52 protein-coding genes, 2 rRNA genes, 1 pseudogene and 1 riboswitch (2 of these 56 cut by a window edge) are annotated in these 56,357 nt (G+C 71.2%); of the genes and pseudogenes, 13 read left to right on the top strand and 42 right to left on the bottom strand.

Features of this window, described 5'->3' with window-relative positions:
* The 6 genes from Sm713_RS22520 to Sm713_RS22495 form a co-directional block, all read right to left on the bottom strand.
* Positions 1–264: the beginning of a hypothetical protein gene (locus Sm713_RS22520; RefSeq protein ID WP_212911355.1), read on the bottom strand. The gene continues 309 nt to the left of window position 1, outside the view; only the first 264 of its 573 coding nucleotides appear in the window; its start codon is at positions 262–264; its stop codon lies off the left edge, out of view.
* Between the two features lie 167 nt (positions 265–431).
* Positions 432–1,112, bottom strand: a complete 681-nt coding sequence (locus tag Sm713_RS22515) for a DUF624 domain-containing protein (RefSeq protein WP_212911354.1) — start codon at positions 1,110–1,112, stop codon at positions 432–434.
* Between the two features lie 30 nt (positions 1,113–1,142).
* A complete protein-coding gene (locus Sm713_RS22510) occupies positions 1,143–2,009 on the bottom strand; it encodes a carbohydrate ABC transporter permease (RefSeq protein WP_212912194.1) in 867 nt (288 codons plus the stop codon).
* Positions 2,009–2,971, bottom strand: a complete 963-nt coding sequence (locus Sm713_RS22505) for a carbohydrate ABC transporter permease (RefSeq protein ID WP_212911353.1) — start codon at positions 2,969–2,971, stop codon at positions 2,009–2,011. The genes Sm713_RS22510 and Sm713_RS22505 overlap by 1 nt, the downstream gene beginning before the upstream one ends.
* Entirely contained in the window at positions 2,968–4,302 is a 1,335-nt protein-coding gene (locus Sm713_RS22500) for an ABC transporter substrate-binding protein (protein WP_249416440.1), read from the bottom strand. The genes Sm713_RS22505 and Sm713_RS22500 overlap by 4 nt, the downstream gene beginning before the upstream one ends.
* On the bottom strand, positions 4,299–5,309 hold the full coding sequence (locus Sm713_RS22495) for a PmoA family protein (protein WP_212911352.1): 1,011 nt from the start codon (positions 5,307–5,309) through the stop codon (positions 4,299–4,301). Before Sm713_RS22495 ends, Sm713_RS22500 begins: the two co-directional genes overlap by 4 nt.
* Before the next feature lie 578 nt (positions 5,310–5,887).
* Between Sm713_RS22495 and Sm713_RS22490 the strand changes: the two genes are divergently transcribed.
* A complete protein-coding gene (locus tag Sm713_RS22490; RefSeq protein ID WP_212911351.1) occupies positions 5,888–6,067 on the top strand; it encodes a hypothetical protein in 180 nt (59 codons plus the stop codon).
* Between the two features lie 194 nt (positions 6,068–6,261).
* Here the strand turns inward: Sm713_RS22490 and Sm713_RS22485 are convergent, their stop codons facing one another.
* The 4 genes from Sm713_RS22485 to Sm713_RS22470 all read right to left on the bottom strand — a co-directional run bounded on the left by Sm713_RS22485 (position 6,262) and on the right by Sm713_RS22470 (position 10,273).
* Positions 6,262–6,972, bottom strand: coding sequence for a type 1 glutamine amidotransferase domain-containing protein (locus Sm713_RS22485; RefSeq protein ID WP_212911350.1), 711 nt, complete (start codon positions 6,970–6,972; stop codon positions 6,262–6,264).
* A gap of 272 nt (positions 6,973–7,244) precedes the next feature.
* Positions 7,245–7,904, bottom strand: a complete 660-nt coding sequence (locus tag Sm713_RS22480) for an HAD family hydrolase (protein WP_249416439.1) — start codon at positions 7,902–7,904, stop codon at positions 7,245–7,247.
* 126 nt (positions 7,905–8,030) lie between these two features.
* Complete coding sequence (locus tag Sm713_RS22475) at positions 8,031–8,936, bottom strand: Gfo/Idh/MocA family protein (RefSeq protein WP_212911349.1); 906 nt, start codon at positions 8,934–8,936, stop codon at positions 8,031–8,033.
* A gap of 56 nt (positions 8,937–8,992) precedes the next feature.
* Entirely contained in the window at positions 8,993–10,273 is a 1,281-nt protein-coding gene (locus Sm713_RS22470; protein ID WP_212911348.1) for an FAD-dependent monooxygenase, read from the bottom strand.
* A 140-nt stretch (positions 10,274–10,413) separates the two neighbouring features.
* Here Sm713_RS22470 and Sm713_RS22465 point away from each other — a divergent pair, with 140 nt between their 5' ends.
* The gene (locus tag Sm713_RS22465) at positions 10,414–11,037 is read left to right on the top strand and encodes a TetR/AcrR family transcriptional regulator (protein WP_212911347.1); all 624 of its coding nucleotides are present in this window, start codon (positions 10,414–10,416) and stop codon (positions 11,035–11,037) included.
* An 813-nt stretch (positions 11,038–11,850) separates the two neighbouring features.
* Here the strand turns inward: Sm713_RS22465 and Sm713_RS22460 are convergent.
* The 9 genes from Sm713_RS22460 to Sm713_RS41735 form a co-directional block, all read right to left on the bottom strand.
* Entirely contained in the window at positions 11,851–12,303 is a 453-nt protein-coding gene (locus tag Sm713_RS22460) for a hypothetical protein (protein ID WP_374196062.1), read from the bottom strand.
* A gap of 354 nt (positions 12,304–12,657) precedes the next feature.
* Complete coding sequence (ung, locus tag Sm713_RS22455) at positions 12,658–13,350, bottom strand: uracil-DNA glycosylase (protein ID WP_212911345.1); 693 nt, start codon at positions 13,348–13,350, stop codon at positions 12,658–12,660.
* A 101-nt stretch (positions 13,351–13,451) separates the two neighbouring features.
* Positions 13,452–15,032: an ABC transporter substrate-binding protein gene (locus tag Sm713_RS22450; protein WP_212911344.1), complete on the bottom strand. Its 1,581-nt coding sequence runs from the start codon at positions 15,030–15,032 to the stop codon at positions 13,452–13,454.
* 138 nt (positions 15,033–15,170) lie between these two features.
* On the bottom strand, positions 15,171–15,926 hold the full coding sequence (locus tag Sm713_RS22445; protein ID WP_212911343.1) for an SDR family oxidoreductase: 756 nt from the start codon (positions 15,924–15,926) through the stop codon (positions 15,171–15,173).
* Between the two features lie 17 nt (positions 15,927–15,943).
* The gene (fabG, locus tag Sm713_RS22440; RefSeq protein WP_212911342.1) at positions 15,944–16,705 is read right to left on the bottom strand and encodes a 3-oxoacyl-ACP reductase FabG; all 762 of its coding nucleotides are present in this window, start codon (positions 16,703–16,705) and stop codon (positions 15,944–15,946) included.
* A gap of 193 nt (positions 16,706–16,898) precedes the next feature.
* Positions 16,899–17,282: a DUF3037 domain-containing protein gene (locus Sm713_RS22435; protein ID WP_212911341.1), complete on the bottom strand. Its 384-nt coding sequence runs from the start codon at positions 17,280–17,282 to the stop codon at positions 16,899–16,901.
* The gene (locus tag Sm713_RS22430) at positions 17,279–18,106 is read right to left on the bottom strand and encodes a HipA family kinase (protein ID WP_249416437.1); all 828 of its coding nucleotides are present in this window, start codon (positions 18,104–18,106) and stop codon (positions 17,279–17,281) included. The genes Sm713_RS22435 and Sm713_RS22430 overlap by 4 nt, the downstream gene beginning before the upstream one ends.
* Before the next feature lie 363 nt (positions 18,107–18,469).
* On the bottom strand, positions 18,470–18,670 hold the full coding sequence (locus Sm713_RS22425; RefSeq protein WP_212912243.1) for a hypothetical protein: 201 nt from the start codon (positions 18,668–18,670) through the stop codon (positions 18,470–18,472).
* On the bottom strand, positions 18,592–18,861 hold the full coding sequence (locus Sm713_RS41735) for a LysR substrate-binding domain-containing protein (protein ID WP_212911340.1): 270 nt from the start codon (positions 18,859–18,861) through the stop codon (positions 18,592–18,594). The genes Sm713_RS22425 and Sm713_RS41735 overlap by 79 nt, the downstream gene beginning before the upstream one ends.
* A gap of 44 nt (positions 18,862–18,905) precedes the next feature.
* Between Sm713_RS41735 and Sm713_RS40580 the strand changes: the two are divergent.
* Positions 18,906–19,108 (top strand): annotated as a pseudogene (locus Sm713_RS40580) (IMP dehydrogenase); the annotation flags it as partial.
* Between the two features lie 121 nt (positions 19,109–19,229).
* On the opposite strand, the gene Sm713_RS22415 reads toward Sm713_RS40580, so the two are convergent.
* Positions 19,230–20,513 (bottom strand): amidohydrolase family protein, encoded by a 1,284-nt coding sequence (locus Sm713_RS22415; RefSeq protein WP_212911339.1) that lies wholly within the window; start codon positions 20,511–20,513, stop codon positions 19,230–19,232.
* A 31-nt stretch (positions 20,514–20,544) separates the two neighbouring features.
* Positions 20,545–22,206 (bottom strand): alpha/beta fold hydrolase, encoded by a 1,662-nt coding sequence (locus Sm713_RS22410; RefSeq protein ID WP_212911338.1) that lies wholly within the window; start codon positions 22,204–22,206, stop codon positions 20,545–20,547.
* Positions 22,207–22,368: 162 nt separating this feature from the next.
* On the opposite strand from Sm713_RS22410, the gene Sm713_RS22405 reads away from it, so the two are divergent.
* Together Sm713_RS22405 and Sm713_RS22400 are read left to right on the top strand one after the other, a co-directional pair.
* Entirely contained in the window at positions 22,369–23,043 is a 675-nt protein-coding gene (locus Sm713_RS22405) for a FadR/GntR family transcriptional regulator (protein ID WP_212911337.1), read from the top strand.
* A 296-nt stretch (positions 23,044–23,339) separates the two neighbouring features.
* A complete protein-coding gene (locus Sm713_RS22400; protein ID WP_212911336.1) occupies positions 23,340–23,825 on the top strand; it encodes a Rieske (2Fe-2S) protein in 486 nt (161 codons plus the stop codon).
* A 229-nt stretch (positions 23,826–24,054) separates the two neighbouring features.
* On the opposite strand, the gene Sm713_RS22395 is transcribed toward Sm713_RS22400, so the two are convergent.
* A complete protein-coding gene (locus Sm713_RS22395) occupies positions 24,055–24,963 on the bottom strand; it encodes a LysR family transcriptional regulator (protein ID WP_212911335.1) in 909 nt (302 codons plus the stop codon).
* A gap of 73 nt (positions 24,964–25,036) precedes the next feature.
* Between Sm713_RS22395 and Sm713_RS22390 the strand changes: the two genes are divergently transcribed.
* Positions 25,037–26,206, top strand: coding sequence for a DMT family transporter (locus Sm713_RS22390; RefSeq protein WP_249416436.1), 1,170 nt, complete (start codon positions 25,037–25,039; stop codon positions 26,204–26,206).
* On the opposite strand, the gene Sm713_RS22385 is transcribed toward Sm713_RS22390, so the two are convergent.
* Complete coding sequence (locus tag Sm713_RS22385) at positions 26,197–27,525, bottom strand: aminotransferase class I/II-fold pyridoxal phosphate-dependent enzyme (protein WP_212911334.1); 1,329 nt, start codon at positions 27,523–27,525, stop codon at positions 26,197–26,199. The two genes, Sm713_RS22390 and Sm713_RS22385, sit on opposite strands and share 10 nt — an antisense overlap.
* A gap of 116 nt (positions 27,526–27,641) precedes the next feature.
* On the opposite strand from Sm713_RS22385, the gene Sm713_RS22380 reads away from it, so the two are divergent.
* Positions 27,642–28,304 carry a pyridoxamine 5'-phosphate oxidase family protein gene (locus Sm713_RS22380; protein WP_212911333.1) on the top strand — a complete coding sequence of 221 codons (663 nt, stop codon included), beginning with the start codon at positions 27,642–27,644 and terminating at the stop codon, positions 28,302–28,304.
* Positions 28,304–28,945: an FMN-binding negative transcriptional regulator gene (locus Sm713_RS22375; protein WP_212911332.1), complete on the top strand. Its 642-nt coding sequence runs from the start codon at positions 28,304–28,306 to the stop codon at positions 28,943–28,945. The genes Sm713_RS22380 and Sm713_RS22375 overlap by 1 nt, the downstream gene beginning before the upstream one ends.
* Positions 28,946–29,054: 109 nt before the next feature.
* Here the strand turns inward: Sm713_RS22375 and Sm713_RS22370 are convergent, their stop codons facing one another.
* The 4 genes from Sm713_RS22370 to Sm713_RS22355 form a co-directional block, all read right to left on the bottom strand.
* Complete coding sequence (locus Sm713_RS22370) at positions 29,055–30,014, bottom strand: DMT family transporter (RefSeq protein WP_212911331.1); 960 nt, start codon at positions 30,012–30,014, stop codon at positions 29,055–29,057.
* Positions 30,015–30,280: 266 nt separating this feature from the next.
* Positions 30,281–31,342, bottom strand: a complete 1,062-nt coding sequence (locus Sm713_RS22365; RefSeq protein WP_212911330.1) for a DMT family transporter — start codon at positions 31,340–31,342, stop codon at positions 30,281–30,283.
* Positions 31,343–31,455: 113 nt separating this feature from the next.
* A complete protein-coding gene (locus tag Sm713_RS22360; RefSeq protein ID WP_249416435.1) occupies positions 31,456–31,995 on the bottom strand; it encodes a Clp protease N-terminal domain-containing protein in 540 nt (179 codons plus the stop codon).
* A 315-nt stretch (positions 31,996–32,310) separates the two neighbouring features.
* Positions 32,311–32,940 (bottom strand): PadR family transcriptional regulator, encoded by a 630-nt coding sequence (locus Sm713_RS22355; protein ID WP_212911329.1) that lies wholly within the window; start codon positions 32,938–32,940, stop codon positions 32,311–32,313.
* A 380-nt stretch (positions 32,941–33,320) separates the two neighbouring features.
* Here Sm713_RS22355 and Sm713_RS22350 point away from each other — a divergent pair, with 380 nt between their 5' ends.
* Both Sm713_RS22350 and Sm713_RS22345 read left to right on the top strand, forming a co-directional pair.
* Positions 33,321–34,130, top strand: a complete 810-nt coding sequence (locus Sm713_RS22350) for a PhzF family phenazine biosynthesis protein (RefSeq protein ID WP_212911328.1) — start codon at positions 33,321–33,323, stop codon at positions 34,128–34,130.
* Between the two features lie 287 nt (positions 34,131–34,417).
* Positions 34,418–35,041 carry an NUDIX hydrolase gene (locus tag Sm713_RS22345; protein ID WP_249416434.1) on the top strand — a complete coding sequence of 208 codons (624 nt, stop codon included), beginning with the start codon at positions 34,418–34,420 and terminating at the stop codon, positions 35,039–35,041.
* Between the two features lie 19 nt (positions 35,042–35,060).
* Here Sm713_RS22345 and Sm713_RS22340 read toward each other — a convergent pair whose 3' ends face one another.
* Positions 35,061–35,909 (bottom strand): CPBP family intramembrane glutamic endopeptidase, encoded by an 849-nt coding sequence (locus Sm713_RS22340; protein ID WP_212911326.1) that lies wholly within the window; start codon positions 35,907–35,909, stop codon positions 35,061–35,063.
* A 90-nt stretch (positions 35,910–35,999) separates the two neighbouring features.
* Positions 36,000–37,511, bottom strand: a complete 1,512-nt coding sequence (locus tag Sm713_RS22335; RefSeq protein ID WP_212911325.1) for a glutamate--cysteine ligase — start codon at positions 37,509–37,511, stop codon at positions 36,000–36,002.
* A gap of 538 nt (positions 37,512–38,049) precedes the next feature.
* Between Sm713_RS22335 and Sm713_RS22330 the strand changes: the two genes are divergently transcribed.
* Both Sm713_RS22330 and Sm713_RS22325 read left to right on the top strand, forming a co-directional pair.
* Positions 38,050–38,634, top strand: coding sequence for a hypothetical protein (locus Sm713_RS22330; protein WP_212912189.1), 585 nt, complete (start codon positions 38,050–38,052; stop codon positions 38,632–38,634).
* Between the two features lie 251 nt (positions 38,635–38,885).
* Complete coding sequence (locus Sm713_RS22325) at positions 38,886–39,092, top strand: DUF5999 family protein (RefSeq protein ID WP_212912188.1); 207 nt, start codon at positions 38,886–38,888, stop codon at positions 39,090–39,092.
* Positions 39,093–39,194: 102 nt separating this feature from the next.
* On the opposite strand, the gene gcvP is transcribed toward Sm713_RS22325, so the two are convergent.
* On the bottom strand, positions 39,195–42,101 hold the full coding sequence (gene gcvP, locus Sm713_RS22320) for an aminomethyl-transferring glycine dehydrogenase (protein ID WP_212911324.1): 2,907 nt from the start codon (positions 42,099–42,101) through the stop codon (positions 39,195–39,197).
* Between the two features lie 172 nt (positions 42,102–42,273).
* A riboswitch (glycine riboswitch) is annotated at positions 42,274–42,369 on the bottom strand.
* Positions 42,370–42,481: 112 nt separating this feature from the next.
* Here gcvP and Sm713_RS22315 point away from each other — a divergent pair.
* Positions 42,482–42,853, top strand: a complete 372-nt coding sequence (locus Sm713_RS22315; protein WP_212911323.1) for a PRC-barrel domain-containing protein — start codon at positions 42,482–42,484, stop codon at positions 42,851–42,853.
* 186 nt (positions 42,854–43,039) lie between these two features.
* Here the strand turns inward: Sm713_RS22315 and Sm713_RS22310 are convergent, their stop codons facing one another.
* From Sm713_RS22310 to Sm713_RS22255, 12 genes are all read right to left on the bottom strand, one after another.
* On the bottom strand, positions 43,040–44,509 hold the full coding sequence (locus tag Sm713_RS22310) for a DNA polymerase IV (RefSeq protein WP_212911322.1): 1,470 nt from the start codon (positions 44,507–44,509) through the stop codon (positions 43,040–43,042).
* Between the two features lie 238 nt (positions 44,510–44,747).
* Positions 44,748–45,380, bottom strand: coding sequence for a MerR family transcriptional regulator (locus Sm713_RS22305; protein WP_212911321.1), 633 nt, complete (start codon positions 45,378–45,380; stop codon positions 44,748–44,750).
* Between the two features lie 186 nt (positions 45,381–45,566).
* Positions 45,567–46,040 carry a bifunctional nuclease family protein gene (locus Sm713_RS22300; protein ID WP_006123076.1) on the bottom strand — a complete coding sequence of 158 codons (474 nt, stop codon included), beginning with the start codon at positions 46,038–46,040 and terminating at the stop codon, positions 45,567–45,569.
* An 84-nt stretch (positions 46,041–46,124) separates the two neighbouring features.
* A complete protein-coding gene (locus Sm713_RS22295) occupies positions 46,125–46,895 on the bottom strand; it encodes a MerR family transcriptional regulator (RefSeq protein WP_212911320.1) in 771 nt (256 codons plus the stop codon).
* A gap of 14 nt (positions 46,896–46,909) precedes the next feature.
* Complete coding sequence (locus Sm713_RS41225; RefSeq protein WP_283249788.1) at positions 46,910–47,443, bottom strand: FHA domain-containing protein; 534 nt, start codon at positions 47,441–47,443, stop codon at positions 46,910–46,912.
* Positions 47,444–47,927: 484 nt separating this feature from the next.
* The gene (locus Sm713_RS22285) at positions 47,928–48,959 is read right to left on the bottom strand and encodes a DUF881 domain-containing protein (protein WP_249416432.1); all 1,032 of its coding nucleotides are present in this window, start codon (positions 48,957–48,959) and stop codon (positions 47,928–47,930) included.
* A gap of 5 nt (positions 48,960–48,964) precedes the next feature.
* Positions 48,965–49,297 carry a small basic family protein gene (locus Sm713_RS22280; RefSeq protein WP_019708255.1) on the bottom strand — a complete coding sequence of 111 codons (333 nt, stop codon included), beginning with the start codon at positions 49,295–49,297 and terminating at the stop codon, positions 48,965–48,967.
* Positions 49,294–50,202, bottom strand: coding sequence for a DUF881 domain-containing protein (locus Sm713_RS22275; protein WP_212911319.1), 909 nt, complete (start codon positions 50,200–50,202; stop codon positions 49,294–49,296). The genes Sm713_RS22280 and Sm713_RS22275 overlap by 4 nt, the downstream gene beginning before the upstream one ends.
* Positions 50,203–50,356: 154 nt before the next feature.
* Positions 50,357–52,852 (bottom strand): mannose-1-phosphate guanyltransferase, encoded by a 2,496-nt coding sequence (locus Sm713_RS22270; protein WP_212911318.1) that lies wholly within the window; start codon positions 52,850–52,852, stop codon positions 50,357–50,359.
* A 147-nt stretch (positions 52,853–52,999) separates the two neighbouring features.
* Complete coding sequence (locus Sm713_RS22265) at positions 53,000–53,608, bottom strand: CDP-alcohol phosphatidyltransferase family protein (RefSeq protein ID WP_212911317.1); 609 nt, start codon at positions 53,606–53,608, stop codon at positions 53,000–53,002.
* A 311-nt stretch (positions 53,609–53,919) separates the two neighbouring features.
* A 5S ribosomal RNA gene (rrf, locus tag Sm713_RS22260) occupies positions 53,920–54,036 on the bottom strand.
* A gap of 86 nt (positions 54,037–54,122) precedes the next feature.
* Positions 54,123–56,357 (bottom strand): 23S ribosomal RNA (locus Sm713_RS22255); it runs 890 nt beyond the window's last position.

Raw genomic sequence — 56,357 nt, 5'->3', positions numbered from 1 at the left:
CGGGGCGCGGGCGGAGTCCGTGGCGAGGTCCGACGGCTTCTCCGCGGGGGTCTGGTGCGCGGTGTTCTCGGCGGTGGCCAGCTGGTCCTCGCTGGTCTCCGGCGCCTCGTCACGCGGTTCGGACGACGCCTGGGCCTGCACGGGGCTGTCCGCCACCGAGTGGGCCCCGGCGGCGATGGCGGTGGCCACGCCCATCGCGGCGGCGGTCTTGATGACGGTCGACCGCGCCCGGCCTATCACGCGTCGTCGGCGGTGTCTGCTCATACGTCCCTCTGTCTTTTCCCGAGCCATGTGGGTGTGGCTAGCGTGGCGGGAGTCTACGCGGGTGGTATCAACACGCCAGAGTCTAGTTGCGAGCGGAATGTGCCCACCGTGTGGAGATTGCCGGCAGGGCCCGGTCGGCGGACCTTCACGCGGTGGGTATGACCGGTTTACGGTCTTGCGGCCGGCTGGCCGGCCGGCTCGGCGCCGATGCCGGCCGGGGCAGTCGAGGGCGCGGCAGCCCGTTCCACGGCGTCCGGCGGCGTCCGCAGCGACACCGCCGTCACGGCGAAGGCGAGGATGCCCGGGGTGAGCGGCGCCAGCAGCGGCAGCATCCAGACCAGCACGGCGCAGAGCACCGTCGCCGCCAGCAACAGCGCGGACCCGGAGGGATCGGCTACGGAGCGCCCGGCCGCGGTCCGCACCGCTTCACGCCAGCTCTCCGCGGCCCGCGGTTCGGCCGCGCCCCGCAACCCCACCACCAGGGCGCCCGCCGCGACCGCGGCCACCACCACCGCCACCGGGCCCGCCCCGGGCAGGCCGGCCCGCGCCAGGAGCAGGTCGACCGCCGGCAGTGCCCCACCCGCCAGGGTCACGGCGCCGGCGGCCAGCGTCCTGCGGAGCCCGTGGGCGCGCAGTTCGGCCACGTAGCGGCCGAGGGTGGCGGGCCGCTGCTCGCGGATGGCGCCGCGCAGCACAGCACAGGCCGCCGCGAACGCCGCAGGCGCGGTGACCACCGGCAGGCAGGCGGCGGTCGTGGCGAGGCCGATGGCGAGCATGTCGGCGAAGAGCACGAAGCGGGGCCCGAACGGCTCGCCGGGCTCGCGGTGCTGCGCCGCGGAGGACTGCATGACCACTCCTGTCTCCGTCGGAAGCCCGGCTCAGCCCTTGAGCCCGGATGTCGCCACGCCCTGCACCAGGTAGCGCTGGAAGGCGAAGAAGAACAGCACGATGGGCAGCACCGAGATCACCGACATCGCGAACATCGGCCCGTACGCCGACGTGCTCGACTGGTCGACGAAGCTCCGCAGGGCCAGCGTGATCGTGAACTTCTCCGGGTCGAAGAGGTAGATGAGCTGGGTGAGGAAGTCGTTCCAGGTCCAGATGAAGGTGAAGATGGCGGTGGTGATCAGCGCGGGCCGGGTCAGCGGAAGCACCACCGACCAGAAGGTGCGGAAGGGCCCGCAGCCGTCGATCCGCGCGGATTCCTCCATCTCGCGCGGCAGGCCGCGCATGAACTGCACGATGAGGAAGACGAAGAACGCGTCGGTGGCCAGGAACTTCGGCAGGATCAGCGGCCAGTAGGTGTCCACCATGCCGAGCTTGTTGAAGATGATGTACTGCGGGATCAGCACGGCGTGGTGCGGCAGCATCATCGTCGCCAGCATGAAGGCGAACATCGGCCCGCGCATCCGGAACCTCAGCCGGGCGAAGGCGTAGGCGGCCAGCGAGCACGAGAGGACGTTGCCGAGCACGCAGCCCAGCGAGATCAGCAGGGAGTTGCCGAGCAGCCGGGTCACGGTGACCCCGCTGACGCCGTCCAGGGCGGTGGTGTAGTTGGACCGTTCAAGGTGGCCCGGCAGCAGCTTGAGGCTGGTGAGGACCTCGTCGGCAGGTTTCAGCGAGGTGGCGAGCAGCCACGCCAGCGGGTACAGCAGCACCAGCAGGACCACGAGCGCCAGCGCGTGCAGCAGGATCCGGCGTGCGCCGCGTGTACCGCGGGCGGGGATGTGCAGGGCGGACGTCATCATGCCCCCTCGTTGGCGTAGAAGACCCAGGAACGCGAGGTGCGGAAGAGCACGACGGTCACCGCGCCGATGGCGACCAGCAGCACCCACGCCATGGCGGAGGCGTAGCCCATGTGGGAGTCGGTGAACCCCCGCTCGTAGAGGTAGAGCGTGTAGAAGTTGGTGGAGTCCGCGGGTCCGCCCTTGCCGCCGCTGATGGCGAAGGCGGGCGTGAAGACCTGGAAGGACTGGATGGTCTCCAGGACCAGGTTGAAGAAGAGCACCGGGGACAGCATCGGCACCGTCACCGACGCGAACTGCCGCCACCGCCCCGCCCCGTCCAGCGCGGCGGCCTCGTAGAGGTCGGCGGGTATCTGCTGGAGCCCGGCGAGGAAGATCACCATCGGGGCGCCGAACTGCCAGACGGTGAGCAGGGCGACCACGAACACGGCGAGGTCGGGGTCGCCGACCCAGCCGCCGGTGTGGATGCCGACCGACGACAGCACGCTGTCGACGGTGCCGCCGTCGTTGTAGAGCGCCCGCCACACAAGGGCGATGGACATGCTGGCGCCGAGCAGCGACGGGGCGTAGAAGGCGGACCGGTAGAAGCCCTTGGCGCGCCGCATGCCCTTCAGCAGCAGCGCGACACCGAGCGCCAGGGCCAGCTTCAGCGGCACGGCGACCACCACGAACAGCAGGGTGGTGCCCACCGACCGCCAGTAGCGCGGGTCCTGGGTGAACATCTCCGTGTAGTTGCGGGGCCCCACCCACTTCGGCGCGTCGAAGAGGTTGTAGTCGGTGAACGACAGGTAGAGGGAGACGGCCATCGGCACCAGCGTCAGCAGGCCGACGCCCAGCATCCACGGGGTCAGGAAGACGAAGGCGGGTCCCTGCCTCTCCCGGCGGGGCCCGCGGCGCCGGGGCCCGCCGGCCGGGGGTGCGGCGGCCGGCCGCGGTGCCGCGGTGCGGGGCGCGGATGTCATCGCAGTTCCCTCCCTGCTTCCGCCACGAACTCCGCCGCGGCCTGGGCCGGGCTCTGCCGCTCGAAGATCACCTGCTGGTAGGTGCGGGTGAACGACACCTGGAGGACCACGTCGCCGCGCGGGGGTGCGGCGGGTGGCGGGTCGGTGCCGTAGGCGGCTATCTTCCTGCCGTAGTCGTAGACCTCCTTCTCGGGGCCTTCGAGGGTCCCGCCCACCGACTCCGCGATCTTCCGGTTGGCGGGGGTGGAGCGGCTGACGCCGAGGATCCTGCCGGAGTCCGGTTCGTTGAGGATGAAGTCGATCAGCTCGGCGGCCTGCTTGGGGTGGGCGCTGCGCGAGCCGATGCCGATGAGCATGCTCGGCTTGAAGTACTGGCCGAGCCGGCCGTTGATGGACGGCACCGGTGCGAAGTGGATGCTGTCGCCGAGCATCGGGGGGTAGGCGAGGAAGGGCGCGTCCCAGTTGAAGTCGGTCGCCGCGAGGCCGCGGCCGAGGGGGCTGTCCTCGGCGACACTGCCGATCTGCGCGGTGTCCTTGGCCTGGGACACCACGCCTTCGCGGCGGAGCTTGTCCGTCCAGGTCCAAAAGCGCGTCAGGTCGCCGGTCGTGAAGCCGACCTCGTGCCCTGAGGCGTAGAGCTTCTTGTCCTGGCCGCGCAGCCATTCCTCGAAGGCGTCCTCGGTGCCGCCGACGTCCCCGAGGCCGGTGTAGGCACGCCCGTCTGGGCCCTTGAGGCCGAGGGCGCTGATCCTGCGGCCCGCCTCGGCCCAGTCGCCCCAGGTCCAGCCGGGCCTGGGGGTGGGCACGTGGGCCTTGCGGAACACGGCGGCGTCGTAGGCGAATCCGGTGGTGCCGACGCTCATCGGCAGCGCGGACTGGGTGCCGTCGTAGACGCCGGTGCGGGTCAGGTCCGGGTCGAAGTCGGCGGTGCGGATGGTGCCGTTCCTCAGGTAGGGGCCGAGGTCGAGGAGGGTTCCGCTGCCTGCGTACTGCGATATCTGGCGGTAGTCGAGCTGGGCCACGTCGGGCAGGTCGCCGCCGGCGGCCTGGGTGGCGAGCTTCTGCACGTAGGTGTCGTAGCTGGCGAAGCTGGTGCGCACGGTGATCCCGGGGTGCCGCTTCTCGAAGAGGTCCACCACCCGGTTGGTGCGCTCGGCGCGGTCGTCGTTGCCCCACCAGGTGAAGGTGAGGGTGATCCCCCCGCCCGCGCTGCCGGCACCGCTGCCCGAACAGCCGGACAGCAGCAGGGCGCAGGCGGTGCCGGCCGCGGCGAGCAGGGTCGCGGCGCGGCGGCGCCTCACCGGCCGCCCGGGGACCGGGCCGCGGGTCACCACGGGTGCTCTCGGAGGTATCCCGCGACGTCGTCCCGCTCCCAGGCGGCGGCGGCCACGACGATCCGGTACCGGCGCTCCAGGCTGTCGCCGGGGGCGAGCTCCAACTCGTCGAAGAACGCGAGGGACGGTGCGACGGCCGCGAACGGTTCGTTGCGCACGAACCAGTGGGCGGGGTGGTTGGCGCCGTCGCCCGCGTGGCCGTTCTCGGGGGCGTGCTCGAAGACGAGGGTGGCGTGGCCGTCGGTGCCGTCGTGCTCGCCGCCGTAGGCGAGCCAGGGCGCCTGCTCACCCATCAGTGAGGGCCCCTCGGCGCCGGGGGCGAGGATCCGGCCGCCCCTGAAGGCGCGCGGCCCCCGCCAGAACAGCCCCGTGTAGCCCGCCATCTCGCGGCCGTGCGTGGTGGGGCTGCCGAACCTCAGCGGCTCGTCCCTGCGGTTGGTGACCCGGGTGCTCCACACCATCGCCCAGGTCCCGGTGGCCGGATCCACGTCCCGCACCTCGATCCGGCGGGTCTCCTCGGCCCACAGCTCGCCGCCGTACGGGTGCCAGGTCAGCCACTCGGTGAGGACGAGACCGCCGTCCCGCGCAGCGAGTTCGTCGAAGGCCACGTGGGCCATGGAGCCCACCGTCTCGGGCAGCGGGAGGTATCCCTCGCCGTGCACATAGGTGTTGCCGCCCCAGAGGTTCTGCCCCGACAGGTGGGACGCGGTCATCTGGAGGCCCTTGTGCCAGCGGTGGTCGTTGGGCCGGTAGTCGGTGACCACCTCGCCCGTCAGCGTCCTGACGGGGTGGAGGTAGGGCTTCGGCGCCTCGAAGGCCGCTTCCTGCCGGTAGACGTAGCGGAAGAGCTCGACGCCGGTGGTCGGCTCGGTGACCGTGACGCTCTCACCGTGGGTGTGCACGATACGCAGACCGGCCCCGCCCGCCGGGCCCGCGGCGTTCCCCGCGAGTACTGCCGTGACGTGGGGGCCGTCTCCGGCCGTTCGGGTGACCTCGTCGTTCATCCGGCCTCCTGGGTGTGGCGTGGAGATGAATCGATTCATAGCAAGCGCTTTCGCCCCGTGCGCGGCAACTTAGGGGCCTCAGAACGAGGGGTCAACAACCCTGCGCGCGAATGCGGGACACGTCTTCGGGCGAGATCGCGGCCGGTGCCCGCCGCGGGTGCGAGCACGCGCGCCGCCGGCTCCGCTTCGGGGACCGCCGCCGGGCCGGACGACGTCCGCGGAGTCGCCCCGCCGGCGCCCACGCCCACCGCCCCAACCACCTCGCCACGCGCCCCGGGCCCCCCGCGCACCCGCCGTCCCCTACCCTCTTCCACCCGCCTCCGAAAGACTTACGAAGGAACCCAAGGGGAGGCGGGGGCACACAGGAAGTCCTCCCGTGACATGGGCAAGCCACAGGAAACCTGCCTTCTCAATGCTGTTCTGACGCCAAACCCCGATGCGGCCAACATCACATCGGATATATGAAGGGTTGTTTCACGCGCAAGAGGCCAGGTCAGAGCCGCATTGGTGACTACAGGTGGCAATGGATTACTGACGGAGCGGAGCCGCAGTCATATTCACCCCCTAAGCTTTAAGGCATGTCCCCAATCCGTGAGACACGTCGTCCCGTGCGATCTTCTGCTGAGGTGAACGAGCAGATCCGTGCGCTGTGGCTGCGTGCTGGAGGCACGCTCTCGACGGACCAGCGACGGGTGTACGAGGCACTGGTGACCGAGTGGGCCGAGGCGATGCGCTGGGAGATCATCGAAGCGGCCTGACCTTCCGCACGCTCGGCTCGGGCCGTGCGCGCCCCTGGCGCCCGGCCCACCGCACCCCCCGTGGGTGCCACTCCCCCGGCGGCTCGTCCGCCCCATCCGGGAAACCCGACCGACTTCCCCGACGACCGAAGAGCCCCGGCGGGCGCGTGACCGGCCGGGGCTCTCTCTTCTGCCGCGCCTTCGGCCGCGGGGGGTCAGGTGCGCACACCTATTTCCTTGACGATGGCCTGCGCGGCCTCCCGTGCGGAACCGGGGTTCTGGCCCGTGACGAGGTTGCCGTCCACGACGACGTGCGAGGACCAGGGAGCGCCCGCAACGAAACGCGCCCCGGCCGCGCGCAGCCGCGACTCCAACAGCCAGGGCGCATTGCCGGCGAGCCCCGTCTGGCGCTCCTCCTCGTCCGTGAAGGACGTCATCGCCCGGCCCCTGAACAGCCAGCCCTCCTCGGTGCCCGCCGGCATGAAGGCGGCGGGTCCGTGGCACAGCGCGCCCACGACCTTGGTGAAGTCGGGCAGGACGGCCGCGAGCAGTGCGCCGACCTCCTCGTTCACGGCCAGGTCCTGCATCGGGCCGTGCCCGCCGGGGATGACGACGCCGTCGAACCCGGCGGCGTCGGCCTCCTCCAGCCGCCCCGGCGCGTCGAGTGCGTCGGCCACCTCGTCCAGGTACGAGCGCATCTCGTCCACGCGCGCCGGGTCGCCGCCGTTCATCTCCGACCTCAGGCTGAGCTCGTCCGGTACGGGCCGCCGCCCGCCCGGGGTGACCAGCGTGATGCGGGCGCCGGCGGCACGGAGGATGCTGTGCGGCTCCACGAACTCCTCAGCCCAGAAGCCGGTCGGGCGCTGCGTTCCGTCCTTCAGGCTCCACCGGGTCGCTCCGGTCAGCACCATGAGGATCGATGGCATGACGGTCTCCCTCAGCACGGGTCTGTCCGGCGCCCCCGGCGGGACGGCTGCTCCTTTCGGGGTCCCCCTCATTCCGGACACGTAACGGGGCGCTCCGGCAGCCAAGTGCGCGGGGTGACGGCCCGCGGCCGTGGGTGGCCGCGCGTCCGCCGTGGCCGCGCGCGGGACTGTGGCGCGGGCGCGGACCTGCGGCGCGGGCGAGGGGCGTGTGCGCCGGCGGCCTGCCGAGCCGGGTGGTGCAGGGGGGCGCATCGCGGTGGACCGCGCGGGGCTCATTCGCCGGCGGCGTCCCTGAGTTCGGTGAGTTCCGTGAGTTCGATGAGGGATGCGACGCGCCAGTCGGCGGCCGCCACCACGTCCGGGTCGTCCGCCCACAGGTGCCCCCAGGGGCCGCGCCGGAGGTGGGCGACGCGCATGCCGGCTGCCTTCGGCGGAAAGACGTCGTTGACAGGGTGGTCGCCGATGTAGACGGTCCGCTCCGCGGGCGCCTTGGCCAGTTCGAGGACGCGCTCGAAGAACGCCGGGTCCGGTTTCGCGACACCCCAGTCCCCCGAGGTGACGACGGCGTCGGCGGGAAGGTCCAGGTCGCGCAGGAGCTCCCCCGCGCGTGCCGTCTGGTTGCCGGCCACGATCACCCGCTTGCCGAGCGCGCGCAGTCGGCCGAGCGCGGGCCGCACATCGGGGTAGAGGTCGCTCTCGTCAAGGTACTCGCCGCGTCCGGCTCTCTCCCGCGCGTGGTACGCGGAGTCCACGTCGATGTCCGGGCTGAGCAGCCGCAGCGCGTCGGCGTTGTCGCGGCCCTGCGAGACGACGACGCCCACCAGCGCCGAGACGGTGTGCCGCGGGACGCCCAGCCAGTCGGCCCAGCCCGCCCAGTAACGGTCGTCCTTGGTGAGGGTCTCCCCCACGTCGAACACGAAGGTCTGCATCATCCACAGCAGCGTAGGTCCCACGCCGCCCGCGGAGGGTGCGGCGCGGCCCGGCGGACCGCCCGGGTCAAGGCCCATGGCACTGTTCCGGCCGCCGCTGGTGCCCGTCCTCGTGGCGGGCCCCGTCGCTCAGGCGGTCTGCTCGCCGACCGCCGCGACCACCCGCTCGCACAACTCGTGGGTCGCCAGGGCGTCCCGGGCGCTGAGCACGGTGCCGGCGCGCACGGCGTCCAGGAAGGCCAGGACCACCTGCTCGATGCCGCGCTGGCGTGCCACCGGAACCCAGTCGCCGCGCCGCCGCACGCTCGGCTGGCCCTTGTGGTCGACGATGTCGGCGAGGTTCACCACCTGCCGCTTGGTGTCCTGCCCGGAGACTTCGAGGATCTCCTCGGTGGAGCCGCTGAGACGGTTCATCACGCCGAGGGCCGTGAAGCCGTCGCCGCCGAGCTGGAGCACGACGTGGTGCAGCAGCCCGCGTGCCGCCCGGGCCCGGACACTCACGTGGTCGATCGCGGCCGGTGCCAGGAAGCGCAGGGTGTCCGCGACGTGGATGAAGTCGTCGAGGATGAACGTCCGGGGCTCCTCGGGCAGGCCGACCCGGTTCTTCTGCATCAGGATCAGCTCGCGCGGGTGCTCGGCGCACTGCGCGTACGCGGGGGCGTAGCGCCGGTTGAACGCCACCATCAGGCTGGTGCGGCGCCGCTCCGCGAGGCCCACGAGCCGTTCGGAGTCGTCGAGGTCGTAGGCGAGCGGCTTGTCGACGCAGGTGGGTACGCCCGCCTCCAGCAGCCGCCCGGTGATCTCGGGGTGCACCGCGGTGGGGGCGTGCACGAACGCCGCGTCGAGGTCCTGCGCGAGCAGCCCGCCCAGGTCCTCGTGGCAGCGCTCGGCGGGGATGTGGTGGGCGGCGGCGACCCGGGCCAGGGTCACGGGCGTCCGCGTGTGCAGGTGGAGTTCGACGCCCGGCAGGGCGGTGAGCACCGGCAGATACGCCTTCTGGGCGATGTCACCCAGTCCGATGCAGCCGACCTTCACCCGGGTCTCCTCAGCTCTCGTCGCAGTCGATGGCGTTCTCGCCACGGAGCGTGGTGTCAGGGGGTGTGCTCCGATGTCGGGGAAGCATACGTGGCCCCCGGCGGCCGCCAGCCGGCCACCTCGTCGAAACTGCGCAGCATGACCGCGGGGAAGAGCGTGGAGAGGACGGCGATGGCGCCGTTCCGAAGGGCGACGGCGGCCGCGGAACGCCGGGTGATCATCATTCGGCTGGTGCTGACCGAACGGGCCGCGATGGCCGTGGTGCGCGGCAGCCGGTCCCGGGTGTACCCGGCGAGGTCGGGGGCGGGCGCGGCGGGGTCGGCGTGGTGGGCGAGCACGACGGCGTCCTCGACGGCCTGGTTGCCGCCCTGTCCGAGGGTGGGCGGCATGGCGTGCGCGGCGTCGCCGAGCACCGCGACCCGGCCCCTGTGGAGGGCGGGCAGCGGTGTCGCGAGATGGTGGACGTCATGCCGCAGCACCTCGTCCGCGGGCACGGCGTCGATGAGGGACGGGACCGGCTCGTGCCAGTGGCCGAAGAAGCGCCGCAGCTCGGCCCGCTCGTCGTCGGGGGCGTGGCCGCCGGGCGGTGCCGCGGCGGCGGCGTAGGCGTACACGGAGCCGTCCTTGAGCGGCTGGGTGCCCCACAGCAGGCCGCGGCCCCAGGTCTCGTGGGGCGCGAACGGGCCGGGGGCCGGGACCATCAGGCGCCAGGTGGTGAATCCGGCGTAGGAGGGACCGGGGTGGTCCGGGAAGAGGACGGCCCGGGCGCCGGAGTGGACGCCGTCGGCGGCGACGGCGAGCTCGGCCTCCAGGTCGCCGTCCGGGGTGGTCACCCGCGCAGGGCGGCCGGATGCCGGCGGAGCACCGCCGGGCTCGGCGGCACCCGGTGCGCTCGCGTGTCCCGGGTCTCCCACGTCGGCGAGTGCGGCCTGGGACCCCGTGCGGACGGCGCCGTCCGGGAGCCGCGCGGCGAGGAGGTCGACCAGCGTCGAACGGCGCAGCAGCACCAGCGGGCCGCCGAACCTCGCCTCGTTGCGTTCGGCGTCCGTGCGGGCGAGCCAGCGGCCCGACGGGGTGCGCAGGCCGCCGTCGCCCTCCCAGGCGGCAAGGGCGCGGACCTCCTTACCTGCACCGATCACGTCGAGGGCGCGCAGGGCGTTGGGCGACAGCGCGATCGCGGCGCCGACCGGGGCCAGTGAGCCTGCGCGCTCCAGCACCGTCACGCGCCACCCGCGCCGGTGGAGACCCACCGCGGCGGTCAGGCCGCCGATGCCGCCGCCGATGACCACGGCGCGCGGCGCCCGTTCACCCGCCCCGCCCGTTGTGCTGTTCCGCATCGGACTCTCCCCTCGCCGGTCCGTCCCCGTGCCCCGTCGCCCGCGCCGGATACCGGGCGGGAACGCCATGGTCACTACACCTGTAGTGGCAGCCGCCCTCGAACGTACTACATCCGCAGTGCCGCAGGTAGGTTGGGGGCATGTCCGCACGCACCCCCGCCCGATCCCCCGGCTCCCACCAGCGCTCCTCCCGGGCCGAGACCGTCGCCGACACGGCACTGAAGCTCCTCGCGGAGCGGGGCATGCGGGGGCTGACGCACCGGGCGGTCGACGAGGCGGCGGGCCTTCCGCCGGGCTCCACGTCCAATCACGCGCGCACGCGCCTCGCACTGCTCCAGGCGGCGGTGCGGAGGCTCGCGGAGCGCGAGGCGAGCGTGCTCACGCCCGACGAGATGCCGGACCCGCGGGGCGGCGCCGAGGCGCTGGCCGACGGCCTCGCCCTTGCGTTGCACCGCTACCTCAGCGGATACCGGGAGCTGCTGACGGCCCGTTACGAACTCGCCCTGGAGGCCACCCGGCGCCCCGAGCTCCGCGAGTTCTTCGACGCCGCGGGCCGGCGTTTCAGGGATCCGCTGACGGCCATGGTCGCGGCGGCCGGCTCCACGGACCCGGCGCGGCACGCACTGTCGCTCACCGCCTGGTGCGACGGGATGATGTTCTCGTGCGTGGCCGGCTCGTACCACGCGGAGGTCCCGTCCGCCGAGGAACTGCGGCTCAGCGTCCGCGAGCTCCTCGCCGGCCTGGTCGGCACCGGCCACCCCTGATCACGGCAGGCCGTAGGCCGCCCAAGACCCCCTCGGCGACCCGGGTCCGCAGGGTGGGCCATCCGTTCGGGTGATCACTCGTAAGGGCCATACAGGGCTCATATGCACATGAAAAGGGGCACGACTCAGCAGAGTTGCCCGAGTGCACAGAACCACGACATCAGCGGCGCTCCTGATCGTCACGGCCGTCTCGACCGTCACGGCCTGTGTGAGCGTGCAGTCGCCGCCGGGCACGTCGCGGCCGGGCGGGGCGACCGCGTCACGGACAGGCCCCTCGCCAGGCCTCGCGACGGCTCCGGACGACGCGAAGCCGCCGCGGACGGTCCGGGCGCCGGCCCTGGAGGCCCTGGAGCGGATGGCCCGCAAGGACCGCTCAAGGGCGCCCGAGCCGAGGCGCGACGGACCACCGGGGGCGCTCCCGGGTGCGCGCGGCCGTGTGGGCGCGCCACCCGGTGGGGTCCGGCGGCCACCGGCCCAGCCGGCGCCCGCGGTGCCCAACGCGCCCTACCCGGCCGCACCCGCCCCGCGGATCCCCGTGCCGATCCCCGCCGGCCCCGTCGGACCGCTCTGGCTGGTCCCGCCCGGAGCCGGCGCCTGCCCGCTCGCACCCGCGGCTCCGGCCGGCAGAGGGGTGGCCGGGTGCGGAGGGATGGGCATGTGGCCGTGAGCACGTGACGCGGCCCGGCCGCGCTTCCTGTTGTCGGTCTTCCCCCACCGCTCCCGGCGGCGCCCGCACCGGGCTGCCGCGGGCCGTCGGGACCGCGACCGAAGGGTCGCCGAGGCAACGGGACGGCCGGTATCGACGCGTCGTCGCTATGTCGACTTGTCGGTGAGTCTCTGTTCCAGCCGGCCGATGGCGTCTCGCACGCTCCTTCCGTACCGGTCGTCACCGAGGGCGGCCATGGCGCCGCGGGCGCGGCGCACGTGGCTGCGTGCCGCCTCGGGGCGGCCGAGGCGGTCGTAGTCCGCCGCCAGGTTGAGGTGCAGCGACGGAAGGAAGGCCCGGGCGGCGGGCGTTCCACCCGGGGTGCCGGGAGCGGGCGGCAGCACGGTCAGTTCCTCCGCGGCCGACAGCGCGCGCAGGTCCCAGGCCAGTTCGTCGACGGGGTCGTCCTGGGTGTCCGCCATGTAGTGGGCCAGGGTGCAGCGGTGCAACGGGTCGCCGTCCTCGCCGATCTCCGACCAGAGGGCGAGGAAGCGGCCGCGAGCCTCCTCGCGGTCGCCTCCGTGGTGCAGCATGATCACCTGACCGATCCTGGTCATCATGGCGTCGTCGGCCGTGGGCTCCGCGCCTTCCTGGTACTGCGCCACCGCGTCCTCCACGCTCCGGCCCACGACGACACGGCGGCCCGGCGCCGCGTCACCCCGCTGTCCACCGCCACCGACAATGGCGTGGGCCGCCCCGCCCGGCATCCGGGGTTGGGCCAGGGCGGTGACGGCGGGGCCGTACGCGTGGTGCCGGAGGCCGCGGACGGGCCGCGCGCCAGGCCCCGGACCCCACCCCGGGCAAGGTCGCGTGGGACGTTCCTTGCAGTGCGGGGCCAGGCGCCGCAGCCGCGATGGTGCTCTCCGATGTGTTCTCGGTGGCGGTTCCCGGCAGGGGGAGGCCGTCCGGAGGTGCTAGCCGGCCGCCCCCAGATCGGGGATGCGCCAGGAGATCGGGGCGTGCCCCTGCTCGGCGACCGCCTTGTCGATCTGGGTGAACGGGCGTGAGCCGAAGAACTTGCGGGCGGAGAGCGGCGAGGGGTGGGCTCCCTTGACGACCGCGTGCCGCTTCTCGTCGATGAGGGGGAGCTTCTTCTGGGCGTAGTTCCCCCAGAGCACGAAGACCGCGGGGTCGGGGCGCTCGGCCACGGCGCTGATCACGGCGTCCGTGAACTTCTCCCAGCCCTTGCCCTTGTGGGAGTTGGGCTCGCCGGCGCGGACGGTCAGGACCGCGTTGAGCAGCAGGACGCCCTGGCGGGCCCACGGCATCAGGTAGCCGTTGTCCGGGACGGGCAGGCCCAGCTCGTCCTGGAGCTCGCGGTAGATGTTCCGCAGCGACGGGGGCGTCTTCACTCCGGGGCGGACCGAGAAGCACAGGCCGTGGCCCTGGCCCTCGCCGTGGTAGGGGTCCTGGCCGAGGACGAGGACCTTCACCTCGTCGAAGGGCGTCGCGTCGAGGGCGGCGAACACCTCCTCGCGCGGCGGATAGACGGGACCCCTCGCCCGCTCCTCCTCCACGAACTCGGTGAGCTCCGCGAAGTAGGGCTTCTGCAGTTCCTCGCCGAGGACGCCGCGCCAGGACTCGGGCAGCATGGCGGTGTCGGTCACGTCAACTTCCTCCGGGATACGTTCACTCGACGGCCGCGCGAAGATGCGGTCGCCAGGAGGAGAACCTACCGGCGACCACTGACACCCGGCCCGTACCCGTCCTACCAGCTCGTCTTCCGGCCCAGCTCCCACATGTCCATGATCGAACCCGAGTCGAAGGCGCTCTCGGCGCCGGAGATCTCCTCGCTCGCCGCCACGAACAGCTTGCTCTGCCACAGCGGCAGCAGCCGCGCGTCCTGGAGCATGATCTCCTGGATCTGCTCGAAGGCCTGCACGGCCTCGCCGCGGTCGCTCTCCTCGCGGGACTCCGGCAGCAGCTCGTCGGTCATCCGCGGCGACTCGTAGGGGGTGCCGAGGGCGTTCTGGTCCCCCACGAAGGGCGTGACGAAGTCGTCCGGGTCGGGGAAGTCGGGCGACCAGCCGCGCCCGAACACCGGGTACTCGCCCTTCTGGTAACCCGCCTCGAACTCCGTCCAGGGGCGGCTCTTGAGCGTGACCGTGAACAGGCCCGAGCCGTCGAGCTGGCTCTTGATCTCCTCGAACATCGGCTGGGTCGCCGAGCCGTACCGGTCCGAGGTGTACCACAGGGTGAGCGGCACGGGCTTGGTGATGCCCGCGTCGGTGAGGATCGAGCGGGCCTTGGAGGCGCTGGCCTTGCCGTACTCGTCGAAGAACCCGGCGGTGTGGCCCACGACCCCCTTCGGGATCATCGAGTAGAGCGGCTCGACGGTGCCCTGGTAGACCTTGTCCGCGATGGCGCCCCGGTCGATGAGCTGGGCGATCGCCCTGCGCACCGGGAGCTTGCCGGCCCACGGGTCCTTCGGGTTGAAGACGAGGTAGCTGGTCTCCGTGCCGGCCTCCTCGATCAGCTGGATGCCCTCCTGCGACTCACCGCTCTTGAGCGCCACGATGTCGTCCGCGGCCAGGCCGCGCACGGTGACGTCGATCTGCTTCTTCTTCAGGGCCCGGACCATTTCGTGGGAGTCCTGGAAGTAGCGGATCGTGGTGCCGTCGTTCTTCAGCCGGGCCGGGCCCTTGTAACTCTCGTTCCTGGCCAGCACGGCCTGCTTGCCGGCGACGTAGCTCTTCAGCGTGTACGGTCCCGAGGCCGTGACCTCGTTGCCCTTGCGGACCGCGTCGGGCGGGTACTCCGCCGGGTCGACGATGGACATGGCCGGCGTGGCCAGGACGAACGGGAAGGTGGCGTCGGGCTTCTTGAGCTTGAAGAGCACCACCGAGTCGCCCTTGGTCTCGACCCGGTCAAGGCTGCCCAGCAGTCCGGCGGGACCGCCCGGCGCGTTGATCTTGCCTATCCGGTCCATGGAGTACTTGACGGCCTGCGCGTCGAGCGTGTCCCCGTTGGAGAACGTCATGTCCGAGCGGAGCGTGCACCGGTAGGTGCGCTTTCCGGAATCCGTGAACCTGCAGTTCTCGGCGGCGTCCGGCTTGGGCTGCGTGGCGCCGTCAGGGTAGGCGAGCAGCGTCTGGTAGATGTTCCGGAACAGCTCCCACGAGCCGTCCCAGGCTGCTGCGGGGTCCAGCGTGCTGGGGGCGCTGGTCGTTCCCACGGCGATCTGCTGTCCGTGACCGGCGTCGTCCGAAGACATGAGCCCACATCCGGCAAGCACGGATATGGAGACGGTCGCGGCAAGGGGCCGTACACATCGGATCCGGTTGAACACGCGCTCTCCTCGATCAGGTCACGCCATGAGTCGGCCGACGATACCGCAGCGCCGAGCCGCCCGATCCGCCGCACCCCGGCAAAGGTGAGGGGTAGTCACCTATCGAGGAGAGAACGCGTGTCGAGGGTTACCGGCCGGTCAGCTGACACCCGCGTTGAGGAAGATGCCGCCGTCCACCACCAGGGTCTGGCCGGTGATCCACTCCGACTGGTCCGAGGTGAGGAAGGCCGCCGCGCCGCCGACGTCCTCGGGCACGCCGAGCCGGCCCAGCGGGTAGGCAGCGGCCGCCTCCTCCTCGCGGCCCTCGTACAGGGCCTTCGCGAAGCGGGTCTTGACCACTCCCGGCGCGATGGCGTTGACCCTCACCCGCGGGGCGAACTCGTGCGCGAGCTGGAGGGTCAGGTTGATCATCGCGGCCTTGCTCATGCCGTAGGCGCCGACGAAGGGGGACGCACCGACGCCCGCTATGGAGGCGATGTTGACGATCACGCCGCCGTTCTCCTGCTGCCACGCCTTCCAGGTGCGCTGGGCGAAGCCGAGCGCCGAGATGACGTTGGTCTCGTAGACCTTGCGCGCGACGCCCAGGTCCATGTCGGCCATCGGCCCGAACACGGGGTTGGTGCCCGCGTTGTTGATGAGGAAGTCGATCCTGCCGAAGGTCTCCATGGTGCGCTCGACGGCGAGCGCCTGGTGCGCCTCGTCGTGCGCCTTGCCGGGCACGGCCAGCGCGCGGTCCGCGCCCAGCTTCTCGGCGGCCTCCTTGAGGGCCTCCTCGCCCCGGCCCGTGATGCAGACCCGGTCTCCGCGGGCCACCAGCGCCTGCGCCACTCCGTAGCCGATGCCGCGGCTCGCGCCGGTGATCAGCGCGACCTTGCCGCTGTCCTGCTGTGTCATTGGGGTCTTCCTCGCGATCAGTTGAGCGGGCCGCCGGCCACGTACAGGACCTGCCCGGAGACGAAGCCGGCCGCGTCGCCCGTGAAGAAGGCGATGGCGTTGGCGACGTCCTCGGGCTGCCCGACGCGCTGGACGGGGATCTGCGTGGCGGCCGCGGCCTGGAAGTCCTCGAAGCCCATGCCGACGCGCTCCGCGGTCGACTTGGTCATCTCGGTGGCGATGAAGCCGGGGGCGACGGAGTTGGCGGTGACGCCGAACTTCCCCAGCTCCTTGGCCAGGGTCTTCGTGAAGCCCTGCATGCCGGCCTTGGCCGCGGCGTAGTTCACCTGGCCGCGGTTGCCGAGCGCCGAGGACGACGACAGGTTGACGATGCGGCCGAACGCGGAGTCCACCATGTGCTTCTGTGCCGCGCGGGACATCAGGAAGGCGCCGCGCAGGTGGACGCCGAGCACCGTGTCCCAGTCGGACACGCTCATCTTGAACAGGAGGTTGTCGCGGAGCACCCCGGCGTTGTTCACGAGGATCGTCGGCGCGCCGAGACCGTCCGCGACGCGCTGGACCGCCGAGGCCACCTGCTCCTCGTCGCTGACGTCGCAGCCCACCGCGAGCGCCCTGCCGCCGGCGGCGGTGATCTTCTCGACGGTGTCCTCGCAGGCACCCTCGTCGAGGTCGAGCACGGCTACCGCGCGACCGTCCGCGGCCAGCCGTACCGCGGTGGCGGCGCCGATGCCGCGCGCGGCACCGGTGACGATCGCGACGCGCTGCTCAGTGGTGGACATTCAGCTTCTCCTCATTCCGGTCGTCCCTGCCGTTCCTGCCGTTCCTGCTCCCAGGACAGCGGGTCCGGCGCGGTCCCCACGGGGTGAGCGACCGCTTAGTACCTTCGGTAGGCGTGACGCTAGAAGCCGCGGCACCCGGTGTCAACGGCACGCCGGGCGGCGTGCCCCCTTCGCTCCCCGGCGCGCGCCGGCCTCACCTCACCAGGAGGTCGAGCAGCCGCTCCGCCTCGGCCTCGGGGTCGTCCGTGAGCCCGGTGTGCACGGGGCCCGGCTGTACGACGGTGGAGCGGGGGGCGATCAGCCAGCGGAAGCGGCGCCCGGCGTCGTCCCGGCCGGCCTCCCCCGCCCCCTCGCCGCCCTGGCAGACGCGCTCCACGGCCACCAGGGCGGCGCGCACGCCGGTGAGGTCCACTGCGGGGTCGAGCGCCCTCAGTCTGGCCTCGTCGAGGTGGGTGCGCGCAGCGACGTATCCGTGCGCGCGGCAGTAGACGATCACACCGGCGTTGATCAGCTCGCCCCGCTCCACCCGCGGCACGACGCGCAGCAGCGCGTACTCGAAGACGCTCCGGTCGCTCATGAGGCCTCGCCGGTGGTTGCGGGGCCGGCGGGGAGCCAGCCCGAGGAGCCGACGGGCCGGGCGCCGGGCGGCCGGCCCAGGGTGATGTGCTCGTGGACGGTCGCGGCGCGCGCGAGGAGCGCGGAGGCATACGCCTCGCGCACCTCGTCGGGGCTGCCGAAGCCCGCCTCGTCGGCCAGCCAGGCGTCCGGGACGTCGGCGGTGGCCTCGGCGAGCAGTTCGGGGGTGACACCGGGAGCCAGCTCGGCGGCGGCGGCCGCGACATCCGGCTCGAAGCCGGCCAGCGCGTGGTCGGAGGCGTCATAGGGGCGGGCGGCGGCGGTCTGGACGGTCGGCCAGTTGTGGTGCCAGATCATGGTGGCGCCGTGGTCGATCAGCCAGAGGTCCTGCCCCCGGACGAGCATGTTGGGGTTCCGCCAGGACCGGTCGACGTTGCCCACCCACGCGTCGAACCACACGATACGGCCGGCCTCCCGGGGCTCCACGCCGTACGCGAGCGGGTCGAAGCCGAGGGCGCCGGAGAGGTAGCCCACGCCGAGGTTGAGCCCGCCGCTGGCCTTGAGCAGGTCCTGCACCTCGGGGTCGGGCTCGCCCAGGCCGAGCACCGGATCCAGCCGGACCGTGACGAGTGGGGGGACACGCAGGCCAAGGCCCCGGGCGAGCCGGGCGCAGATCGCCTCGGCGACCAGGGTCTTGCGGCCCTGTCCCGCACCGGTGAACTTCACCACGTAGGTGGCCCGGTCGTCCGCCTCGACGAGACCGGGCAGCGAGCCGCCCTCACGCAGGGGCGTGATGTAGCGGGTGGCAGCGACTTCTGTCAGCATCTCTCAAGGCTCCACGACTCGTTTACCTTGCATGCCACGGCAACGCGAACGTGGTGCCATCCGGGAAGGCCTCCCCGACCAGCCCCGGGGAGAATCCGGGGAGTTTCCATCGGCATGCTCGTCTCCGTGTCTCCCCAGCGGTCCATCCATGGCGGTGCGGCCCCTGCTTCCGGCCTTCGGCATGAAGTGAGCATAGTGACCAAGCGTGACAGCCGGGGACGAGCACCGGAGCCATCGTGCCGGCGTCACCGCGGGCTCCCCTGCTCCGGCATGATCAGGGCGTAGGCGCGTCGCAGCGGCGGAAGCCGTCCTTCGGAACGCTGTCGGAGACGGGGCATGGAGGGAGAATCTTTTCCACCGCTGTCAGCTACGCATGGTTTGGAGCGATTTCAGGCCGGCAACGATTTCGGGCTCACGCGCCGTGCCGTGCCTGACCGCAATCCCGGTCGTGCGGGCGAGGCTGCCGTCCGCCACAGGACGTGTGGTCAGCAAGAGCGGCAGATGTGCCGCGGCCAGGCGGGGGATGAGGGCCGGATGGCCACCGCTCGCGGCCAGAGCGGCCATGGCGGAGAGCCGGTGCAGATGTGCCGTATCCGCGGGGCGAAGCCTGCCGAGCGGCAGGCCTGAAGGAACGCATCACCACACGCTGTCTGGGCGGGGGCGGCGATCCAGGAGGCGCCTGCCAGCTCCCGCAGCTCGATCGGGCCCTCTTCGGGGTCGGCCGCGGGGTGGTCTCCGCGCAGTACGGCGACCATCGGGTCGATCTGCGGGATGCGTGTCTCGGCGCCTGGGGGCGGGCGGCGAGATGTTCGACCGCGACATCACGCTCGCAGGGGGCGTGCCCCCGCCCGCGCCTACCTCCCCGAGCTGCTTCACGACGTGTTGGAGGGCGTCATGGACCCGGGCCCCCTCTTCGACCACACGGTCGGCTTGAACGGCGTGCCGGACGGCTACCGGGCGATGGACGACCGCTCGGCGCTGAAGGTCCGCATCGTCATGTGAGGGCAGCGATCACCACGCGAGGGGCGGGCGGGAGAGCTAGCGGTGATCGCCTCAAGCGGGAGCCGGACGCGCCGGTGCCCCCGCGCCGGATCAAGGCGCGAGGGCACCGGAGTCCGGTGGGTCAGGCGGTGATCACGGATCCGCCGGCGAGGGGGGACGTATCCCCCGTGGCTCCGGTGTCAGGATCCTTGTGGAAGTCGCCACCCTTCATGATGCCGACGATGCGGTCCCGGCTCCGCAGGACGCCGATGTCCTCCAGCGGGTCTCCGTCGACGAGAATCAGGTCGGCGTAGAAGCCGGGCTTGACCTGCCCGAGCTCGTCGGGCATCCGCATGATCTCGCCGCCCAGCCTGGTGGCGGCGAGCAGGGTCTCCATCGGCGTGTACCCGAGCAGCTCGACGAAGTGCTGGAGGTCGCGGGCGTAGGTGCCGTGCGGGGTCCAGGCGAATCCGTAGTCGCCACCGGGCAGGACCCGGATGCCGCGCCGGCGCATCTCCTGGAGTCCGGCGATGGCGCAGTCCAGTTCGTGCTTGTACCCGGCCGCTTCGGCGGCCGCCGGCGGGTAGCCGAACTCCGCGGCGTCATGCAGCGTCGCGACAAGCCAGTTCAGACCGGGTGCGACGAACACCTCGTCCTTCTTGGCCTCCAGCATGTCCATGCCTTCGTCGTCGATGAAGCTGGCGTGGTAGATGATGTCGACGTTGTTGCGCAGCGACATCTTCACGCTCTCCGCCGAGCGGGCGTGGGAGCACACCCGAAGCCCGCGCCGGTGGGCCTCGGTGGTGACCGCGAGCACCTCCTCGTCGGAGAAGTAGTTGTCCTCGGCGTGCTTGTCGCCGGTGATCTCCTCCCCTGACATGCTCAGCTTGACCAGGTCGGCGCCGTGGGCGACGTTGCGGCGTACCGCCTTGCGCATTTCCTCGGGCCCGTCGGCGAACGCGGTGATGCCCTCGATGAGGTCACCGCCGGTGACGGCGATCTCCTGGCAGTTGGCCAGGTAGCGGGGGCCGCGGATCAGTCCTTCGTTGATCGAGTTGCGGATCACGACGTCCAGTCGCGGCTTCGCGGAGGCCGCTCCGACGCACATCGTGTAGCCCGAGTCGAGGTAGGTCAGGGCCGACTTCGCCGACAGGAGGGTGTGCTCCTCGACTCCCAGGCGCCCGAGTCCCGGCAGGTCGGCGGAGTTGATCCAGGAGAAGTGCGTGTGCGCGTCACACAGGCCGGACATGAGGAACCGGCCGTGTCCGTCGACGACGCGGGCGCCCTCGCGGGCCGCGGCGCCGCTGCCATGGTGGACCTCGACGATGCGCTCGCCGCTCACCACGACCTCGCCCGCGAAAGGCTGGTCGCCACTGGAGTCGAAGACGCGTACGTTCGTGAACAGGGTCGACGTGCTCGGTGACATCGTCGTCATCTTCCTTTCGGACCAGCAGAGGTCAGGACTGGGTGAGGAACTCCTTCAGTGCGCTCGTGACGTCGTGCGGCGCTTCCAGGGCGTGCCAGTGGCCGATCTGCTCGATCACGCGCCGGCTCGCCCTGGCCAGCAGGGAGCCGATCTCGTCGTTCAGGGCCACGGGGCTGGTCTTGTCCTCGCTGCCGGTCAGCAGCAGGACCGGGGCCTTGATGCCCGCGAAGTCGGGCTCCTCCGCGGCGGCCAGCGCCTCGCAGGCCAGCGCGTAGCCTTCGGCGTCCTGGCCCAGCAGCAGTTCGCGGACCAGGGCCGCGGCCAGGGGCCGCTCGGCACGCGTCGCCGGAGAGGTGGCCACCGAGACGATGGTGTCGGCGACGGCCGACATCCCGCCCTCCCGCACCGTACGCGCACGGGCACGGGTGGCCGCCTTGGCCTTCTCGCCCTGCGCGCGCAACGGGCCCAGCAGGGCCAGCCTGGTCACCCGGCCCGGGTGGGCCGCGGCGAAGCGGGAGGCGACCAGCGTGCCCATGGAATGGGCCACGACGGCGGTCTCCTCGATGCCCTCGGCGTCCAGGAGCGCCAGCAGTTCGTCCGCCCAGCCCTCGATGCTCGGAACGCCGGCCCGCGGGGAGCGGCCGTGCCCCGACAGGTCGTAGCGCAGCACCGTGTGGTCCTCGGCGAGGGCCGCCACCTGGGGGTCGTAGAAGGTGGTCGCACCGCCCAGGCCGTGGATGAGGACCACGGGCGAGCCCTGCCCGGACCTCTCCACGTACAGCCGCGCGGAGGCGGCGGGCACCAGCAAGTCGCCTCCGGTCACGGGGCCGACCACGTTGGTGAGGTCGCCCAGGCCCGGTGCGGAGACGGTCACCTGGTCGCCGGTTGCCAGGTACTTCGGCGGGTCGAAGCCGATGCCGACACCGACCGGGGTACCGGTCGCGATCACGTCGCCGGGCTCCAGGGTGATTCCCGCGGACAGCGTCTCGATGACGGTGGCCACGTCGAAGATCAGCTGGGCGGTGCTGGCGTCCTGGCGCAGTTCGCCGTTGACCCGGGTCTGCAAGCGGAGATCGGCGATGTCGACCTCGTCCGCGGTGACCGCCCACGGCCCCACGGGGCAGAAGGTGTCGAGGGACTTTCCGATGAACCACTGCTTGTGGTCGCGCTGCAGATCCCGCGCGGTGACGTCGTTGATGAGGGTGTAGCCCCACACGTACTGCATGGCCTCGTCACGGCCGACCTTCGAGCAGCGGCGGCCGATGATGACGCCGATCTCGCCCTCGTAGTCGAGCGCGGAGGTGATGTCCGTGTGCGGGTCGATCGCGTCACCCGAGGCGATCACCGAGGACGCGGGCTTGGTGAACACCACGGGATGCTCCGGCACGTGCCGGCCGTCGCCAGACCCGGTGGCGTCGAACCCGCTCCTGCCGAACTCGGCCGCGTGCTCCGTGTAGTTGCGCCCCACGCAGAAGACGTTGCGGTGCGGGGTCAGCGGTGCCAGCAGCTTTCCGTCGGCCGGACGCTCCTCCGCCCTCAGGCGCGACGAGGCCCCCGGCCCGGCGGCGATGATCTGCTGGAGCTCGGTGATCCGCTCCCCGGTGTCGGAGAAACCGACCGGGTGGGCACTTCCGTGTCCGTCGACAACGCAGACACGGGCGCCGTCCGTGGTGTGAATCCTCGCGTACCGCACCAAACCTCCAAACCAATATGGACCAATATTCGCATCGGCCCTTATTGGTGAGCGTAGGGAGGCGCCTCAGCGGGGTCAACAGCTCCAACACTCCCGGTATAGCAACCTGGACTGCTATTATTGGTTCACATTGGTTATGCAGCCGGGAAGGTTCTGCACGTCATGGAAGACCTCGTGGGGGCCGCCGTCACCGTGGTCCGGCACGTCGAGCGGCACATCGACAGGGCGGGCCTGGGGCCCGGGGACCGGTTGCCCACCGAACGCGACCTCGCCGCCGCCACAGGCGTGAGCCGAGCCGTGGTCCGCGCGGCCCTGAACGACCTTGAGCAACGAGGCGTCGTAACGCGCCACGTCGGCCGCGGCACGTTTCTCACCCGCGACGAGACGGCGGCCCCGGGCGGCGGCGACCACCTGCCGAGCCCCTCCGAGATCATGGCCTCCCGCATGGTCCTGGAACCGGAGCTCATGCCCCTCGCCGTCGTCTCGGCGACCGGCGCCGACCTCGCCGAGATGGAGCGCTGCCTGCGCGGCGGGCAGAAGGCGCTCACCTCGGAGGAGTTCGAGCGCTGGGACACCGCCCTGCACCACAGCTTCGCCGTCGCCACGCACAACGCCGTCCTCGTCGAGGTCAGCTCCCTGCTCATCGCCGCACGCCGCCAGCCGGTGTGGGGCGGCCTGAAGAAGCGCACCTTCGGCGCCGAGCGCCACCAGAGCTACTGCCGCGAACACGAACAGATCGTGGCCGCGCTCCGGGAGAGGGATGCCGATGCCGCCCGTGAGGCGATGAAGGCCCACCTCAGGCACGTCCGCCGAACCCTGCTCGGCGACACCGGCTGACCACGGTCGACGCGCCCCTGCTCAGCCGTCGAAGCCGGCCACAGGCGGCCCACCGGCGCCCGGACGCCGCCGGCCGCCGCTGCTCCCCCGCCGCCCGTTCGGCCGGCGCCGAGTCGTGCGCACGGGCGGATGAGGAGCACTACGGGCGCTTCGGTGCATATGCCGTACCTCACGCGGCCGAAGACTCGTTGAACATACGGCCGCCGCTGTACGTATGAGGTACGTCGCCGCTGCCGCCCCCGGCACCGGCGTCTTGCACGGCCCGACGCACACGTCCGAGCACGGAGGCAGTACCTATGAGCCTTTCGCACGAATCCTTCACGTCCCCGTCCCGCCGCGCGGTCGTCACCGCCGCGGGAGCCGCGGGGCTGGCAGCCACCCTCGCCGCCTGTGGCGGATCCGGCGATCCAGGCTCCGACGCCTCCGGCTCCGGTGCCTCCGACTCCGGAACGGCTTCCGGCTCCGGTTCCGCGAAGGGCTCGGGCAAGGGGTCCGCGAGCCCGCTGGCCAAGACCAGCGACATCCCCGAGGGTGGCGGGAAGGTCTTCAAGGAGCAGCAGGTCGTGGTGACCCAGCCGACGAAGGGCGACTTCAAGGCGTTCACGAGCACCTGCACGCACCAGGGGTGCACGGTGGCGAGCGTGTCGGGCGGCACGATCAACTGCCCCTGCCACGGCAGCAAGTTCTCCATCGAGGACGGCAGCGTGAAGCACCCGCCGGCGATGTCCCCGCTGGAGTCCATGAAGATCGAGGTCTCGGGCGACGAGATCAAGCTGTCCTGAGCCCCCGGCCCGTCCCACCCGCCAGGACCAGGGAGGCGGGCAGGACGGGCCGGGCCACGGGGGGCGTGCCGGGGCTCCGCATCGAGCGCCCCGACTGCGGCTTCCGGAGCCGCTTTCCGAGGAGCACTCCGGCAGGGCACCCGGCACGAACGCTCACGAGGCGGGGAACACCGGCCAACCTGCCCGAAATGTCCGGCCGGGGGTGCGATCGGGCCGGCCGCGAGCCGCCCTACTCGCCGCCCTCCGTGCCCGCGATCCGCCGGAGCGCGTCGACGGCGGCACGGATCGACGGGCGCCGGTCGGCGTCGGCCCGCCAGACGACGTAGATGTGGCGGTGCACCCGGTGCCGCACCGGGACCGTCCGCACCCCCGCGGGCACCGGGTCGCGGCCCAGCCGGGGCGCCACGCAGACCCCGAGCCCCAAGGCGACCAGCGCGAGCTGGGTGGGGTGCTCCTGCGCGCAGTGCGCGATCCGCGGCTCGAAGCCCTTGGAGCGCAGCGTCGACAGCAGCCACTCGTGGCAGAACTGGCCCTCGGGCCAGGTGATCCACTCGTCGTCCGCGAGATCCTCCAGGTCCAGCTCCGCGCGGTCCGCCAGCGGATGCGCCTGAGGCATGGCCACGTCCGCCGGGTCGTCGAGGATCGCGGCCTTCAGCAGGCCGCCGGGCAGCGGCAGCGGTTTGTTCTGCCAGTCGAGGACGACGGCCAGGTCCTGATCGCCGCGGACCACGCCCCGCACGCCGTACTCGGGCTCCAGCTCCGCCGTGCGCACCCGCAGGCCCGGGTACCGCCCGCGGAGCGAGGCGACCGCGGCGGGCAGCAGGCCGCGTGCCGCGGTGGGGAAGGCCGCGATGCGCAGCTCCCCCACGGCCTGGCCGCGCTGCGCCTCCAGGTCTGACTGCGCGAGCTCCACCTGGGAGAGGATGCGCGCGGCGTGCTCGGAGAGCAGCCGCCCGGCGTCCGTCAGACGCACCCCCCGGCCGTTCTTGGCGACGAGTTGCTGGCCCACCTCGCGCTCCAGCTTGGTCATCTGCTGGGAGACCGCGGACGTCGTGACATGCAGCCCCGCGGCGGCTCCGCTGACCGAGCCGTGCCGCGCGAGGGCGTCGAGGGTGCGAAGGCGCTCCAGGTTCAACATCTAAGCGATGCTACGCGGTTGCCGCAAACAAATCTCGCTTGTGCTAACACATGGACCGTTCCATGCTGACGGCATGACCCCCACCCACCGAGCCGCCGGGCACGGAGCCGCCGCCCATCCGTCCACCGAGGCCACGCCCGAAGCCGCCACCGGTGCGCGGCTCGCCGAGCACCTGCCGCCTGCCACGCCGCCCGCTGCGTCCGCGCCGCCCGCGGAGGAGGGCCGCAGGGCGCCCGGCACTGGGCACCCTCGGCCGCCCGCCCCACCCGGCTCGGGGCTCCCGGCCGCGCAGTCCGCGCGGACCTCGGGTCCCCGCGCCGCCACGCGTCCGGCGTTGGACTGGCGCCTCCGCTTCGGCGTGCTGTCGCTCGTCTGGGGCTTCAGCTTCCTTCTGATCAAGGTCGGCACGCAGGCGTACGCACCCTTTCAGGTGACGTTCGGGAGGTTGTTCTTCGGTACCGCGGTGCTGGCCGTGGCGATGGCGGTCAAGCGGGAGCGGCTGCCGCGCGGACTCCGCCTCTGGGGCCATCTGGCGGTCGCCGCCTTCCTGCTGAACGCGCTGCCGTTCTCCCTGTTCGCCTTCGCGGAACTGACCATTCCGTCCACGCTGGCCGGGATCTGCAACGCCACGTCCCCGCTGTGGGGCATGGTGCTGTCCCTCGTCGCGCTCTCCGAGGACCGGCCCACCCGGCGCCGGGTCGCGGGGCTCGGCCTCGGCTTCCTCGGCGTGCTGACGGTGCTCGGTGCCTGGCAGGGCTTCAGCGGCCTGGATGCGCGGGGCACGGCCCTGGCCCTGCTCGCCTCGCTGAGCTACCCGGTCGGCTGGATCTATGTCCGGCGCACCCTGGCGGGTGTCCGGTACTCCCATCTGTCGATGACGGGCGGGCAGCTCCTGATGGCGACGGTCCAGCTCGCCGTCGTCACCCCGCTGTTCACCGCGGTGCCCGCCCGCCTCGCGGTGGTGCCGCTGCTGGCCGTGGTCGCCCTGGGCGCGCTGGGCACCGGGTTCGCGCTGCTGGTGCAGTACGGCCTCGTCCTGGAGATCGGCCCGACGACCGCGCAGATGGTCACGTACTTCATCCCCGTGATCGCCACCGCCGCCGGCGTCGCCGTCCTCGGCGAGTCGCTGACCTGGTCGACGCCCGTGGGCGCGGCGATAGTGATCGCCGGCGCGGCCCTCACGCAGTCCCGGCCCCGTGGAACCGGCCGGCCGCGCCGGACCGGACGGCGGTCTCAGTCGTAGCGCCGCGCGGGCGCGGGCCCGAGGGCGACCGCGACGGCGTCCGCGATCCCTTCGACGTCGTCCGCGGTCAGGCCGGAGACGGTGATGCGGATCCCGGGCGGTGAGTTCAACCGGAAGGCCGCACCCGGTGCCACCGCCCAGCCCGAGTGCAGCAGCCGCGCCACGGCACCGGTCTCGTCGCGCACCGGCACCCAGACGTTCATGCCGCTGCGGCCCCGTGCCGGCACGCCCCGCTCGGCGAGCGCCGCGATCAGGGCCGCCCGGCGCCTGTCATAGGCGGCCGCGACGGACGGCCGTAGCGCACCGCGCTCCCACAGGTGGACGACGGCGCGCTGCTGGATGCGGCTGACCCACCCGGGGCCGAGCCGCTGCCGGCCGAGCAGCCGGTCGACGGTGACGGCGTCCCCGGTGAGGACGGCCAGCCGGAGATCGGGGCCGTGCGCCTTGGCGACGGATCGGACCAGCGCCCAGGTGCGCGCCACGGTGGCAAGCGGATGCAGCGGCAGGTCGACGATGGCGTGACCGTGGTCGTCCTCGATGAGCAGCACCTCGGGGTGGTCCGCGAGCACCGCCCGCAGGGCCTTGGCGCGCTCGGCGCCGATCGAGGCGCCGAGCGGGTTCTGCGCCCGGTCGGTGACGACGATCGCGCGTGCCCCGCCCCGCAGGGCCTGGGCGACGGAGGCGGGCAACGGCCCCTCCTCGTCGACCCGCACGGGGACGGTGCGCAGCCCGAGCGCGGGGACCAGGTCGAGCAGGGCGGCCCATCCGGGGTCCTCGACGGCGACCGCGTCACCGGACTTGAGGTGGGCGGCCAGCACCCGCTCGACGGCGTCCAGCGAACCGGACGTGACCGCGATGGGGCCGGGCGGCACCCCGTCGGCGTCGAAGGCCGCGCGCGCCCGCCGGGCCAGCTCCGGGTCCACGGCGCTCTCGCCGTACAGCACGGGGCGGGCGTCGGCCTCCGCGGCGGCTGCCGCGAACGCCTCTGAGAGCGACGGCAGCAGGGCGGGGTCCGGGTTGCCCTGGGAGACGTCACGGACGCCGGGCGGGGCACTGACGCGGGCGAGCTCACGGGAGGTCGTCGCCGGCCGGGGGCGGATCCGGGTGCCCCGGCGGCCCGCTGTCTCCACGACGCCGCGCTCGCGCAGGGTGCGGTAGGCGGCCGCGACCGTGTGCGGATTGACGCCCAGCCGGTCCGCCAGCTCGCGCATCGGCGGCAGCGGGGAGCCGGGCGGCAGCTCACCGGCGCCGACCGCCTGTTCGACGCTGGCGGCGATCTCGGCTGCGCGCCGACCCTGGATCCGATACTCTTCTAGCACAAAGAGCATTTTGCGCTAGCACAAAACAGCTCGCAAGTGCCCACGGAGGGCCGGCGCGCCCGGCGCCCACCGCGCCCTCCCGAAGTCCGACAAGCCCCGGCCCGCGAGGAAGACGGATGCCCGACGAGACCGCATACGCGCCCACCGACCGCACGATCCCCACCCGTTCCCGTGAACGCGCCGCGTACGACCGCGCGCTGGTGCACGCGATCCTCGACGAGGCGTACGTCTGCCATCTCGGCTTCGTGCGCGACGGCAGGCCCGTGGTGCTGCCCACGCTGTTCGCCCGTGTCGGCGAACACCTGTACCTGCACGGGTCCACCGGTTCGCGCCCGTTGCAGATGGCCGGACGGGCCGACGACGGCCTGCCGGTCTGCGTGACGGTCACGCACGTCGACGGGCTGGTGCTGGCCCGGTCCGCCTTCCACCACTCGGTCAACTACCGCTCGGTGGTGGTGCACGGCACGGCCCACCAGGTGACCGACCGGGACGAGAAGCGGGCCGCTCTGAACGCGCTGGTCGACCATGTCGTGCCGGGCCGGGCCGCCGACTCGCGCCCGGGGAACGCCAAGGAGCTGGCCGCCACCGCGGTGATGCGCATGAACCTGGTGGAGGTCTCGGCCAAGCTACGCACCGGCGGTCCGAACGACGATCCCGACGACCTCTCCCTCCCGTGCTGGGCCGGGGTCCTGCCTCTCCGCAAGGGGTACGAGGAGCCCGTCGGGGCAGACGACCTGCACGCCGCGATCGCGGTACCCGACTACCTGACGGTGCTCTGATGCTGATCCACCCCTGGGACGCGCCCCACGACGAGGCCGAGTGGCGCGACTGGCTCGCCCTCCACGACTTCGGAGAGCTGGCCGTGAACGGCCTGTCCGGCGAGCCCCCGTACGTCCAGCCCCTGCACTTCGCCTACGACCCCGGCCACGGGCCCCACGGCGAGGTCATCACCCATCTGGCCCGCCCCAACCCGCTGTGGCCGGCCCTTGAGGCCGACCCCGAGGTGCTCCTGAGCGTGGTGGACGACTACGTCTACATACCGGGCCCCTGGGCGGCCGCGGCCGGAGTACGGCCCGAGCACGGCGTGCCGACCAGCCTGTACTCGGCCGTCCAGCTCCGCTGTACCGCCATCGTCGTGGATGACGCCGTCCAGAAGGCCGACCTGCTCAACCGCCAGGTCGGGCACTTCCAGGCGGCGGGTCTGACGGCCCCGGCCGCCGAGGGCGAGGCTCCGCACGGCCGGCTGCTTCCGGGCATCAGGGGGCTGCGGCTCGAGGTGCGGGAAGTGCGCGCCAAGTTCAAGTACGCCAACCAGAAGCCGCAAGAAGTGCAGGACCGGATCGTGACGGGTCTCGCGGAGCGTGCCGGGACGCGGGATGCCGCGGCCCGTGCCCATCAGCTCCGGCGCCGCGGGGAGTGACCGCGGCAGCCCGCACCGCGCCGAGCGCCGAGCGCCGGGACGTGGGCCCGGCGCCCGGGAGCGCGCCGGCCGGCCGGGCTCGCCCCGGTGAGCCGGCCGGCGCCGGCGCTCACGCCGCCAGACTCTCCCGCCGGGCCGTGGCGCCCCTGGCCTCCGCCACGGCCAGCCCGGCGACGGCGGCCAGCATGAGCAGCGTCCCCGCCACCGTCGGGAACGTCAGCCGCTCCCCCAGCAGGGCCACGGCGAGCACGGCCGCGCTGACCGGCTCCAGAAGCATGATCACGGACACGGTCGCGGAGCGCACGACGGCAGCGCCCGCGAAGTAGAGGCCGTAGGCGAGCGCGGTGGGCACCGCGGCGATGTACACCAGCAGGAGCACCACCCGTCCGAGGTGCGCGGTGCCCGGCACCAGCCCCTCGGCCAGGGCGAAGGGCAGCAGGCAGAGCACGGTCACGGCGAACACCCAGACGGTGGTGCCGGTGCCGTCGCCGCTCCCGCTCCGTCCCCGCTTGCGTGTCACCAGCGTCATGACGGCGTATCCGGCGGCGGACAGCACGGCCAGCGCGATCCCCCAGGGCCGCACCGTGGCGTGGCTGCCGCCGAGCACCAGCACGACAAGCCCGGCCAGGGCCCCGGCGACGGCTGCGGTGCCGCCGCGGCCGAGCCGTTCGCCCATGGTCATGCGGGCGCCGACGGCGATGAGCACCGGGCCTGCCCCGAGGGTCACCACGGTCGCCACGGCGAGCCCGGTCGCCTGGACGGCGGCGAAGTAGGCGGTCTGGAAGACGGCGAGGGCGAAGCCGGTGACGAGGATGCGCAGCACTCGGTTGCGGCGCGTCTCGTACCCGGTCACGCGCGGCCCGCGGCGCAGTCGCCGGGCGGCGAGCAGCAGGGCCAGCCCGCCGAGGCAGCGCCAGAAGGAGAGGGCGACGGGGCCGAGGTCGCCGGCGCGGTAGAGCAGGGACGCGGCCGCGCCGGCGGTGCCCCAGGCGACACCGGCGACGACCAGATAGCTGAGGCCCCGGCCCGTGGACAGGCTCGCGGCAGCAGGGGATACGGCATTCGACACGTGGATTCTCCGCAGGATGCAGAAGTTCGGATGGCGCCCCGTCAGGGCGTGGACTTCTTCTGCGGGCAGCACCGCTCGGCCCGGCCGGTGGGCCGGGCTGCGCTCCGGAGGGCCCGCCTCAGCGGGCGGGGGGCGGAAGAACGAGTGCGTCGGAATGCATGATCAGCACCTTAGGGGCCGGGGCGGCGCGGCGACAACATGTCCCGGTGCTCCTGCGCGTGCACGTCGGCGTCCCGCGCGACGAGGCACGCGGAACCGGCGCCACGTCACATCTGGTGGCCCCGCGGAGTGGGCGGGTCGGGAAGCTCGGTCGGAGCAGGAGCAGCGGGAAGGGGCCCGGCCGGTTGCGGTGTGCCGGCGGCCTCGGGGCGCCCGCGGGTGACGGGGGCGGCGGGGGCCCGCGCGGGGGTGGCGGACTGGGCGACGAAGGCACCCGCGAGGACCGCGACACCGCCGATGAGCTGCGGTGCGCCGAGGTGTTCGCCCAGCAGGAACCACGCCAGGACGGTGGCGACCACCGCCTCCAGGAACGCCACGACGCCGGCCACCTGCGGTGAGAGCCGGCGCACGGCCAGGATGCCGCTGCCGTAGGCGAGGACGGTGGCGAGCAGGACGAGCCAGCAGACGAGCAGGGCGTTCGGGACCTGCGTGCCGTCCATCCGCGCGCTGCCGCCGAGCTTCGACCAGTCGAGGGTCCAGGGGTGCGCCACGAGGGTGAGCAGCGCGGCGCCCGTGAGGATGCCGTAGGCGATCACGCCGAGCGGGTCGGGGGTGTCGGTGCCCGCGCCGCTGCCGTGGTCGCCGAGCAGGAAGTAGGCGGCCTGGCAGCAGGCCGCCGCGAGGGCGAAGAGGAGGCCCACGGCGTCGAAGCCCAGCCCCGACCACACCTCGACGACGCAGCTCAGCCCGCCGACGGCGAGCACCACCCCGAGTGCGGCGGCCCTGCTGACCGGCCGGCGCTGCACGAGCCGGACCCAGCCGAGCACCAGCGCGGGCCCGAGGTACTCGACGAGCAGGGCGACGCCGACGGGGATCCGCGCGATGGCCACGAAGTAGCAGGCCTGCACGCCCGCGACGCCGAGGAGCCCGTAGCCGGCGAGCAGGACGGGCCGCCGCAGCGCGAGCCGCCGGTGCCGCCAGGCGATCGGCAGCATCACGAGCGCGGCGCCCGCGGCCCGGAGCCAGACCACCTGGAGCGATCCGAACCCTGCCGAGATCAGGGGTTTCGCGGCGACGCCGGAGCCTCCGAAGGCCACGGCCGACACCAGCGCGAGGGCGAGGCCGGCACTCTTGGCGCGGCCGGGCCGGCGCTCCGAAGCGGTATGCATCCGCTCATGATGGCAAACCCGGTCAGGACCGTCATCTCAAATAACCCCTGTCCGGCCGGCTGGAGGAAACTCGCGTGGAAGGAGGCCTGGTGAGGGCCGCGCCTCACGCACGGTCAGGGCGGCAGTTCGCCCGCGACACCTCCGCCCTCGGCCGCCTCGACACGGGACTCCAGGCCCTCCGCGCGCACTCCGGCCCTTCCGAGAACCTCGACGGCGCGGCACTCGGTGTCGGCGGCCAGGGCGACCAGCAGATCGAGGCCGCGGGCCTGCGGGTCGCCGCGCTTCTCGGACCGCTTGCGTGCGCAGTCCATGGCGAAGGCGGCGGCGGGCGACCATCCGGCCTCCCTGACCACCGGCACGCTCCCGGAGTCCTCCACGGAGCTCTGCCACAGCAGCCCGTAACCGATGCTCCGCTGCACGAGGTATCCGAGCAGCCGGGCCAGGACGGGACCGTCGAACACCTGCCGCACCTGCGGGTCGGATTCCAGCAGCGAGTGCAGCAGGTGGGCGGTGTCGATCTGGCGATCCCCGTCCCGTGCGGCACGGCGGCGAGCCCCTGCCATCGCGGAGAGCAACTCGGCGCTGAGCCTGGCATCGAGCTCGACGCGGTTGGGTCCGCGCTCGGCGGGCTGACGCGGAATTCGGGGTGGCACTCCCCTACCCCATCAGCCCCGGAGGATCACTGCATCAGCGGCGGGAAGCATTCCCACGTCCAACACAGGGTGGGCATCCATACGCGGTGTCTCCTTCTCAAGGATGACTTCCTGCCCTCGACGACCTTGCACGTGCGCGCCTCCTTGCCAGGGGCCCCTGTGCCGGCAGTGCGGCCATGCGTGTGCCACAGCGGCAGGCGCCCCGCATATTCTCGCGGGACGCCTGCCGGCACGCCATACAGAACGTGCATTTCTGCTCACGCCAGACCCATGTCCTGCTCGCTTTCTTGCCATTTCGAAAGGCGAGCGCGGGGGTCAGTCCTCGTCGGCCAGGATCCGGTAGAGCCGCTTGCGGGCCTCGTTGATCACGGTCAGGGCCTTGTCGCGCTGGTCCTTGTCGCCGGTCTTCCAGACCTGCCCGAAGGCTTCCATCAAGCCGAATCCAGCTTGCCTGACCTCGTTCACCAGCTCCCAGTCGACTCCGCGGCCTGCCTCCTCCCAGGGCGCCTCGGGGCCCTGGTCGGCGGCCTCGCGGCCCGCCTCGGTGAGCGAGTACAGCTTCTTGCCGCCCTCGCTGGCGCTGGCGATCAGGCCCTCGTCCTCAAGGAGCTGGAGGGTCGGGTAGACGGATCCGGGGCTGGGCTTCCACGCTCCGGCGCTGCGCTCGGCGATCTCCTGGATCATCTCGTACCCGTGCATCGGGCGGTCCTTCAGCAGGGCGAGGATCGAGGCGCGTACGTCGCCGCGCCTGGCCCTGCCCTGCGGCCGGCCGCGACCGCGGCCGCCCCAGGGGCCGCCGGGCCCGAAACCGCCCGGCCCGAAGCCGCCGGGGCCGAAGGGCCCGAATGCGGCGCGCCGCCGCTCGAAGCCGCCCCGACCGTGATGGTGCGGCCCGCAGCCGCCGTGTCCCTGCTTGTGCTCGTGCTCATATCCGTATGCACGCATTGCCATCGCTCCTTTCATCGATTGATCGGTCGCGATGCCTCAACGATATATCGCCGACTTCTATCAGGCAACCATGCAGGTCGGGTCTGCGATGGCTCGCCCGGAGCGGGTCGCATCACCCGTCCGGGCTCACGGAGGCGGCGCGCGATCACCCCGTTGCGACCACCCGCCCCGGACGGGCGCCCGCCCGGTGCCGCGGTCGCCTCGTCCGCTCCGGCCGTGTCCCGCCCGCGGCACGAGGAGCCTCGGACGACCGAGAAGAGCCTCAAGACGCCCGAGCCGGGCACCGAAGCGCGAACGCGCCCGACCCGCCGATCCAGGGCCAGCTCGGCGGAATTGGCCTTGGCGAGGCGTCTTCGGAGCGCCTTAACGTCGGCGGCATGCGGATTCGAATCGTCGACGCCTTCACCGACCGTCCCTTCGGGGGCAACCCCGCCGGCGTGCTCCTTCTGGACGGGTTCCCCGACGACGCCTGGCTCCAGCGGGTGGCCGCGGAGGTGAACCTCTCGGAGACCGCGTTCGCGCATCCGCTGCCCGCCGGCGGCGAGGCGGACTGGGCGCTGCGCTGGTTCACGCCCGTCACCGAGGTGGACATGTGCGGGCATGCCACGCTGGCCACCGCGCACGTGCTGTACTCGACGGGCACCGCCGAGGGCAGGATCCGATTCGCCGCGCGCTGTGGCACCCTCGTCACGGAGCGCCGCGCGGACGGAGCCATCACCATGGACTTCCCGTCCGCGCCCCTGACCGAGGTGGCCGTGCCCCCGGGGCTGGACACCGCGCTGGGCGCGAGGCTCCTCGGGGCCCACGACACCGGCCCCCACATCGGCGACCTGCTGGTCGAGCTGGCCGACGAGGCGACCGTGCGCGGCCTCGCACCCGACCACCGCGCCCTCGTGCGGCACTCCGAGCGCGGGATCATCGCCACGGCTCCGGCGGCGGACCCCACCTGCCCGTACGACTACGTGTCGCGCTGCTTCTTCCCCCGGGTCGGCATCGACGAGGACCCGGTCACCGGAAGCGCCCACACCGCACTCGCCCCGTTCTGGTCCGGGCGTCTCGGCCGCCCCTCCCTCACCGGCCTGCAGGCCTCGGCGCGCACCGGCCTGGTGCACACCGAGCTGCGTGCCGAGCGCACCCTCCTCACCGGCGGGGCGGTCACCGTCATCGACGGCGACCTGCTCGCCTGACCCGGCCACGTTCCTGGGCCCTAGGTCGTGTCCGGCGGATCTTCGTGGATCAGCCTGCGGCGTCTGGTGCCGTGCATCGCAAGGCGGAGGATCGTCCTCGTACGGGGCGTACCCGGATGACTCCGACAACGCGGCGAGGTGCGGTACCAGGCATCGCGGGCCCACGAAGATCCGCCGGACACGGCCTAAATCGGTTGCCCGCCGGTGGGCCCGTCACTAGCGTCGCCGCCGCATGCGCGGAGCATGCGACGCGATCGAAGGTACGCCGAGCGGGAGGGAAGGCATCCGTGGCGACAGGCTCACTGGCCGACGTGCTGAGGGGGCACCGGCCCCGGAGCGACGTGGAGGCCGCGGACCTCGCGCGGGCCCGGGAACTGCTCTCGGCAGCGGATCCGTGGGACCGCGGGAGCTACCCGCACTTCACGGCCTCCGCGCTGATCGTGCACCCCGCGACGCGGCGCGCCCTGCTGCGCTGGCACGAGCGCCAGGGTGCCTGGTTGCAGGTCGGCGGGCACGCGGACCCGGGCGAGTCCCGTCCGCTCGACATCGCCCTGCGCGAGGGCGCGGAGGAGGCGGGCCTCGCGGACCTCGTGCCCTGGCCGGACCCCTCGCTGGTGCACCTGGTGATCGTCGCGGTGCCGGCCTCGGCCAGGGAGCCGGCGCACGAGCACGTCGACCTGCGCTTCCTGTTCGCGACCGGAACCCCGGAGGCGGTCCGCCCGGAGAAGCCGACCGCTCCCCTGCGGTGGCTCTCCCTTCCGCAGGCGCGGGACCTCACGACGGAGGCCAACTTCCGCGAGACGCTGGACCGTGCCGAGCGGCTTCTCGACGAGGCCGCCGGACCCGAGCCCGCGCCACCGGGCCCGTCGGCTGACCTGGCACCGCCCGACCAGGCACCAGGCATCGCCTGACCGCACCAGTCCCCCGCGGTCAGGCCGTCGGAAGCCAGCCCACCTTGCCCGCGAGCAGCGCGTAACCGACGAACGCCCCGATGTCGAGGAGGGAGTGGGCCACCACCAGCGGTCCCACCCGGCCCCAGCGGCGGTAGAGGAACACGAAGACGGCGCCCATGGCCATGTTCCCGAGGAAGCCGCCGACGCCCTGGTAGAGGTGGTACGAGCCGCGCAGCACGGAACTGGCCAGCAGGGTGCGCCCCGGCTTCCAGCCCAACTGGTCGAGGCGGCGCAGCAGATAGCCGACCACGATCACCTCCTCCAGCACCGCGTTCTGCACCGCGGACAGCACGAGGACGGGAAACTTCCACCAGACGCCCGGCAGCGCCTCCGGCACCACCGTCAGGTTGAAGCCGAGGCCCCTGGCCGCCAGGTAGAACGCGATACCGGTGCTGCCGATCGCCGCGGCGATCAGCACCCCGCGCGCCGCGTCGAAGCGCGGCCGGCCGCGGTCGAAGCCGAGGGCCCGCAGTCCCGAGCCCTCCCGCAGCAGGAGGTGCGCGACCAGGGCGACCGGGACGAGAGCGGTGGCGATGCCGAAGAGCTGCCAGGCGAGGTCCAGCCAGGGGCGGCCCGGCGCGGCGGAGGCGTTCATCGTGGCCGCCTGGTCTCTGAGACCGCCCGGCTTGGTGACCGAGCCCACGAAGCTGATCAGCGCGGAGACGCCGCTGGCGCCGAGCGAGAGCCCGAACACCAGCAGGGTCTCCCTGCCGAGGATGCGGCGCGTCGGCCCCTCACCGGGGACCGCCCCGGCCGCCGCGCCCGACTCGGCCTCCGCTTTCGCCCGCACCCTGCCTCCTGAGGAGTGATCCGGCTCCCTGCGCATCCGCGCTTTCGACTCCACTCTGCCGGATGCCGCGCCGGGCCGGCGCGGCGGCGTGTGCGGATGGCACCGCCGCGAGCCGGCAAGGGTTCGTTAGGGCAGCGCGTCGGGGGCCGCCACCGGCCAGGTGTGCACCGGCTCGCCCAGCTCCATCAGCTCGGAGTAGCGGTGCGTGGTGGCCGCGAGGGCCGCCTTCCGCTCCAGGCCGCTGTCCAGGGCCCGGTGGAAGGTGGCGGCCTGCCAGGAGGCGCCGTTCTGGCGCCGCCGGCACCGCTCCTCGATCACCCCCAGGTACAGGTCCCGATCGGCCGGCTCCACGCCCCAGGCATCCAGTCCGGCGGCGGCGAGCGGCAGCAGTTCGTCGCGGATGAGGGTCACGCCCGGCACCCGGGCCAGGCCGCCGTACCGGCCGCGCCGCGGCCATTCCAGCTCGGCGTCGATCCCGAACCGGCAGGCGGCGTCGAAGTTCGCGGCCGCGGCGTCGAAGGGCAGCCGGGACCAGATCGGCCGTGACTCGTCCGCCAGGGCCCGCACCAGGCCGTAGTAGAAGGCGGCATTGGCGACGACGTCGATGACCGTGGGGCCGGCCGGCAGCACGCGGTTCTCCACCCGCAGGTGCGGCACGCCGTCGGCGACACCGTAGACCGGGCGGTTCCAGCGGTACACGGTGCCGTTGTGCAGGACCAGTTCGGCGAGCTTCGGCGCCCCGCCCTCGTCCAGGACGCGCTGCGGGTCCTCCGGGTCGCAGATGGGCAGCAGCGCCGAGAAGTAGCGGAGGTTCTCCTCGAAGAGGTCCTGCGCAGAATCGATCCAGCGCTCACCGAACCAGGTCCGGGGCCGCACGCCCTGGGCCCGCAGCTCGGGCGGCCGGGTGTCGATGGACTGCTGGAACAGCGGCGGGCGGGACTCGCGCCAGAGTTCGTGTCCGAAGAGGAACGGCGAGTTGGCACCGACCACGATCTGCGCGGCGGCCACGGCCTGCGCGGCGTTCCACGCCGAGGCGAACCGGCCCGGCGTCACCTGAAGATGCAATTGCACAGACGTGCACGCGGCCTCGGGCGCGATGGAGGCCGAGGTGCACTGAAGTCTCTCCACGCCCTCTATGTCGAGGGTGAAGTCCTCGCCGCGTGCGGCCACGATCTGGTCGTTGAGCAGGGCGTAGCGGTCGACGTCCGAAAGGTTCGCGGACACCAGGTCCTGGCGGGCCAGGGTGGGCAGAATGCCGATCATCACGATGCCGGCGTCGACTTCCTTCGCCTTTCGGTGGGCGTAGCCGAGGCCGGTGCGCAGTTCTTCGGCGAGCCGGTCGAGAACCCGGTCGCCCAAACGGCGCGGGGCGATGTTCACTTCCAGGTTGAACATGGCCAGCTCGGTCTGGAAATCCCGACTCGCGATGCGTTCGAGCACTTGCGCATTCATCATCCTCGGCATGCCGTCGGGCCCCGCGAGATTCAGCTCGATCTCCAGCCCCATGAGGTTCCTGGGTCGATCGAAGCGCTGCTCCTCCAGCAGTCGCGCCAGCACCGCCAGGCACTGCCTGAGCTTCTCGCGGTACTCCTGCGGATCGGACAGGTCGAACGCGCCTGCCACGACCTTCTCCCCCATCGAAGTGTCCCTCCTCGAATGGGCGGACCACGGCCCGGCCGATGTGTCTCGGTGGATGATGCCCTGGCGGTGTGATCGAAAACTCTCACCTGGGGAGCCGCGGAACGGGTAGGTTCGATGCTAGTGGGCACCCGGCACGTTCACGAGGCATGAGCAGTGCGTACACGCGTGATCACGGTATGGCATGCACGATGAAGGCCTCTACGCCGGTTGCTTCCGTATTCAGCGCGACCTCCGCAGATAAACGCAGGCGAGATTCGGCCGTCTGTTCAAAGTGAAGATTTCGAGGTCACAGCCGCGACACCCTCCAATATGGGGATGAATACCACATCATGGTGACCGGATGGAGCCTTGCCCGCAATATCGGGGACAGCTAGGCGAAACCTCGTGGGAACACGTGACGTATAAACTTCGCGGACGGGGCTGAGAGTTGGTACCGGTGGGCACGTCCCACGCCAATCCCGCCACCGGCATCTGACAGTGACAGCGTCGTCCGCACGAGCCCCGCTCCACCTGCCTGTCGAATGAGAGGCGACCCATCATGCTGCACGTCCCCCCTGCTCCCGCGCCTGCCCAGCGCAGTGTCCTCATGGCACTGAACTCCCCCACAGCCGTCCGTGAGGCCCCCACGCCGGCGCTCCGCGCAGCCCAGCAGCCCGTCACCGCGGAGTCTCCGCTGCCCGTGCACGTCCTGGACCGGATCACGCCCTCCGGCCACGCACCCAGCCGTCTCACCGCCTGGCGTTTCCTGCTCCGCAGCGGTGGACACGCGGTCGCCGCCGCCGACACCATGCTCACGCCCGACGGCTGGGCGTTCTCCCACTTCTTCGAGGGGCCGTACGTCACGGCCACCGAGCAGGCGCTGCGGCAGGCCGAGAGCATGCCGTCCGCGTACCAGCCGCGCGTGCTGTCGGTGCCCGCACTGTACATGCTCACGCTCTGGCTGCACGGCGACTGCTCGGCGGACGCCGCCACCGGCCACCCCGCACCCTCGGACCTGCTGGTACCGCTGGCTCCGGCGCCGCCCGGCATCGCTCCCCACCGCGTGTACCGCTTCGCCGAGCTGCTGCCCGTCCTCACGCAGCGTCTCACGCCGACGCCGTTGCTGAGCTCGCCCGCCTGACCGCCGCGGTCCCGCGCCGAGTCCGCCGCCCCCGTACCACCGGAACCCTGACCACCGTCCGTTCTCCGCGCAGCCGGGCTGAACCGACCGCCCGTGTGACGCGTCCTCACCACGTGTGGAAAACTGCCGCGAAGCCCCTGCGGGCGGCTGCCCGCAGGGCGGAACCGATGGCAGGACCGATCTGATACGGGGGCGGTATGACCGCATCGAGCCGCAAGGCAGAGACCACTCCACAAGGAAAGTTCCCGACCATGTGCCCGCACCGGCCACCGTGCCCGCCGGCGGACTCCGCCGCCCGGGAGGCCGCCCACCCCTTGGCGCACCACCCGGAGCAGGGCTGGAGCCTGCTCTGCAACGGCGTGCTGCTCTTCGAGGACACCGGCGAACTCCTCCCGGACGGGCGGATCATCGCCCCGCACCGGCCGCTCGGCACGGCACAGGTGGTACCGGCCGCGTAGCGGCGGCCGAGGACCCGCGCGCCGGGGCCCGCGACGCACAGGCGCACACGAAGAAGGGGGCCGACCCGGGCGACCGGACCGGCCCCTCTTCTGTGTCCGCGCTCAGTCCTCGTAGGCGTCCGGCGGCGGGCAGGAGCAGACCAGGTTGCGGTCGCCGTAGGCCTGGTCGACACGGCGCACCGGCGGCCAGTACTTGTCGGCCGCGCCGACGCCCGTCGGGAAGACGGCCTCCTGGCGCGTGTACGGGTGCTCCCACTCGCCGCCGATCGACTCCGCGGTGTGCGGGGCGTTCCGCAGCGGGTTGTCGTCAGCGGGCCAGGCGCCGGAGGCCAGCTGCTCGATCTCCGCGCGGATGGCGATCATCGCGTCGCAGAAGCGGTCCAGCTCCGCCAGGTCCTCGCTCTCGGTCGGCTCGATCATCAGGGTCCCGGCCACCGGGAACGACATCGTGGGCGCGTGGAAGCCGTAGTCGATCAGCCGCTTGGCGACGTCGTCCACCGACACGCCGGTGGCCTTGGTCAGGGGCCGCAGGTCGATGATGCACTCGTGGGCGACCAGGCCGCCCGGACCCGTGTAGAGCACCGGGAAGTGGGGCTCGAGACGGCGGGCGATGTAGTTGGCGCTGAGCACGGCGACCTGCGTGGCCCGCTTGAGCCCCTCGGCGCCCATCAGGCGGACGAACGCCCACGAGATCGGGAGGATGCCCGCGGAGCCCCAGGGCGCGGCGGCGATCGGACCGATACCGTTCTCGGGCCCCGCGGCCGGCTGCAACGGGTGGTTGGGCAGGTACGGGGCGAGGTGCTCGCGCACCGCGACGGGGCCGACGCCCGGCCCGCCGCCGCCGTGCGGGATGCAGAAGGTCTTGTGCAGGTTGAGGTGCGAGACGTCGCCGCCGAAGCGGCCCGGCCTGGCGAGGCCCATCACGGCGTTGAGGTTCGCGCCGTCGACGTAGACCTGCCCGCCGGCGTCGTGCACGGCCGCGCAGATCTCGGCGACGTGCTCTTCGAACACGCCGTGCGTGGACGGGTACGTGATCATCAGCACGGCCAGCTGCTCGCGGTGCTGCTCGATCTTCGCGCGCAGGTCGGCGATGTCGATCTCGCCGTCGTCGGAAGTCTTCACCACCACCACGCGCATTCCGGCGAGCACGGCGCTCGCGGCGTTGGTGCCGTGCGCCGAGGACGGGATGAGGCACACGGTGCGCTGCTCGTCGCCGCGGGCGCGGTGGTACCCGCGCACCGCGAGCAGCCCGGCCAGCTCGCCCTGCGATCCGGCGTTGGGCTGGAGGGACACCTTGTCGTAGCCGGTGATCCCGGCGAGCTGGCTCTCCAGCTCCTGGATCAGACTCAGGTACCCCTGCGCCTGGTCGGCGGGGGCGAAGGGGTGCAGGGCTCCGAAGCCCGGCCAGGTGATGGGCTGCATCTCCGTGGTGGCGTTGAGCTTCATGGTGCAGGAGCCCAGCGGGATCATGCCCCGGTCGAGGGCGTAGTCGCGGTCGGCGAGCCTGCGCAGGTACCGCAGCATGGCGGTCTCGGAGTGGTGCTGGTGGAAGACCGGGTGGGTGAGGTACGTGTCGGTGCGCAGCAGCGCCCCGGGCAGGGCGTCGCCGTCCGTGCCGTCCGCGGCGGTGGGTTCCGCGTCCAGCGCGGTGACGTCGGCCACTACGCCGAAGGCGGTCCACACGGTGCCGAGGTGGGCGCGCGTGGTGGTCTCGTCGCAGGCGATGCCGACGTGGTCGGAGTCGGTGAGGCGCAGGTTCACACCGTCTTCCCTGGCGGCGCGCACCACGGCGGCGGCCCGGCCCGGAACCCTTGCGGTGACGGTGTCGAAGAAGGCGTCGTGGACCACCTCGACGCCACCGCGGCGCAGGCCCTCGGCGAGCAGGGCGGCGTACCGGTGGGTGCGCCGGGCGATGGTCCGCAGGCCGTCGGGGCCGTGGTAGACGGCGTACATCCCGGCCATCACGGCGAGCAGGACCTGCGCGGTGCAGATGTTGCTGGTGGCCTTCTCGCGGCGGATGTGCTGTTCGCGGGTCTGCAGCGCGAGGCGGTAGGCCTGGTTGCCGTCGGCGTCCACGGACACGCCGACCAGCCGGCCGGGGAGGTTGCGGGCGTATGCGTCGCGTACGGACATGTAGCCGGCGTGCGGGCCGCCGAAGCCCATGGGGACGCCGAAGCGCTGGGTGGTACCGACGGCGATGTCCGCGCCCAGCTCGCCTGGCGAGCGCAGCATGGTGAGGGCGAGCAGGTCGGCGGCGACGGTCACGACGGCGCCGATCTCGTGAGCCTGGTCGACGAGGGGGCGCAGGTCGCGCACGGCGCCCGAGGCTCCGGGGTACTGCACCAGCACGCCCACCACGCCGCGCTCCGCGATCTCCGCGGGGATGCCGCCGGCGAGATCGGCGACGACGATCTCGACACCGGTGGGTTCGGCGCGGGTGCGCACCACGGCGATCGTCTGCGGGAGGGTGTCGGCGTCGACCAGGAAGACACCGTTCTTGACCTTGCCGACCCGCCGGGACAGCGCCATGGCCTCGGCCGCGGCGGTGCCCTCGTCGAGCAGCGAGGCGCCGGCCGTGGGCAGCCCGGTCAGCTCGGAGACCACGGTCTGGAAGTTGAGCAGCGCCTCCAGGCGGCCCTGCGAGATCTCCGGCTGGTACGGCGTGTACGCGGTGTACCAGGCCGGGTTCTCCAGGACGTTCCGCAGGATCACCGGAGGTGTGAAGGTGCCGTGGTAGCCCAGACCGATCATGGAGTCGAGCACGTCATTGCGCTCGGCGAGGGCCCGCAGCTCATCCAGTACCTCGGCCTCGGTGCGCGCCTCGGGCAGCGGCAGGGCCTCGGTGTCCTTGATCACGTCGGGCACCGCGGCGGCGGTCAGCTCGTCCAGCGAGCCGTAGCCGACCTGCGCCAGCATCTTGGCCAGGGATTCGGCATCGGGTCCGATATGGCGCCGGGCGAAGGGGATGCCCTCTTCGAGCCGGGCGAGCGGGGTGCGGTTGGGGGACATGGTGGGAGGCCTCCTGGTCTGCTGCGACCTGCGAGGGACACCACTGCGGGTGCCCGGACGGCCTCCCCCTCTGTCATCTCGACCTGAGAGCTTCACCGGGGCGCCATGGCGCCCGGCTTGCACCGTCGGTGAGAACGGAGGCCTTGGCGCCCGCTCTGCTTTCCAGAGTGACCTCGTCCGTGCGGTACTTGGGCCTGAGAGTTTCCGGGGAGGATTTGCTCCTTCGGCGCCCCATGGCCATGGCCTGGAGCTCTCCCGCACGGGTTCAGCAGCCAAAGCCAGCCTACCAGCGGGGACCCCGGCAGAACGTTCGAGTGGCCGACGCCCTGAATGTGCCCTTTCGTAGAGATTACGGATGATGTGCAACCACTGGAGGGACCGTGCAGAGCGACATCGATCCGCGCCACCTGATCGGCCGCAAGGCGTTCGACCGCAACGGCACGAAGATCGGCACGGTCGACGAGGTGTACCTCGACGACGCGACGGGCGTCCCGGAGTGGGCCGCCATACGGACCGGATTCTTCAGCCGGGACGCCTTCGTGCCACTGGAACCCAGCCGCCTGGAGGAGGGCATGCTCCGCGTGCCGTTCGAACGGTCGCTGATCAAGGATGCGCCGGACTTCGGCGTGGGCCGCCATCTCTCACCGGCCCAGGAGCTGCAGCTCTACCACCACTACGGCCTCGACACGGCGGCTCCGCCGTCTCCCGAGGACCGTGACTTCGGACGGTTGGCGGGCCAGGACGAGGGGTGAGCGGGGGCGTGCGCCGCTCACCGCGTCACGCATCGCTCGGCAGCTGTCAGGGTGCGCCCCTTCGGTGGCCGGGCTTGCTCGGGGCTACGCCCCGGCCCACTCAGGGGCGCGGGGAACTGCGCGGGCAACCACCAACCCGCCGTTGGTCCGGGGGCGGCGGAACCAGCCCCTTCCGGACAGTGACCGTCACGTGCCGTCCTCGGCCGGCCCGGATCCGGCTCTCGGCCCGGGGCCGGCTTCCTCGCTGGGACCGGCATCGGACCTCGGTCCGGCTTCCGGCTCCGGACCGTCTCCCGGCCCGTCCTCCGCCGGTGCGGCGGGCATCGCCTCCGGCACCAGGGGCAGCGGGTCGGAGAGGGTGAGGTCAGGGTCATCGGTGCTGAACGTGCGGACGCGCCCGGGCCTGGAGCCGGGGGTCTCGAACCGGACGGTCACCCTGCCGATGCCGCTGCCCTGGATCCAGCCGGGCCCGTGCGTGCTGTGGTGCACGTCGTGGCCGGCCGGCCAGCGCCGTTCGGCCGGTGCGGGCGCCGCCTCCGGCTCCGGCTCGGACTCGGGCTGCTCGGGCGCGGCGGCGTGCTCCTCCACCGCCTGCGCGAACAGGTACTCCTGGGTGAAGTCGGCGAGCCCGCTGACGCCCACGCCCAGCAGCCGCACCCCGCCGGTGGTGTCCACGGACTCCAGCAGGTGTGCGGCGGCCTCGCGCACCACCATGGGGTCGTCGGTGGGGCCCCGCAGCGTCTCCGACCTGGTCAGCGTGGAGAAGTCGTAGCGCCGTACCTTCAGCACGACCGTGCGGCCGGAGCGGCCCGCGGCGCGCAGCCGCTGGACGCATCGGTCGGCCAGCCGCTGCACCTCGGTGCGCACCCGTACCCGGTCGTGGATGTCGACGTCGTAGGTGTCCTCCACGGAGACGGACTTCGTGTCACGCTCGGCCACCACGGGACGCTCGTCGCGGGCCAGCGCCATGGCGTACAGGGCGCTGCCGTGCGCCTTCCCGAGCAGCCTGACCATCTCGTCCTCACCGGCCTCCGCGATCTCCCCGACCGTGGTGATGCCGATCCGGCGCAGATGGTCGCCGGTGGCGGGGCCCACGCCCGGCAGGGTGCGTACGGACATGGGCGCGAGGAGCTCCCGCTCGGTGCCCGGCTCTATGAGGACCAGTCCGTCGGGCTTGGCCTCCTCGGAGGCGATCTTCGCCAGCATCTTGGACGCCGCCAGGCCGACCGATCCGGCGAGGCCGGTGAGCGTGCGGATGTCGGCGCGCAGCCGCCGGCCGGTGGCCTGGGCCGACTCGGCGTCCCAGGCGGCGCCGGCGGCCTCCAGGTCCACGAACGCCTCGTCGAGGCTCAGCGGCTCCACGAGTGGCGACAACTGCCGCAGCAGACCCATCACCTGCTCGCTGATGTCGCGGTACAGGGCGAAGCGCGGGACCAGGTATGCGGCGTGCGGAGCGAGCCTGCGGGCCTGACCCATCGGCATGGCGGAGTGCACACCGAAACGGCGGGCCTCGTACGAGGCAGTGGCCACCACACCGCGTGGCCCGAGACCGCCCACCACCACCGCCTTGCCGCGCAGGCTCGGCTTCGCCGCCTGCTCGGCCGAGGCATAGAAGGCATCCATGTCGAGATGCAGGATGGTGGGCTCGCGTCTCACGACACCGATGCTGCCTTACACCACTGACATCAGGGGGTGATCAGGCCCTCTTGGCGGCTCGGAGTGTCACGCCGGGCCCCTGGGACGGGCGTGAGTCGCGGAGTGCCGGACGCGGGAGTGCGCAAGACGCTGAAGTGCGCGGGACACGACGGTGTCGGACACGGATGTGGCCGAACGGGGAGGTGGTCAGACACGGAGGTGGCCAGACACGGGGCCAGACACGAGGGTGTCAGGCGGGTCACACCGCCCTGTTGCGCCGTCTGACGGCGAGCTCGTCCTCGGGGTGGTGGCCGACCAGCGTCTCGCCTGTGTCGACACGCTCGCCGTGCAGCCGGGAGAGCGCGCCCTCCACGTCGCGCCACACCACACCGACGGCGATGCCGAAGACACCCTGCCCGCCCTGGAGCAGGGCGTGCACCTCGTCGGGCGAGGTGCACTCGTAGACCGTGGCGCCGTCGCTCATCAGCGTCATGCGCTCGAGGTCGGTGAAGCCGCGTTCACGCAGATGGCGGACGGCGGCCCGGATGTTCTGGAGGGAGACCCCGGTGTCCAGGAAGCGTTTGACGATCTTCAGGACGACGACGTCCCGGAAGCTGTAGAGCCGCTGGGTACCGGATCCGTAAGCGGGGCGCACGCTCGGCTCGACGAGGCCGGTACGTGCCCAGTAGTCGAGCTGGCGGTAGGTGATGCCCGCCGCCGCGCAGGCCGCCGGGCCCCGGTAGCCGATCTCCTCGGGAACGGGAGTGCTGCCATCTATCGCCCTCGGGAGGCCCGGTTGCTGGCCGGCCCCGCTGTCGTGCAACGAGAACGGACCGCTCTCCACCGGACTGCGTCCGGGACCCCCAGCCGTGCCGTCGCCGTTGCTTCTCACGCCGACCTCCGTCCTTGACCTGCTCTGACGACGGTAGGCAGTCACCAGGGGTGCGTCAACGATCGCCACACTCGGCACGCCGGGTGATAATCACCCTACGAGTGGTTTCCGGTGCCTCGCCGTGGGGAATAGCCGACCGAATGCGCCCGGCGAACCCGCGTGCTGCGGGTCACCGGGCGCCGGCGGTCACTGGCTGTTGGTGCCGAAGTCCTCGGGTGAGATCTGGTCGAGGAACTCACGGAACTTCTCCACCTCGTCCTCCTGCTCGTCCGGGATGGCGATCCCAGCGTCGTCCAGGACGCCGTCGCTTCCGTAGATCGGTGTGCCGGTGCGCAGGGCAAGCGCTATGGCGTCGGACGGACGGGCGCTGACCTCCACGCCGCTGGCGAACACCAGCTCCGCGTAGAAGACGCCCTCGCGCAGGTCGGTGATGCGCACTTCCGTGAGCTCCTGGCCGACGGCCTCCAGGACATCCTTGAAGAGGTCGTGTGTCAGGGGCCTTGCCGGGGCCATGCCCTGCTGGGCGAAGGCGATCGCCGTCGCCTCGCCGGGGCCGATCCAAATGGGGAGGTACCGGTCGCCTCCCACTTCGCGCAGGAGCACGATCGGCTGGTTGGAGGGCATCTCCACCCGGACACCTACGACATCGAGCTCGTTCACACAGCAACCCTAGGCCGTGCCTGCCACCTTTGGGTAGTCGGGCAGCCGACGCACACCAGATATTCGGGGCGAAGAGCCCGTTATTCAGGGCAGACGGACACCGAGAGCACTCTGCACGAGCGCGGCGTGCAACCGCACGGTGAGGCCCGCGATCTCCTTGGTGCGCGCCTCGGCGTGGGCCCTGGTCTGCGGATTCCGGTGTCGGCGCAGGGGCGCCACGACCTGGTCGACCAGGCCCGCGGCGCGGTCCGCGGAGGCCTTCATGGCCCGGAGGTGACGAGGCTCGATGCCGAACTGTCCCAGCTCACCCACCAGGGCGGCCACGCTCACGGCCACCGCCTCGTAGCCGCCGTCCGGCAGGGGGGCGAGCAGGCCGTACGACTCCCACTCGTCGAGGTCGCGCTCCTCGATCCCGGCCGCGGCCAGCAGCTCGGCGCGCCCGACACGGGCCGCGGTCGGCGCCTCAGCGCCCTCGTTCGCCCCGTAGGGCGTGAATGTCCCGGGCTGGGCCTGCGCGCCCGCCCCGTCCCCCTGGCGGGCTTCCGGGGAGGCCGGGTCCTCGCCGCGTTCCAGGGCGTCCAGGTGGCCCCTGATCACCTTGAGTGGCAGGTAGTGGTCGCGCTGCATGCGCAGGACGCGGCCCAGCCGCTCGACGTCCGCGCTGCTGAACTTCCGGTAACCCGACGGGGTGCGCTGGGGCTCGATCAGCCCCTCCGACTCCAGGAAGCGGATCTTGGAGATGGTGACCTCAGGGAACTCGTCCCGCAGCACCTTCAGCACGGCGCCGATGCTCATCGGCCGGTTGTCCGCGGCGGCGGCACCGTCGCCGGTGCCGCCGCTCGGTGGTTGCAGCATGGACCTTCCTACGGTCAGACGCCGCGCTGGCTCGTGTAGAAGACCAGGCGGTACTTACCGATCTGCACCTCGTCGCCACCCGCGAGCGGGGCCGAGTCGATGCGCTCACGGTTGACGTAGGTGCCGTTCAGCGAGCCCACGTCGGCGACCGTGAAGGCACCGTCGGAGCCGCGGCGGAACTCCACGTGGCGGCGCGAGACCGTCACGTCGTCGAGGAAGATGTCGCTCTGCGGGTGCCGCCCGGCCGTGGTCAGGTCGCCGTCGAGCAGGAACCGGCTGCCCGAGTTCGGACCGCGGCGCACGATCAGCAGCGCCGAGCCGATGGGCAGGGCGTCCACCGCCGCCTGGGCCTCCGGGGAGAGCGCAGGCGACGGCGTCGTCTGGCCGGTGACCTCCGCCTCGTAGGCTTCGATGCCCGAGATCGAGATCGTCGACGTCGTCTCGGACGGGCGCTCGCTCGCGCCGCTCCTCAGCGGCGCGCCGCAGTTCGAGCAGAAGCGGCTGTCCTGAGCATTGCGGTTCCCGCACCTCGTACACACCAGGGACATCGAGGGGTCCTCCTGCCGTGGCCGGCCAGGGTCGGGCGGGAACTCTCCACCCGCACTTGAGGCTGACGAATCCCCGAAACCTATGCGGCCCGATGCGGCGGGGTCAACAGAACCAGGACCCTGCTCGCCCGAAATGTCACCGCCTGGAGCAGCGAGCTGATCGCGGAAGAGCGGCCGCTCACCCTCCCCTCTCTCCGCCTCGGAGGAGCGTGCGCGATGGCGGGCGGTGGCGTTGCCACCGCCTTCTCGCGCGGTCTTGCCGAACAACTTCGCAAACAACTTCACGGGCGATTCCCCTTGACCGATACAGACCCGCCCGTGGGGCAGGACCAACCCTCACTGCACACACCGGCATACGTCGGCGCCACAGACACCCTCACAACGTCCGTTTGCACCAGACAGTTTCCACCACACTTCACTTCTACGGTGCGCCGACCCCCCGCATCCTCATGCCCCCGAGCAGCACTCCCCATGCACCCCGCGCTCACCCTGAGGACGACTGAGCGTAGTCAGGGCGCTTCGCGGGTCGCAAGGCATCCACGACGACCCTGCCGGAGTGCTGCACGGACACCGTGGCCTGCTCCTTCTCCAGCGTCTGCACCACTCCGCCGGGGATGTTGAGCGCCGGCTCCAGGTCCTCGGGTTTGCCGATCACCTTGAACCGGTACGGTTTTCCGATCTTGTGACCGTCCACGCTGATGCCGCCGTGGTCCCGGTCCGTGACATAGCTGTTGACCACGATGCGCACGTCGTCGACCTGGATGGCCTCGGCGCCCGCCGCGCGCAGCTCCTGGATCGTGTCCAGCAGCATGTCCGCCTTCACCGTTCCCTTGGGGTCGTCGATGGTCAGGGTGATCCCGGGGCCCTGCGCCGCCACGGTGCCCGCCAGAATGCCGAGTTGACGTTCCTTCTCGGCCGTCTGCTTGCGGGCCTCCTCGGCCTGGTCCGAGCTGTTCTCCAGTTCGGTGCGCTGGTCCTGCAGGCTCTGCTTCTCATCTTGAAGACGTTGGGTTCGGTCCCCGAGTTCATCGAGGATGCGTACGAGATCTTCCTGGCGCGCGCCGCGCAGGGCGCTGTTGTCACTGGTGGAGGCCACCTGGATGGCGAGCCCGAAGCCCAGCCCGCACAGCAGCACGGCCACGATGAGTTGCGCCCTGCTCACCCTCGGCGGCCACAGCGACTTCGCCAGCAACTGGCGGCCCGTCAACCGCGGTCCGGACCGCTCCCCCTCACCGTCCGCACGCTGCTCCTCGGCGGGCGGGGCGGGTGCGGGCCGACGGTCCTGGGCGGGCCGCTCGGCGCCGCCCGGGCCGGGCACGGCGCGTGTCCGGCTCCCCGGGCCGTTCGGGTTCCTGCTCCCAGGGGTGCGCTCGCGCTCGGCGTCCGGCTCCCGCGGTCCTTCGGCCGGCCGGTCGCCGGTGGCAGGGGACGGGACCTCGGCCGGCAGTTCCTTGCGCAGCTGGTGCCCGTGCCTGTCCCCGCGCACGTGGCGTCCCGGCGTGTGCTCTCCGCTCATCGGCGTCACGCCCTGAACACGTGCCGGCGGATGGCGGCCGCGTTGGAGAAGATCCGGATGCCCAGCACCACGACCACGCCGGTGGACAGCTGTGCGCCCACGCCCAGCTTGTCGCCGAGGAACACGATCAGCGCGGCGACGACCACGTTCGACAGGAAGGACACCACGAACACCTTGTCGTCGAAGATCCCGTCGAGCATCGCCCGCAACCCGCCGAACACGGCGTCCAGCGCCGCCACGACGGCGATCGGCAGATACGGCTCGACCACTGCGGGGACCTCGGGCCTGACCAAGAGTCCCACCACGACGCCCACGACGAGGCCCAGTACGGCGATCACGATGTGCCCTTCTCCGATCTCGGTGATCCTGGCTTGGCTGTTCGTACGGTGACGCTGGGTGCGGCGGGCAGCCGCAGGTCGTCCTGGACCGAGATGGCGGTCCGGATGCCGAAGTTGTCCTGCAAGGCGTGGAGGTACTGGCCGTCCCCGCTGTTCTGGAAGCGGGTGCTCAGCTTCTGGCCGTCCCCCACGGCGAGCACGGTGTACGGCGGCACCAGCGGCCGGTTGTCGACGAGTATGGCGTCCCCCGCGGCACGGATCGCCGACAGGGCGGTCAGCCGCTGGCCGTTGATCGAGACGGCCTCGGCGCCGGACTCCCACAGGCCGTTGACGACCCGCTGCATGTCGTGGTCGCGGACCCGGCCCGTGTCGGAGAAACCGGCGCTCTCGCGCGGTCCTCCGCCCCCTTGGTCCGCTTCCTTGGCGTCGTCGACGACGAGTTTCACCCCGGGACCGTGCGCCGGGATGGCCCCGGACACCAGCTCCACCACGTCGCCCTCGGGGCTGCCGCTGTTCCGCAGCGCCTCGCGCTGGCGTGCGCTGACCTGGCCGCGGAGGGTCTCGACCTGGGACTCCAGCTTGTCGGCGGCCCCGGTCTCCGCGTCGATACGGTCGATGAGCTCTTGCCGTTCCTTGGCGACGCCCGGCGCCGCCACGCGCGTCTGCGCGGCTCCGACGGTCACCACCGCCGCCGCGAGCACCAGCCCCGCGGCGAGCCACAGCTTGGCGTTCAGGGCACGCGGGAGGCCGGGCTGGGCCGCGCTCCTCCGACGTGCCGCCGCTTCCGCGTACCCCTCGTCGAGGCTGTGGTCCATGACGTTGGTGAGCAGCGACATGGACGCGTCCGGACGCGCGCGGTACGGCGGCGTACTCCGAACGGGGGGCTGCTGCGGCATGCCGCACATCGTCGCACGTCGCGGCCGCTTCCTCCGAATGGCCCCACCGAACGCGCCGGGCGGCCCCGGACGGACCACCCGGCGCACGGTTGCCAGTGCCCGGCGCGTGCTGTGACCGGTGCCCGGTGCGGGGTGTGCCGGTCGGTGCGCGGAACGCGTCGGGTCAGTGCCCGGCGCTGTCCACGACGGTCGACCACTCCTCCAGCAACTCCTGCGCGGAGGCGTCGTCGGGACCCTCGGCCCACAGGTGGGTGACGGCCTCCGCGGGGTCCGGAAGGACCATCACCCAGCGTCCGTCCGCCTCCACGACCCGTACGCCGTCCGTCGTGTCGACGTAGCGGTCGCCGGCCGCCTCCACGATGCGCCGCATCACGAGGCCCTTGACGGCCCAGGGGGTCGCCAGGTCGCGCTGGAGGACGTGCGCACGCGGGATGCGGGCGTCGATCTGGCTCAGGGTGAGCTGGGTGCGAGCCACCAGGCCGATGAGCCGTACGAACGCGGCCGTGCCGTCGAACACGCTGCTGAACTCGGGGACGATGAACGCACCCCGGCCGTCGCCGCCGAAGATCGTCGAGTCCTCACGGCCGACGCGGGTGAGGTCGTCGGGCGAGGTGGTCGTCCACTCGACCTGGGTGCCGTGGTACGCCGCGACCTGCTCGGCGATTCGGGTCGTGGTCACCGGCAGTGCCACACGCCCGCTGCGGCGCTCGGCGGCCACCAGGTCCAGCATCACGAGCAGCGCGCGGTCGTCCTCGACGATCCGGCCCTTCTCGTCGACCAGGGAGAGCCGTTCGCCGACCGGGTCGAAGCGCACTCCGAATGCGGCGCCCGCGGAAGCCACGATCTCGCCCAGCCGCACCAGGCCGGCCCTGCGCGTCTGCGCGGTCTCCGTGGGCCGCGACTCGTCGAGGCCCGGGTTGATGGTCAGCGAGTCGACGCCGAGCTTGCCGAGCAGGCTGGGCAGCACCAGGCCGGCGCTGCCGTTGGAGGCGTCGACGACGACCTTCAGGCCGGCGTCTGCGATCCCCGAGATGTCCACGTTCCGCAGCAGGGAGCCCGTGTACGAGTCGAAGACACTGGACGGGAAGTGCAGGTCGCCGATCTCGCCGGGGAACGCCCTGCGGTACTCCTGGCGTGCGTAGACCCGGTCGAGCTTGCGCTGGTTGGCCTGGGAGAGGTCGGCGCCCTGGCTGTCGAAGAACATGATGTCGACGGAGTCGGGCACGCCGGGACTGGTCCGGATCATGATGCCGCCGGCGCTGCCCCGCGCGGTCTGCTGCCGCGCCACGGGCAGGGGGACGTTCTCCAGGTCACGTACGTCGATGGCGCTGGCCTGGAGTGCGGAGATCACGGCACGCTTGAGGGCCCGCGCGCCACGGGAGTGGTCGCGCGCGGTGGTGACGGTGGAGCCCTTCTTGAGCGTGGTGGCGTACGCGCCCGCCAGCCGCACCGCCAGCTCGGGGGTGATCTCGACGTTCAGGATGCCGGAGACACCGCGTGCACCGAAGAGGTGCGCCTGTCCGCGGGACTCCCAGATGACCGACGTGTTGACGAACGCGCCGGCCTCGATGGTCTTGAAGGGATAGACCCGGACATTGCCCTGGACGATCGACTCCTCACCGACGAGGCATTCGTCGCCGATGACCGCGCCGTCCTCGATCCTGGCGGCCCGCATGATGTCGGTGTTCTTGCCGATGACGCAGCCGCGGAGGTTGCTGTGCTGGCCGATGTAGACGTTGTCGTGGAGAACGGCCCTGTGCAGGAACGCGCCGCTCTTGACGACCACGTTGGATCCGACGACGGTGTGCTCGCGCAGCTCCGCGTCGGCTTCGACCTTGGCGTAGTCGCCGATGTAGAGAGGGCCGCGGAGAATCGCGTCGGGGTGGACCTCGGCGCCTTCGGCGACCCATACACCGGGTGAGATCTCGAATCCGTCGAGTTCGACGTCGACCTTGCCCTCGAGGACGTCGGCCTGCGCCTTGACGTAGCTCTCGTGGGTACCGACGTCCTCCCAGTAGCCCTCGGCGACATAGCCGTAGATGGGCTTGCCCTCCTTGAGGAGCTGGGGGAAGACGTCCCCGGACCAGTCCACGGACACGTCGGCCTCCACGTAGTCGAACACTTCCGGTTCCATCACGTAGATTCCGGTGTTCACCGTGTCGGAGAAGACCTGGCCCCATGTGGGCTTCTCCAGGAAGCGCTCCACCTTGCCGTCGTCGTCGACGATGGTGATTCCGAATTCGAGCGGGTTGGGAACGCGCGTGAGGCACACCGTGACGAGTGCACCCTTTTCCTTGTGGAAATTGATCAGATCGGTGAGGTCGAAGTCGGTGAGTGCGTCTCCGGAGATCACCAGAAACGCGTCGTCCTTGAGGGCGGCTTCCGCGTTCTTCACGCTGCCGGCGGTGCCGAGCGGCTTCTCCTCATTGGCATAGGTGAGCTCCATGCCGAGTTCGTCACCGTCCCCGAAGTAGTTCTTGACCAGAGAGGCCAGAAACTGGACTGTGACGACGGTCTCATTCAGTCCATGCCTCTTGAGCAGCCGTAGCACGTGCTCCATGATCGGGCGGTTTGCCACCGGCAGGAGCGGCTTGGGCATGCTTGAGGTCATCGGGCGAAGACGAGTGCCTGCGCCTCCGGCCATCACGACGGCCTTCATGTCGGAAACGTCCTCCTCGGGAGACGACGGTCTGGCCGACTGCACCCACCCAGATTCTCCCGCACATACCAGGTGCGGGCCATCCTGAGCGATCGGAGGCGGCACCTCCCGCGCCCCTGGGGCTGTGGGGGAAGCCAACCGGCAGGATCAATCGGCCGTGGTGTCCGCACGGACGAGTCGGCGGACCTGGACCACGTACAGGATCCCTGCCCACCAGTAGAGCGTTGTACCCCATCCTGCGAACGCCCATCCGAAAATGGTGGCCGTTGACGCGATCCATCCGCTTCCGTCACTGAGCAGTAGCAGAGGGAAGGCGTACATCAGGTTGAACGTGGCCGCTTTGCCCAGGAAGTTCACCTGGGGCGGTGGATAGCCGTGCCGTCGGAGGATGGCAACCATTACCAGAAGAACGAGTTCACGTGCCACCAGCACGGAGGTCAGCCAGAGGGGGAGAATGCCCCGCCAGGTGAGTCCTGCCAATGTGGTCAGAATGTAGAGCCGGTCCGCGGCGGGGTCGAGGATGCGCCCCAGGCTGCTGATCTGATTCCAGCGGCGTGCCAGCTTCCCGTCGAGGTAGTCGGTCACGCCGCTGAGGGCCAGGACGAGCAATGCCCATCCGTCGCTGTTGGGCCCTCCGAACTCCGGTCGAAGGATCAGCCACAGGAACAGCGGCACTCCGACGAGGCGCGCCATGCTGAGGATGTTGGGGATGGTGAGGACCCTGTCCGTCTGGACGCGGGTCTCCTGGACCTCCACCCGAGGGCCTCCTGTGGGTGAAACGAGCCAACGATGCTTCCCGACTTTACCGGGACGGGAACGGGCTGGTACGGAGGGGTGGGCCGAGGACTGCCAGGAGCGGGAAAGGCCTGGGCCGGCCCCGGGCCCTCGGTCTCGGGCGCAAAGGGACGCTGGATGCTCAGTACGGGGGTGGGAACATGGAGATGGGGACGGGGAGATGGGGACGGGGAGATGGGGACGGGGAGATGGGGACGGGGAGATGGGGACGGAGATCGAGACAGAAAAGAGCCCTTGTGCCGGTCGCCGGCACAAGGGCTCTTTCACTGATAGTTCGGCGGCGTCCTACTCTCCCACAGGGTCCCCCCTGCAGTACCATCGGCGCTGAAAGGCTTAGCTTCCGGGTTCGGAATGTAACCGGGCGTTTCCCTCCCGCTATGGCCACCGAAACGCATACACCAACCACACCCCCTTTCCCGTAGAGGTTGTGTGGTTGGTCGTGGTTTCAGAACCAACACAGTGAACGCGAGCACCTGAGGACAAGCCCTCGGCCTATTAGTACCAGTCACCTCCACCCCTCACAGGGCTTCCAGACCTGGCCTATCAACCCAGTCGTCTACTGGGAGCCTTACCCCATCAAGTGGGTGGGAGCCCTCATCTCGAAGCAGGCTTCCCGCTTAGATGCTTTCAGCGGTTATCCCTCCCGAACGTAGCCAACCAGCCATGCCCTTGGCAGAACAACTGGCACACCAGAGGTTCGTCCGTCCCGGTCCTCTCGTACTAGGGACAGCCCTTCTCAAGACTCCTACGCGCACAGCGGATAGGGACCGAACTGTCTCACGACGTTCTAAACCCAGCTCGCGTACCGCTTTAATGGGCGAACAGCCCAACCCTTGGGACCGACTCCAGCCCCAGGATGCGACGAGCCGACATCGAGGTGCCAAACCATCCCGTCGATATGGACTCTTGGGGAAGATCAGCCTGTTATCCCCGGGGTACCTTTTATCCGTTGAGCGACGGCGCTTCCACAAGCCACCGCCGGATCACTAGTCCCGACTTTCGTCCCTGCTCGACCCGTCAGTCTCACAGTCAAGCTCCCTTGTGCACTTACACTCAACACCTGATTACCAACCAGGCTGAGGGAACCTTTGGGCGCCTCCGTTACCCTTTAGGAGGCAACCGCCCCAGTTAAACTACCCATCAGACACTGTCCCTGATCCGGATCACGGACCCAGGTTAGACATCCAGCACGACCAGAGTGGTATTTCAACAACGACTCCACGAACACTGGCGTGCCCGCATCACAGTCTCCCACCTATCCTACACAAGCCGAACCGAACACCAATATCAAACTATAGTAAAGGTCCCGGGGTCTTTCCGTCCTGCTGCGCGAAACGAGCATCTTTACTCGTACTGCAATTTCACCGGGCCTATGGTTGAGACAGTCAAGAAGTCGTTACGCCATTCGTGCAGGTCGGAACTTACCCGACAAGGAATTTCGCTACCTTAGGATGGTTATAGTTACCACCGCCGTTTACTGGCGCTTAAGTTCTCAGCCTCGCCCACCCGAAAGTGAGCTAACCGGTCCCCTTAACGTTCCAGCACCGGGCAGGCGTCAGTCCGTATACATCGCCTTACGGCTTCGCACGGACCTGTGTTTTTAGTAAACAGTCGCTTCTCGCTGGTCTCTGCGGCCACCCCCAGCTCAAGGAGTAAATCCCATCACCAGGAACGGCCCCCCTTCTCCCGAAGTTACGGGGGCATTTTGCCGAGTTCCTTAACCATAGTTCACCCGAACGCCTCAGTATTCTCTACCAGACCACCTGAGTCGGTTTAGGGTACGGGCCGCCACAAAACTCGCTAGAGGCTTTTCTCGACAGCATAGGATCATCCACTTCACCACAATCGGCTCGGCATCAGGCCTCACCCACAAAGTGTGCGGATTTACCTACACACCGGGCTACACCCTTACCCCGGGACAACCACCGCCCGGGATGGACTACCTTCCTGCGTCACCCCATCACTCACCTACTAACCGCTTGGACCGGCGGCTCCACCACTTTCCCCGACGGTAAACCGACAGGGAACGGCTTCACGGCCTTAGCATCACGATGCTCGATGTTTGACGCTTCATAGCGGGTACCGGAATATCAACCGGTTATCCATCGACTACGCCTGTCGGCCTCGCCTTAGGTCCCGACTTACCCTGGGCAGATCAGCTTGACCCAGGAACCCTTAGTCAATCGGCGCACACGTTTCCCACGTGTGAATCGCTACTCATGCCTGCATTCTCACTCGTGAACCATCCACAACTACCTTCCGGCGCTGCTTCACCCGGCACACGACGCTCCCCTACCCATCACAACACCCGTTAAGGCTCATGCTGCAATGACACGACTTCGGCGGTATGCTTGAGCCCCGCTACATTATCGGCGCGGAATCACTAGACCAGTGAGCTATTACGCACTCTTTCAAGGATGGCTGCTTCTAAGCCAACCTCCTGGTTGTCTCTGCGACTCCACATCCTTTCCCACTTAGCACACGCTTAGGGGCCTTAGTCGATGCTCTGGGCTGTTTCCCTCTCGACCATGGAGCTTATCCCCCACAGTCTCACTGCCGCGCTCTCACTTACCGGCATTCGGAGTTTGGCTAAGGTCAGTAACCCGGTAAGGCCCATCGCCTATCCAGTGCTCTACCTCCGGCAAGAAACACACGACGCTGCACCTAAATGCATTTCGGGGAGAACCAGCTATCACGGAGTTTGATTGGC

Origin of the sequence: Streptomyces sp. TS71-3 (assembly GCF_018327685.1) — a bacterium.
Lineage (GTDB): Bacteria > Actinomycetota > Actinomycetes > Streptomycetales > Streptomycetaceae > Streptomyces.
This window is presented reverse-complemented; position numbering and strand designations above follow the sequence as displayed.

Excerpts from the sequence above, each read along its gene's own strand:
- Sm713_RS22515 (WP_212911354.1), bottom strand. The coding sequence starts at position 1,112 with ATGCAGTCCTCCGCGGCGCAGCACCGCGAGCCCGGCGAGCCGTTCGGG.
- Sm713_RS22510 (WP_212912194.1), bottom strand. The coding sequence starts at position 2,009 with ATGACGTCCGCCCTGCACATCCCCGCCCGCGGTACACGCGGCGCACGC.
- Sm713_RS22505 (WP_212911353.1), bottom strand. The coding sequence starts at position 2,971 with ATGACATCCGCGCCCCGCACCGCGGCACCGCGGCCGGCCGCCGCACCC.
- Sm713_RS22495 (WP_212911352.1), bottom strand. The coding sequence starts at position 5,309 with ATGAACGACGAGGTCACCCGAACGGCCGGAGACGGCCCCCACGTCACG.
- Sm713_RS22490 (WP_212911351.1), top strand. The coding sequence starts at position 5,888 with ATGTCCCCAATCCGTGAGACACGTCGTCCCGTGCGATCTTCTGCTGAG.
- Sm713_RS22485 (WP_212911350.1), bottom strand. The coding sequence starts at position 6,972 with ATGCCATCGATCCTCATGGTGCTGACCGGAGCGACCCGGTGGAGCCTG.
- Sm713_RS22480 (WP_249416439.1), bottom strand. The coding sequence starts at position 7,904 with ATGATGCAGACCTTCGTGTTCGACGTGGGGGAGACCCTCACCAAGGAC.
- Sm713_RS22470 (WP_212911348.1), bottom strand. The coding sequence starts at position 10,273 with ATGCGGAACAGCACAACGGGCGGGGCGGGTGAACGGGCGCCGCGCGCC.
- Sm713_RS22465 (WP_212911347.1), top strand. The coding sequence starts at position 10,414 with ATGTCCGCACGCACCCCCGCCCGATCCCCCGGCTCCCACCAGCGCTCC.
- Sm713_RS22460 (WP_374196062.1), bottom strand. The coding sequence starts at position 12,303 with ATGATGACCAGGATCGGTCAGGTGATCATGCTGCACCACGGAGGCGAC.
- Sm713_RS22445 (WP_212911343.1), bottom strand. The coding sequence starts at position 15,926 with ATGACACAGCAGGACAGCGGCAAGGTCGCGCTGATCACCGGCGCGAGC.
- fabG (WP_212911342.1), bottom strand. The coding sequence starts at position 16,705 with ATGTCCACCACTGAGCAGCGCGTCGCGATCGTCACCGGTGCCGCGCGC.
- Sm713_RS22435 (WP_212911341.1), bottom strand. The coding sequence starts at position 17,282 with ATGAGCGACCGGAGCGTCTTCGAGTACGCGCTGCTGCGCGTCGTGCCG.
- Sm713_RS22430 (WP_249416437.1), bottom strand. The coding sequence starts at position 18,106 with ATGCTGACAGAAGTCGCTGCCACCCGCTACATCACGCCCCTGCGTGAG.
- Sm713_RS22425 (WP_212912243.1), bottom strand. The coding sequence starts at position 18,670 with ATGGCCGCTCTGGCCGCGAGCGGTGGCCATCCGGCCCTCATCCCCCGC.
- Sm713_RS41735 (WP_212911340.1), bottom strand. The coding sequence starts at position 18,861 with ATGGTCGCCGTACTGCGCGGAGACCACCCCGCGGCCGACCCCGAAGAG.
- Sm713_RS22415 (WP_212911339.1), bottom strand. The coding sequence starts at position 20,513 with ATGTCACCGAGCACGTCGACCCTGTTCACGAACGTACGCGTCTTCGAC.
- Sm713_RS22405 (WP_212911337.1), top strand. The coding sequence starts at position 22,369 with ATGGAAGACCTCGTGGGGGCCGCCGTCACCGTGGTCCGGCACGTCGAG.
- Sm713_RS22400 (WP_212911336.1), top strand. The coding sequence starts at position 23,340 with ATGAGCCTTTCGCACGAATCCTTCACGTCCCCGTCCCGCCGCGCGGTC.
- Sm713_RS22395 (WP_212911335.1), bottom strand. The coding sequence starts at position 24,963 with ATGTTGAACCTGGAGCGCCTTCGCACCCTCGACGCCCTCGCGCGGCAC.
- Sm713_RS22390 (WP_249416436.1), top strand. The coding sequence starts at position 25,037 with ATGACCCCCACCCACCGAGCCGCCGGGCACGGAGCCGCCGCCCATCCG.
- Sm713_RS22380 (WP_212911333.1), top strand. The coding sequence starts at position 27,642 with ATGCCCGACGAGACCGCATACGCGCCCACCGACCGCACGATCCCCACC.
- Sm713_RS22375 (WP_212911332.1), top strand. The coding sequence starts at position 28,304 with ATGCTGATCCACCCCTGGGACGCGCCCCACGACGAGGCCGAGTGGCGC.
- Sm713_RS22365 (WP_212911330.1), bottom strand. The coding sequence starts at position 31,342 with ATGCATACCGCTTCGGAGCGCCGGCCCGGCCGCGCCAAGAGTGCCGGC.
- Sm713_RS22355 (WP_212911329.1), bottom strand. The coding sequence starts at position 32,940 with ATGCGTGCATACGGATATGAGCACGAGCACAAGCAGGGACACGGCGGC.
- Sm713_RS22350 (WP_212911328.1), top strand. The coding sequence starts at position 33,321 with ATGCGGATTCGAATCGTCGACGCCTTCACCGACCGTCCCTTCGGGGGC.
- Sm713_RS22340 (WP_212911326.1), bottom strand. The coding sequence starts at position 35,909 with ATGCGCAGGGAGCCGGATCACTCCTCAGGAGGCAGGGTGCGGGCGAAA.
- Sm713_RS22335 (WP_212911325.1), bottom strand. The coding sequence starts at position 37,511 with ATGGGGGAGAAGGTCGTGGCAGGCGCGTTCGACCTGTCCGATCCGCAG.
- Sm713_RS22325 (WP_212912188.1), top strand. The coding sequence starts at position 38,886 with ATGTGCCCGCACCGGCCACCGTGCCCGCCGGCGGACTCCGCCGCCCGG.
- gcvP (WP_212911324.1), bottom strand. The coding sequence starts at position 42,101 with ATGTCCCCCAACCGCACCCCGCTCGCCCGGCTCGAAGAGGGCATCCCC.
- Sm713_RS22295 (WP_212911320.1), bottom strand. The coding sequence starts at position 46,895 with ATGCTGCAACCACCGAGCGGCGGCACCGGCGACGGTGCCGCCGCCGCG.
- Sm713_RS41225 (WP_283249788.1), bottom strand. The coding sequence starts at position 47,443 with ATGTCCCTGGTGTGTACGAGGTGCGGGAACCGCAATGCTCAGGACAGC.
- Sm713_RS22285 (WP_249416432.1), bottom strand. The coding sequence starts at position 48,959 with ATGAGCGGAGAGCACACGCCGGGACGCCACGTGCGCGGGGACAGGCAC.
- Sm713_RS22275 (WP_212911319.1), bottom strand. The coding sequence starts at position 50,202 with ATGTGCGGCATGCCGCAGCAGCCCCCCGTTCGGAGTACGCCGCCGTAC.
- Sm713_RS22270 (WP_212911318.1), bottom strand. The coding sequence starts at position 52,852 with ATGAAGGCCGTCGTGATGGCCGGAGGCGCAGGCACTCGTCTTCGCCCG.